Annotated in this window: 54 protein-coding genes and 5 tRNA genes (1 of these 59 only partly in view); 19 read left to right on the top strand and 40 right to left on the bottom strand. The window is 70.8% G+C overall.

Features of this window, described 5'->3' with window-relative positions; genetic code table 11:
* A protein-coding gene (locus N4G70_RS33055; RefSeq protein WP_261716469.1) for an ammonium transporter crosses the window boundary here: on the bottom strand, positions 1-326 show its beginning. 1,015 nt of this gene lie to the left of the window's left edge; only the first 326 of its 1,341 coding nucleotides appear in the window; the start codon lies at positions 324-326; its stop codon lies beyond the left edge, outside the window.
* 335 nt (positions 327-661) lie between these two features.
* Positions 662-2,137, bottom strand: coding sequence for a hypothetical protein (locus tag N4G70_RS33050; RefSeq protein ID WP_261716468.1), 1,476 nt, complete (start codon positions 2,135-2,137; stop codon positions 662-664).
* 461 nt (positions 2,138-2,598) lie between these two features.
* On the opposite strand from N4G70_RS33050, the gene N4G70_RS33045 reads away from it, so the two are divergent.
* Positions 2,599-3,264, top strand: coding sequence for a bifunctional DNA primase/polymerase (locus tag N4G70_RS33045; protein WP_261716467.1), 666 nt, complete (start codon positions 2,599-2,601; stop codon positions 3,262-3,264).
* A 64-nt stretch (positions 3,265-3,328) separates the two neighbouring features.
* Here the strand turns inward: N4G70_RS33045 and ftsY are convergent, their stop codons facing one another.
* The gene (gene ftsY / locus N4G70_RS33040) at positions 3,329-4,537 is read right to left on the bottom strand and encodes a signal recognition particle-docking protein FtsY (protein ID WP_261716466.1); all 1,209 of its coding nucleotides are present in this window, start codon (positions 4,535-4,537) and stop codon (positions 3,329-3,331) included.
* 193 nt (positions 4,538-4,730) lie between these two features.
* Here ftsY and N4G70_RS33035 point away from each other — a divergent pair, with 193 nt between their 5' ends.
* Both N4G70_RS33035 and N4G70_RS33030 read left to right on the top strand, forming a co-directional pair.
* The gene (locus N4G70_RS33035) at positions 4,731-6,185 is read left to right on the top strand and encodes a cytosine permease (RefSeq protein ID WP_261716465.1); all 1,455 of its coding nucleotides are present in this window, start codon (positions 4,731-4,733) and stop codon (positions 6,183-6,185) included.
* 69 nt (positions 6,186-6,254) lie between these two features.
* The gene (locus N4G70_RS33030) at positions 6,255-7,220 is read left to right on the top strand and encodes an LLM class flavin-dependent oxidoreductase (protein ID WP_261716464.1); all 966 of its coding nucleotides are present in this window, start codon (positions 6,255-6,257) and stop codon (positions 7,218-7,220) included.
* Positions 7,221-7,315: 95 nt separating this feature from the next.
* On the opposite strand, the gene N4G70_RS33025 is transcribed toward N4G70_RS33030, so the two are convergent.
* The 4 genes from N4G70_RS33025 to N4G70_RS33010 form a co-directional block, all read right to left on the bottom strand.
* Positions 7,316-8,734 carry a sugar porter family MFS transporter gene (locus N4G70_RS33025; protein WP_261716463.1) on the bottom strand — a complete coding sequence of 473 codons (1,419 nt, stop codon included), beginning with the start codon at positions 8,732-8,734 and terminating at the stop codon, positions 7,316-7,318.
* 235 nt (positions 8,735-8,969) lie between these two features.
* Positions 8,970-12,527, bottom strand: a complete 3,558-nt coding sequence (gene smc / locus N4G70_RS33020; protein WP_261716462.1) for a chromosome segregation protein SMC — start codon at positions 12,525-12,527, stop codon at positions 8,970-8,972.
* Positions 12,528-12,740: 213 nt separating this feature from the next.
* Entirely contained in the window at positions 12,741-12,959 is a 219-nt protein-coding gene (locus N4G70_RS33015; protein WP_053727915.1) for a hypothetical protein, read from the bottom strand.
* Positions 12,960-13,338: 379 nt separating this feature from the next.
* Positions 13,339-13,632 (bottom strand): acylphosphatase, encoded by a 294-nt coding sequence (locus N4G70_RS33010; RefSeq protein WP_261716461.1) that lies wholly within the window; start codon positions 13,630-13,632, stop codon positions 13,339-13,341.
* 180 nt (positions 13,633-13,812) lie between these two features.
* On the opposite strand from N4G70_RS33010, the gene N4G70_RS33005 reads away from it, so the two are divergent.
* The gene (locus N4G70_RS33005; RefSeq protein ID WP_261716460.1) at positions 13,813-14,712 is read left to right on the top strand and encodes a CAP domain-containing protein; all 900 of its coding nucleotides are present in this window, start codon (positions 13,813-13,815) and stop codon (positions 14,710-14,712) included.
* Positions 14,713-14,940: 228 nt separating this feature from the next.
* Here the strand turns inward: N4G70_RS33005 and N4G70_RS33000 are convergent, their stop codons facing one another.
* The gene (locus N4G70_RS33000) at positions 14,941-15,531 is read right to left on the bottom strand and encodes a flavodoxin family protein (RefSeq protein WP_261716459.1); all 591 of its coding nucleotides are present in this window, start codon (positions 15,529-15,531) and stop codon (positions 14,941-14,943) included.
* Between the two features lie 160 nt (positions 15,532-15,691).
* Here N4G70_RS33000 and N4G70_RS32995 point away from each other — a divergent pair, with 160 nt between their 5' ends.
* Complete coding sequence (locus tag N4G70_RS32995; RefSeq protein WP_261716458.1) at positions 15,692-16,123, top strand: helix-turn-helix domain-containing protein; 432 nt, start codon at positions 15,692-15,694, stop codon at positions 16,121-16,123.
* Here N4G70_RS32995 and mutM read toward each other — a convergent pair.
* From mutM to N4G70_RS32950, 9 genes are all read right to left on the bottom strand, one after another.
* Positions 16,096-16,965, bottom strand: coding sequence for a bifunctional DNA-formamidopyrimidine glycosylase/DNA-(apurinic or apyrimidinic site) lyase (gene mutM / locus N4G70_RS32990; protein ID WP_261716457.1), 870 nt, complete (start codon positions 16,963-16,965; stop codon positions 16,096-16,098). The genes N4G70_RS32995 and mutM overlap by 28 nt on opposite strands.
* 120 nt (positions 16,966-17,085) lie before the next feature.
* Positions 17,086-17,895: a ribonuclease III gene (rnc, locus tag N4G70_RS32985; RefSeq protein ID WP_261716456.1), complete on the bottom strand. Its 810-nt coding sequence runs from the start codon at positions 17,893-17,895 to the stop codon at positions 17,086-17,088.
* 19 nt (positions 17,896-17,914) lie between these two features.
* On the bottom strand, positions 17,915-18,088 hold the full coding sequence (rpmF, locus tag N4G70_RS32980; protein WP_007493396.1) for a 50S ribosomal protein L32: 174 nt from the start codon (positions 18,086-18,088) through the stop codon (positions 17,915-17,917).
* A 2-nt stretch (positions 18,089-18,090) separates the two neighbouring features.
* Entirely contained in the window at positions 18,091-18,738 is a 648-nt protein-coding gene (locus N4G70_RS32975) for a DUF177 domain-containing protein (RefSeq protein ID WP_174248696.1), read from the bottom strand.
* A gap of 187 nt (positions 18,739-18,925) precedes the next feature.
* Positions 18,926-20,044, bottom strand: coding sequence for an ATP synthase F0 subunit B (locus N4G70_RS32970; protein ID WP_261716455.1), 1,119 nt, complete (start codon positions 20,042-20,044; stop codon positions 18,926-18,928).
* 119 nt (positions 20,045-20,163) lie between these two features.
* Entirely contained in the window at positions 20,164-20,643 is a 480-nt protein-coding gene (gene coaD / locus N4G70_RS32965; RefSeq protein WP_261716487.1) for a pantetheine-phosphate adenylyltransferase, read from the bottom strand.
* 26 nt (positions 20,644-20,669) lie between these two features.
* Positions 20,670-21,266, bottom strand: a complete 597-nt coding sequence (rsmD, locus tag N4G70_RS32960) for a 16S rRNA (guanine(966)-N(2))-methyltransferase RsmD (protein ID WP_261716454.1) — start codon at positions 21,264-21,266, stop codon at positions 20,670-20,672.
* Positions 21,267-21,323: 57 nt separating this feature from the next.
* A complete protein-coding gene (recG, locus tag N4G70_RS32955; RefSeq protein ID WP_261716453.1) occupies positions 21,324-23,546 on the bottom strand; it encodes an ATP-dependent DNA helicase RecG in 2,223 nt (740 codons plus the stop codon).
* Between the two features lie 255 nt (positions 23,547-23,801).
* On the bottom strand, positions 23,802-25,409 hold the full coding sequence (locus N4G70_RS32950; protein WP_261716452.1) for a DAK2 domain-containing protein: 1,608 nt from the start codon (positions 25,407-25,409) through the stop codon (positions 23,802-23,804).
* 254 nt (positions 25,410-25,663) lie between these two features.
* On the opposite strand from N4G70_RS32950, the gene rpmB reads away from it, so the two are divergent.
* Positions 25,664-25,849: a 50S ribosomal protein L28 gene (gene rpmB, locus N4G70_RS32945; protein ID WP_003957616.1), complete on the top strand. Its 186-nt coding sequence runs from the start codon at positions 25,664-25,666 to the stop codon at positions 25,847-25,849.
* 116 nt (positions 25,850-25,965) lie between these two features.
* On the opposite strand, the gene thiD is transcribed toward rpmB, so the two are convergent.
* A complete protein-coding gene (gene thiD / locus N4G70_RS32940) occupies positions 25,966-26,772 on the bottom strand; it encodes a bifunctional hydroxymethylpyrimidine kinase/phosphomethylpyrimidine kinase (RefSeq protein ID WP_261716451.1) in 807 nt (268 codons plus the stop codon).
* Positions 26,769-27,734, bottom strand: coding sequence for a thiamine-phosphate kinase (locus tag N4G70_RS32935; protein ID WP_261716450.1), 966 nt, complete (start codon positions 27,732-27,734; stop codon positions 26,769-26,771). Before N4G70_RS32935 ends, thiD begins: the two co-directional genes overlap by 4 nt.
* A 224-nt stretch (positions 27,735-27,958) precedes the next feature.
* Here N4G70_RS32935 and N4G70_RS32930 point away from each other — a divergent pair, with 224 nt between their 5' ends.
* Both N4G70_RS32930 and N4G70_RS32925 read left to right on the top strand, forming a co-directional pair.
* Entirely contained in the window at positions 27,959-28,192 is a 234-nt protein-coding gene (locus tag N4G70_RS32930) for an Lrp/AsnC family transcriptional regulator (RefSeq protein WP_120721180.1), read from the top strand.
* A 20-nt stretch (positions 28,193-28,212) separates the two neighbouring features.
* Positions 28,213-28,689, top strand: coding sequence for a DUF3515 domain-containing protein (locus tag N4G70_RS32925; RefSeq protein WP_261716449.1), 477 nt, complete (start codon positions 28,213-28,215; stop codon positions 28,687-28,689).
* Between the two features lie 108 nt (positions 28,690-28,797).
* Here N4G70_RS32925 and N4G70_RS32920 read toward each other — a convergent pair whose 3' ends face one another.
* Genes N4G70_RS32920 through N4G70_RS32910 form a run of 3 tightly spaced genes read right to left on the bottom strand, consistent with a single transcriptional unit; the run spans position 28,798 to position 31,775 of the window.
* Positions 28,798-29,955, bottom strand: coding sequence for a D-alanine--D-alanine ligase family protein (locus N4G70_RS32920; RefSeq protein ID WP_261716448.1), 1,158 nt, complete (start codon positions 29,953-29,955; stop codon positions 28,798-28,800).
* 57 nt (positions 29,956-30,012) lie between these two features.
* The gene (locus tag N4G70_RS32915; protein ID WP_261716447.1) at positions 30,013-31,026 is read right to left on the bottom strand and encodes an NAD(P)H-dependent glycerol-3-phosphate dehydrogenase; all 1,014 of its coding nucleotides are present in this window, start codon (positions 31,024-31,026) and stop codon (positions 30,013-30,015) included.
* Entirely contained in the window at positions 31,023-31,775 is a 753-nt protein-coding gene (locus N4G70_RS32910; RefSeq protein ID WP_261716446.1) for a 1-acyl-sn-glycerol-3-phosphate acyltransferase, read from the bottom strand. The genes N4G70_RS32915 and N4G70_RS32910 overlap by 4 nt, the downstream gene beginning before the upstream one ends.
* A 247-nt stretch (positions 31,776-32,022) precedes the next feature.
* Between N4G70_RS32910 and cofC the strand changes: the two genes are divergently transcribed.
* Together cofC and N4G70_RS32900 are read left to right on the top strand one after the other, a co-directional pair.
* Positions 32,023-32,646, top strand: a complete 624-nt coding sequence (gene cofC, locus N4G70_RS32905; RefSeq protein WP_261716486.1) for a 2-phospho-L-lactate guanylyltransferase — start codon at positions 32,023-32,025, stop codon at positions 32,644-32,646.
* A gap of 10 nt (positions 32,647-32,656) precedes the next feature.
* Entirely contained in the window at positions 32,657-32,860 is a 204-nt protein-coding gene (locus N4G70_RS32900) for a hypothetical protein (RefSeq protein WP_261716445.1), read from the top strand.
* A gap of 96 nt (positions 32,861-32,956) precedes the next feature.
* Here the strand turns inward: N4G70_RS32900 and N4G70_RS32895 are convergent, their stop codons facing one another.
* From N4G70_RS32895 to leuC, 4 genes are all read right to left on the bottom strand, one after another.
* Complete coding sequence (locus N4G70_RS32895; protein WP_261716444.1) at positions 32,957-33,619, bottom strand: HU family DNA-binding protein; 663 nt, start codon at positions 33,617-33,619, stop codon at positions 32,957-32,959.
* A gap of 143 nt (positions 33,620-33,762) precedes the next feature.
* Positions 33,763-33,990, bottom strand: coding sequence for a hypothetical protein (locus tag N4G70_RS32890; RefSeq protein ID WP_261716443.1), 228 nt, complete (start codon positions 33,988-33,990; stop codon positions 33,763-33,765).
* A 239-nt stretch (positions 33,991-34,229) separates the two neighbouring features.
* Entirely contained in the window at positions 34,230-34,823 is a 594-nt protein-coding gene (leuD, locus tag N4G70_RS32885) for a 3-isopropylmalate dehydratase small subunit (protein WP_261716442.1), read from the bottom strand.
* A gap of 5 nt (positions 34,824-34,828) precedes the next feature.
* Entirely contained in the window at positions 34,829-36,253 is a 1,425-nt protein-coding gene (leuC, locus tag N4G70_RS32880; protein ID WP_261716441.1) for a 3-isopropylmalate dehydratase large subunit, read from the bottom strand.
* Positions 36,254-36,428: 175 nt separating this feature from the next.
* On the opposite strand from leuC, the gene ndgR reads away from it, so the two are divergent.
* On the top strand, positions 36,429-37,145 hold the full coding sequence (gene ndgR, locus N4G70_RS32875) for an IclR family transcriptional regulator NdgR (protein WP_189981172.1): 717 nt from the start codon (positions 36,429-36,431) through the stop codon (positions 37,143-37,145).
* Between the two features lie 225 nt (positions 37,146-37,370).
* Here ndgR and N4G70_RS32870 read toward each other — a convergent pair.
* From N4G70_RS32870 to N4G70_RS32825, 10 genes are all read right to left on the bottom strand, one after another.
* Positions 37,371-37,443 (bottom strand) — tRNA-Glu (locus N4G70_RS32870).
* 51 nt (positions 37,444-37,494) lie between these two features.
* Positions 37,495-37,566, bottom strand: a tRNA-Gln gene (locus N4G70_RS32865).
* A 16-nt stretch (positions 37,567-37,582) separates the two neighbouring features.
* Positions 37,583-37,655 (bottom strand) — tRNA-Glu (locus tag N4G70_RS32860).
* Between the two features lie 61 nt (positions 37,656-37,716).
* Positions 37,717-37,789: transfer RNA gene (locus N4G70_RS32855), tRNA-Glu, on the bottom strand.
* A 22-nt stretch (positions 37,790-37,811) separates the two neighbouring features.
* Positions 37,812-37,883, bottom strand: a tRNA-Gln gene (locus N4G70_RS32850).
* 89 nt (positions 37,884-37,972) lie between these two features.
* Positions 37,973-38,692: an HAD family hydrolase gene (locus N4G70_RS32845; protein ID WP_261716440.1), complete on the bottom strand. Its 720-nt coding sequence runs from the start codon at positions 38,690-38,692 to the stop codon at positions 37,973-37,975.
* Between the two features lie 65 nt (positions 38,693-38,757).
* Complete coding sequence (locus tag N4G70_RS32840) at positions 38,758-39,447, bottom strand: DUF4241 domain-containing protein (RefSeq protein ID WP_261716439.1); 690 nt, start codon at positions 39,445-39,447, stop codon at positions 38,758-38,760.
* Between the two features lie 265 nt (positions 39,448-39,712).
* Positions 39,713-41,197: a glutamate--tRNA ligase gene (gene gltX, locus N4G70_RS32835; RefSeq protein ID WP_261716438.1), complete on the bottom strand. Its 1,485-nt coding sequence runs from the start codon at positions 41,195-41,197 to the stop codon at positions 39,713-39,715.
* Positions 41,190-41,984, bottom strand: a complete 795-nt coding sequence (locus tag N4G70_RS32830) for a fumarylacetoacetate hydrolase family protein (protein WP_261716437.1) — start codon at positions 41,982-41,984, stop codon at positions 41,190-41,192. The genes gltX and N4G70_RS32830 overlap by 8 nt, the downstream gene beginning before the upstream one ends.
* Before the next feature lie 159 nt (positions 41,985-42,143).
* Complete coding sequence (locus N4G70_RS32825) at positions 42,144-42,341, bottom strand: hypothetical protein (protein WP_261716436.1); 198 nt, start codon at positions 42,339-42,341, stop codon at positions 42,144-42,146.
* Between the two features lie 581 nt (positions 42,342-42,922).
* Between N4G70_RS32825 and N4G70_RS32820 the strand changes: the two genes are divergently transcribed.
* The 8 genes from N4G70_RS32820 to N4G70_RS32785 all read left to right on the top strand — a co-directional run bounded on the left by N4G70_RS32820 (position 42,923) and on the right by N4G70_RS32785 (position 53,448).
* A complete protein-coding gene (locus tag N4G70_RS32820) occupies positions 42,923-46,633 on the top strand; it encodes a nitrate- and nitrite sensing domain-containing protein (RefSeq protein ID WP_261716435.1) in 3,711 nt (1,236 codons plus the stop codon).
* A 9-nt stretch (positions 46,634-46,642) separates the two neighbouring features.
* On the top strand, positions 46,643-47,056 hold the full coding sequence (locus N4G70_RS32815; protein ID WP_100577622.1) for a roadblock/LC7 domain-containing protein: 414 nt from the start codon (positions 46,643-46,645) through the stop codon (positions 47,054-47,056).
* Positions 47,057-47,233: 177 nt separating this feature from the next.
* Positions 47,234-47,641: a DUF742 domain-containing protein gene (locus N4G70_RS32810; protein WP_053727885.1), complete on the top strand. Its 408-nt coding sequence runs from the start codon at positions 47,234-47,236 to the stop codon at positions 47,639-47,641.
* Positions 47,622-48,203: an ATP/GTP-binding protein gene (locus N4G70_RS32805; RefSeq protein WP_100577621.1), complete on the top strand. Its 582-nt coding sequence runs from the start codon at positions 47,622-47,624 to the stop codon at positions 48,201-48,203. The genes N4G70_RS32810 and N4G70_RS32805 overlap by 20 nt, the downstream gene beginning before the upstream one ends.
* Before the next feature lie 356 nt (positions 48,204-48,559).
* The gene (locus N4G70_RS32800) at positions 48,560-51,769 is read left to right on the top strand and encodes a nitrate- and nitrite sensing domain-containing protein (protein ID WP_261716434.1); all 3,210 of its coding nucleotides are present in this window, start codon (positions 48,560-48,562) and stop codon (positions 51,767-51,769) included.
* A 10-nt stretch (positions 51,770-51,779) separates the two neighbouring features.
* Positions 51,780-52,193, top strand: coding sequence for a roadblock/LC7 domain-containing protein (locus N4G70_RS32795; RefSeq protein WP_162952516.1), 414 nt, complete (start codon positions 51,780-51,782; stop codon positions 52,191-52,193).
* A 111-nt stretch (positions 52,194-52,304) separates the two neighbouring features.
* Complete coding sequence (locus tag N4G70_RS32790; protein ID WP_261716433.1) at positions 52,305-52,886, top strand: DUF742 domain-containing protein; 582 nt, start codon at positions 52,305-52,307, stop codon at positions 52,884-52,886.
* A complete protein-coding gene (locus N4G70_RS32785; protein ID WP_100577617.1) occupies positions 52,867-53,448 on the top strand; it encodes an ATP/GTP-binding protein in 582 nt (193 codons plus the stop codon). The genes N4G70_RS32790 and N4G70_RS32785 overlap by 20 nt, the downstream gene beginning before the upstream one ends.
* A gap of 547 nt (positions 53,449-53,995) precedes the next feature.
* Here the strand turns inward: N4G70_RS32785 and N4G70_RS32780 are convergent.
* The 4 genes from N4G70_RS32780 to N4G70_RS32765 all read right to left on the bottom strand — a co-directional run.
* A complete protein-coding gene (locus N4G70_RS32780; RefSeq protein ID WP_261716432.1) occupies positions 53,996-54,826 on the bottom strand; it encodes an alpha/beta fold hydrolase in 831 nt (276 codons plus the stop codon).
* Positions 54,819-55,412: a TetR/AcrR family transcriptional regulator gene (locus N4G70_RS32775; protein WP_261716431.1), complete on the bottom strand. Its 594-nt coding sequence runs from the start codon at positions 55,410-55,412 to the stop codon at positions 54,819-54,821. The genes N4G70_RS32780 and N4G70_RS32775 overlap by 8 nt, the downstream gene beginning before the upstream one ends.
* Positions 55,413-55,545: 133 nt before the next feature.
* Positions 55,546-55,758, bottom strand: a complete 213-nt coding sequence (locus N4G70_RS32770) for an acyl-CoA carboxylase subunit epsilon (RefSeq protein WP_120721201.1) — start codon at positions 55,756-55,758, stop codon at positions 55,546-55,548.
* A 101-nt stretch (positions 55,759-55,859) separates the two neighbouring features.
* On the bottom strand, positions 55,860-56,079 hold a 220-nt coding region (locus tag N4G70_RS32765; protein ID WP_315904324.1), incomplete at its 5' end, for a carboxyl transferase domain-containing protein.

The following is a 56,079-nucleotide window of genomic DNA, read 5'->3' as shown; positions in this document are numbered from 1 at the left end:
TAGACCGGGATGCTGTAGCCGGGCCAGAGCTGGACCAGGCCGATGCCGCTGAGCCCGAAGTAGTCCTTGGACCAGCCGATGAAGCCGTTGCTCTCGCCGAAGGCCAGGCTGAATCCGTAGAGCACCCACAGGATCGTGACGATGCCGAGGCTGATGAAGCTCATCATCAGCATGTTCAAGGTGCTCTTGACGCGGACCATGCCTCCGTAGAAGAAGGCGAGCCCGGGCGTCATGATCATCACCAGTGCCGAGCAGATCAGCATGAATCCGGTGTTGGCGCTGGACAGCTGGGGAGCGTCAGCTGCGAGCGTGATGCCTGGAGGCATCGGCGTCTCCTCGTCGTCGGTACGACCCGTGCGGGGGGCGTTACTCGGGCGGGAACTGGCTGGAGGCCGGTTATGCGCCCTGAGGTTGTCCCAGCGCGGTTTCGGTCGATGCCGCTCGATGTTTCGCCGCAGTGACGAAGGAGGCGGGCGTGTTACGCGCCCGTGAACTGCCGGATCGGCGCGGGCGCGGCCCCTACCATCCGGGGCGCCGCCCATGAGGACCGGCCGCGACGCCACCCGCTCGACCTGGCGTGGGGGAGCCGAGTCGGGCTGAACGGGGTGTGTCGCGGCCGGGGTGTGGGGGCCGCCGCCGGGGCCGGCGGGCGGCCGGTGCCTCAGACGGCCTCGGCCGTCTCGGGCAGTTCCCTGCTGAGCAGATCCGTCATCCGGACCACCTCGGCGACGTCCGAGAAGTCCCGCGCGGCGGTGTCGACGGTCTTGCGCAGCCGGGTGTTGACCCGCTCGGAGCGGACCCGCTTGGCGACCCTGAGGGCCTGCTCGGCCAGCACGGTCGACTGCTCGGGCTCCCGCTTGAGCAGGTGCACGGTGGCCATGCCGATGAGGTTCAGGGCGTAGGAGCGCTGGTGCTCCTCGTCCTTGCCGAACAGGGCGACGGCCTGCTCCATGACGGGCTCGGCGAGGGAGGCGTAGGTGGGGCTGCGGCCCGCCACATAGGCGAGGTCGCGGTAGGAGTGGGCGTTCTCCCCGTTGAGCTCGGCCTCGGAGAAGAAGCGGATCCAGTCGGGCTCCGGCTCGCCGTCGAGCCCGGCGTCGCCGAAGGTGTCCTCGGCCATCCGGACGGCCCGTTTGGTCTTGCTGGGCTGGCCCATGTTGGCGTAGGCGCGGGCCTCCATCGCATACAGCATGGCCTGGGTGCGGGCGGTGGCGCAGTCGCGGCTGCCGTACTGGGCGAGGTGGATGAGTTCCAGGGCGTCGTCGGGCCGGCCCAGGTGGATCATCTGGCGGCTCATGGAGGACAGGATGTACGAGCCCAGCGGCTTGTCGCCCGCCTCCTTGGAGGCGTGCAGGGCGAGCACGAAGTACTTCTGGGCGGTGGGCTGGAGGCCGACGTCGTAACTCATCCAGCCCGCGAGCTCGGCGAGTTCGGCGGCGCACTGGAAGAGGCGCTTGGCGGTGGCGGCGGGCTGGGGTTCCTGGAGCAGGTCGGTGACCTCGTGGAGCTGGCCGACCACGGCCTTGCGGCGCAGTCCCCCGCCGCACTGGGCGTCCCACTGGCGGAACATGGCGGTGGTGGATTCGAGCAGTTCCAGTTCGGGCTTGGAGAGCCGGGAGGGGCGCCGGGCGCTCGCGGCGGTCTCGGGGGGGCCGGGCTCGCTGCTGAGCGAGGGCACCAGCCAGCGCTGCATGGGCTCGATCAGGGAGGGCCCGGCGGCCAGCATCAGCGAGGTGCCGAGGAAGCCGCGCCGGGCGAGCATCAGGTCGCTGCGGGAGAACTCGCTGAGCAGGGAGACCGTTTGGGGACCGGCCCAGGGCAGGTCGACGCCGGACACCGACGGCGACTGGTGGGCCTGGCGCAGGCCCAGGTCCTCGATGGCGACGACGCTGCCGAAGCGCTCGGAGAACAGCTCCGAGAGGATCCGGGGAATCGGCTCGCGCGGCATCTCGCCGTCGAGCCAGCGGCGCACCCGTGAGGTGTCGGTGCTGATGTGGTGCGCGCCCATCTGGCGTGCCCGCCGGTTCACCTGCCGCGCCAGCTCGCCCTTCGACCAGCCGCTGCGTACGAACCACGAACTCAGCTGCTCGTTGGGGCGCTTTCCGGCGCTCGTCCCGCTAGCCCCACTGCCGCCCACTGGAACGCCCCCAATCCGCTGAAGCCTCATGTGCGTCGGTTGTGCATCGATTGCGCGAACCCCTATCAGGATGCAGCTAGTTGGGCTCCCTGTCCCGCGGTTGCACCCGTCCGGACGGTAAACCCGCTTGCCTCCGGCATACCCGCGGGTGCGTACACCCCCGAGGTCCGTGTACCGACGGTAATCCTACGATCACCCGTCCAGCCATGGCGATTCCAGAAACGCCACCATTCGCCACCCCTTCGAATGAACTCCCCTGCTGCCGGGCGCGATTCACTTGACACATGACGATCAGCGTCGGGTGGAGCGGAGTGAGCCGGGGCGCGCGGCGCACATCGCACCACCTCTTTCACGACCGTGTCCGACCTGGCGGGGACGGAAAGTGACGGGAAAACTCCGGATCGTCACGACTACGTCACTGGCGTCGTAACCACCGACGCGGCACACCCGTTGGAGGGGGCATGGGCTTCACGATCGGCGGCAGCCGGGGGATCAGGGAGACCGGGCCCGGCTCTTGGCGCCGCGGCCGCTCCGCGCGTACGACCCGCACGAGCGAGGCCACCGTGGTGGCCGAGTACACCGGCCTGTGGGGCTGGGACGTCGCACCGGGCGCCCGCGCCCTCAACGGCGAGTGCTCCTGCGGCAGTTCCTCCTGCCCGGCGCCGGGCGCGCATCCGCTCGAATTCCTGCCGGAGGTGTCCGCCGGGGCCACCCTCGACGAGGTGACCCGGGCGTGGTCGCGATGTCCCGGCGCGGCGGTGCTGCTGCCGGTCGGGCGGACCTTCGACGTCCTGGACGTGGCGGCCGCGGCCGGGCGTCGCGCCCTGGTGCGCCTTGAGCGGATGGGGCTTCCGCTGGGCCCGGTCTCGACGACGCCTCAGGGGCGCACCCACTTCTATGTCGCCCCGGGCGCCTCGGCCGAACTCCCCCGGCTGCTCTACCGGATGGGCTGGGACGACGCGGTCCTGGACCTGCGCTGCCCGCCGCGCGGCAGCCATGTGCCGGCACCTCCGTCGGGCGATGTGCGCTGGCTGCGGCCGCCGTCCCTGGACACCGCGACCCGGCCGCCCGAGGCCCGCCTCCTGCTGGGCACGCTGGCGTACATCTGTCACCGGTCAGCGGCCTGACAGAACAATCGCCCCGCCGCACCTCTTCGGTGCGGCGGGGCGATCGTGCGCGGACGGGTTGGCGTCAGTCGCCGATGAGGGCGTCGACGAACGCCTCCGGCTCGAACGGCGCCAGGTCGTCCGCGCCCTCGCCGAGCCCGACGAGCTTGACGGGGACGCCCAGTTCGCGCTGGACGGCGATGACGATGCCGCCCTTGGCGGTGCCGTCCAGCTTGGTCAGGACGATGCCGGTGATGTCGACGACCTCGGCGAACACCCGGGCCTGGACCAGGCCGTTCTGTCCGGTGGTGGCGTCGAGCACGAGCAGCACCTCGTCCAGCGGGCCGTGCTTCTCGACGACGCGCTTGACCTTGCCGAGCTCGTCCATGAGGCCGGTCTTGGTGTGCAGCCGGCCCGCGGTGTCGATGAGGACGACGTCGGCTCCCTCGGCGATGCCTTCCTTGACGGCGTCGAAGGCGATCGAGGCGGGGTCGCCGCCCTCGGGGCCGCGCACGGTGCGGGCGCCCACGCGCTCGCCCCAGGTCTGGAGCTGGTCGGCGGCGGCGGCGCGGAAGGTGTCGGCCGCGCCGAGGACGACGGACTTGCCGTCGGCGACCAGGACGCGGGCGAGCTTGCCGGTGGTGGTGGTCTTGCCGGTGCCGTTGACGCCGACGACCATCACGACGCCGGGGACGGTCTCGCCGCCCTCCGTCTTGACCTCGCGGTCGAAGTCGGTGCCGAGCAGGTTGAGGAGTTCCTCGCGCAGCAGGGTGCGCAGCTCCTCTGGGGTGCGGGTGCCGAGCACCTTGACGCGCTCGCGGAGCCGGTCGACCAGCTCCTGGGTGGGCGCGACGCCGACGTCGGCGGTCAGCAGGGTGTCCTCGATCTCCTCCCAGGTGTCGTCGTCGAGGTGCTCGCGGGAGAGCAGGGTGAGCAGTCCCTTGCCGAGCGAGTTCTGCGAGCGGGCGAGGCGGGCCCGCAGCCGGACGAGGCGGCCGGCCGTCGGCTCGGGGACGTCCAGCGCCGGGACCTCGGGGGCGGCCGGTTCCTCGACGAGGACCGGGGCGGCGGGCGCCTCGGGGAGGCCGACCTCCTCGATGGTGCGGCGCGGCTCCTGAGCCGTCTCCGCGGCGTCCTCACCGACCTGAGGTTCGGCGGGCGGGGCTGTGATGGTCGGCGTGCTCGGCGGTGCGGTGGGCGGCAGCTGCTTCTTCTTGCGGCTGCTGACCACGAGCCCGCTGATCGCGCCGACCGCGACCAGGGCGATGACTACAGCAAGGATGACGAATTCCATAACCGTCCCAGTATCGGGTATGGGCCCCGTCCGCACCCGGTTTGTGCGTTCCTCCGAGTACGGAAGGGAACTATGGGGCAGGTGTCGGACTAAAGTACGATAGAGCTGGCCGCATCAACGCGCGTAGAGTCCCCTTCGACCATCCCCACCGGCTCAGCGTCGAGCCGAGCGAGAGGCACGGAACTCCACCCCCATGAACACTGGCACCACCGACGAACCGCAGAGCGCCCTGGAAACACGCGGCCTTGAGCCCGTGCCGGACGCGGAGCGCACCGCGAGAACCCGCGAGCTGTTTCCCACCTGGGTCGCCGCGAACATCAGCGTGCTGCTGCTCACCATGGGCGCGAGCCTCGTCGTCGCGTACAAGCTGAACTTCTGGCAGGCGCTCGTGGTCGCCGTGGCCGCGCCCATCGTCTCGTACGGCCTGGTCGGGCTCATCGGGATCGCGGGCAAGCGCGGCGGTGCCCCCGGCATGGCGCTGTCGCGCGCGGTGTTCGGCCAGCGCGGCAATCTGCTGCCCGGTTCACTGATCTGGGTGGCGCGCTGGGGCTGGGAGACCATCAACGCGGTGACCGGCGCCTACGCGGTGCTGACCGTGCTCGACATCCTCTTCGGGATCAAGAGCAACACGTTCCTGATCATCGTCACCCTCGCCGTCTTCGTGGTCATCACCTTCGCGATCTCGGGCCTCGGCATCCATGTCGTGCAGAAGTGCAACAAGTACGCGACGTTCCTGTTCGGCGGGTTCTCGGTCCTGGTCCTGGTCTACCTGGTCATGAACACCCACTGGTCCGCGGTCTTCGACCAGCCGGCCGGCAAGACCTCGCTGATGGTCGCGGGCACCGGCATGATCGCCGCCGGTGGCGTGAGCTGGATCCCCTCCGCGCCCGACTTCGCCCGCTACCTGCCGCGCACCGCCTCCGCCAGGGCGATCGTGGGCAACTCCATCGGCGGCGCCGGGATCGTCGTGCTGCCCATGGTCCTGATGGGCGCCGTCATGGCCGTCTCCACGCCGGACCTCGCCTCGGCCGCCGACCCGGTGTCCTTCCTCGGCGAGATCCTGCCGATGTGGATCGCGGTGCCGTATCTGCTGATCGCCCTGGTGGGCATGCTGCTGATCAACTCGATGTCGATGTACTCGGCGGGCTTCACCGCGCAGACCCTCGGCTTCAAGATCCCCCGGCACTGGGCGGTCTCCGTCAACGCGGTCATCTCCCTGGTGTTCGGCGGCATCCTGATGCTGGTCGCGACCAGCTTCATGGGCTCCTTCATCGCCTTCCTGTCGCTGCTCGCCGTCGCGTTCTCGGCCTGGGTCGGCGTGTTCGGCGCGGACATGCTGCGCCGCACCGAGTACGACGCCAAGGCGCTGCTCGACACGACCCGTACCAGCGCCTACTGGTACAAGGGCGGCTTCTCCCCCGCCGCCGTCATCGCCTGGGCGGTCGGCCTGGTCGGCGGCCTGATGTTCACCACCTCCGACTGGTTCACCGGGCCGCTGTCCGCGAACAACCCGATCGGCGAGTACGGCCTCGGCTGGGTCGCCACCATCGTGATCTCCGGGCTGCTCTACCTCGCCCTGCCCAAGCCGGCCGTGGTGCCCGCCGAGCCCTCCGAGGAAGCCAACTCCCCCGAGACCCTGGCCGTCTGACGCCTCGTCAGCTACCGTCCCCCTTCGCCCGGGGTTCTTCGGAACCCGCCCGGCGGAGGGGGATTTCCCATGCCGTTCACGGTCGTACGCATGAACCTGGTGGACCCGGACGCCACCGCCCAGTCGCTGTCCGCCCGCTACCGGGCGGCCCTGGAGATGGCGGCGTACGCCGACGACCGGGGCGTCGACACCGTGCAGACCGAGGAGCACCACGGCACGGACAACAACTGGCTGCCCTCCCCGTTCGCCTTCGCGGGCGCGGTCTTCGGCGCCACCCGCCGCATCGTGGTGACGGTCTCGGCGATCATCGGGCCGCTGTACGACCCGCTGCGTCTGGCCGAGGACATCGCGGTGCTCGACCTGGTGAGCGGCGGCCGTCTGGTGACGGTCTCGGGGATCGGCTACCGGCCGGCCGAGTACGAGCGGCAGGGCGTGGAGTGGGGCCGGCGCGGCAAGCTCCAGGACGAGCTGCTCGAAACGCTCCTGAAGGCGTGGAGCGGCGAGGAGTTCACCTTCCGGGGGCGCCGTGTACGGGTCACTCCGCGCCCCTTCACCGAGCCGCACCCGATGCTGCTCGTCGGCGGCTCGTCACGGGCCGCCGCCCATCGCGCGGCCCGGCTGGGGCTGCCTTTCTTCCCGAGCGCGCATCTGCCGGAGCTGGAGGCGTACTACGACGAGAAGCGCGCCGAGTACGGCACCGAGGGCTTCTGCATGATGCCGGCGGAGCGGACGCCGCTGCTGCACATCAGCGAGGACCCGGACCGCACCTGGGCCGAGTACGGCGAGCACTTCCTGCACGAGGCGCGGATGTACGCGTCGTGGCAGTCCAAGGACATCCGCTCGGCGGTGAAGTCCGCGGCCACCTCGGTGGCGGAGCTGCGCGCGGAGGGCGTCTACCGGATCGTGACGCCCGAGGAGTGTGCGGCCCTCGCCGCCGACAGCCTGGTCCTGCACCCGCTGTGCGGCGGAATGCCCGTCGACGAGGCCTGGCAGAGCCTGCATCTGTTCTGCGAACGGGTGCTGCCCGCGCTGTGATGGCGGGCCGCCGCCGTGGAGGGACGCGAATGCCCGACCGCCCCGGCTCGATGGCGAGCCGGGGCGGTCGGGTGAGAGGAGGGGGGCAGCGGGGTTTAGCCCATCTCCTCCAACGCCTTGCCCTTGGTCTCCTTGACGTACTTGAGCACGAAGGGGACCGAGAGCGCGGCGAAGATCGCGTAGATGACGTACGTGCCCGACAGGTTCCAGTCCGACAGGCTCGGGAAGCTGGCGGTGATGGCCCAGTTGGCGATCCACTGGGCGGCGGCGGCCACGCCGAGGGCGGCGGCGCGGATCCGGTTGGGGAACATCTCGCCGAGGAAGACCCAGACCACCACGCCCCACGACAGGGCGAAGAAGAGCACGAAGACGTGGGCGGCGATCAGTGCCACCACGCCCTGGGTGTTGGGGAGCTTGCCGTCCACCAGGTGCGCGGAGAACGCCCAGGCCTCGACGGCGAGCGCGACCGCCATGCCGATGGAGCCGACCAGGGCGAGCGGCTTGCGGCCGACCCGGTCGACGAGCACCATCGCGATCACGGTGCCGATGATGTTGATGATCGACGTGGTGAACGAGTAGAAGAACGAGCCGGACGGGTCGATGCCGACGGACTGCCACAGCGTCGAGGAGTAGTAGAACGCGACGTTGATGCCGACGAGCTGCTGAAAGACCGAGAGGCCGATGCCGACCCAGACGATGGGCAGGAAGCCCCACTTGGAGCCGAGCAGGTCCTTGAAGGACGACTTGTGCTCGGAGCGCATGGCGTGCTCGATCTCGGCGACGCGGGCGTCCAGGTCGACGCCCTTGCCCTCGACGTCGGCGAGCACCTTCTTGGCGTCGGCGTCGCGGCCCACCGAGATGAGGAAGCGCGGCGACTCGGGGATGGCGAAGGAGAGCAGCCCGTACAGGACGGCCGGGATGACCATCACGCCGAGCATGACCTGCCAGGCCTCGATGCCCAGGAGCTTGCCGCGCTGGTCGCCGTCGGCGGCGTTGAGGATGCCCCAGTTCACGAGCTGGGAGATGGCGATGCCGATGACGATGGCGGCCTGCTGGAAGGAGCCGAGCCGGCCGCGGTAGGCGGGCGGGGCGACCTCGGCGATGTAGGCCGGGCCGATGACCGAGGCCATGCCGATGGCGAAGCCGCCGATGATCCGCCAGAAGGCGAGGTCCCAGAGCGCGAACGGCAGGGCCGAGCCGATGGCGCTGATGGTGAAGAGGGCCGCCGCGATCTGCATGCAGCGGATGCGGCCGATGCGGTCGGCGATGCGGCCCGCGGTCGCGGCGCCGATCGCGCAGCCGATCAGGGCGATGGCGATGACCTGGGCGAGCGTCCCCGAGCCGATGGAGTACCGGTCGCGGATCGCCTCTACGGCGCCGTTGATCACGGAACTGTCGTAGCCGAAGAGGAAGCCGCCCATCGCGGCCGCCGCCGTGATGAAGATGACATGGCCGAGGTGGTCCGGGGCGGTGTGGCCGCCTCCGGACGCCTGTGCCTGCGCGGTACTGGTCACGTGTACTCCTGGGGCCGCCCGGCAGCGTCGCCGGGCGTGAGGGGACTCTTCCAAGTGGCGCACAACTTCCGGTCACCCACCACTTGAAGGTAAAAGCAACGTTGCAGAGACTATGCCTTCAAGTTTCGAAGTCAATACCTGTTCGCTTGTGAATTTGCAGGCATGACGCGCCGGGTGATGTTCAAGTCTTGAACGAGCAAGATCAGCCCGAAGATCGCGGACGCGCGCGGTGGGCTCAGCGCAGCCGCTGGCTGATGACCTTGGAGACGCCGTCGCCCTGCATCGAGACGCCGTACAGCGCGTCGGCGACCTCCATGGTCCGCTTCTGGTGCGTGATCACGATGAGCTGCGAGGACTCCTGGAGCTCCTGCATGATCCGGATCAGCCGCTGGAGGTTGGTGTCGTCGAGCGCGGCCTCGACCTCGTCCATCACATAGAACGGGCTGGGCCTGGCCTTGAAGATGGAGACCAGCAGCGCCACCGCGGTCAGCGAGCGCTCGCCGCCCGAGAGCAGCGAGAGGCGCTTGACCTTCTTGCCCGGCGGGCGCGCCTCGACGTCGATCCCGGTGGTGAGCATGTTGGACGGGTCGGTCAGGATGAGCCGTCCCTCGCCGCCCGGGAAGAGCCGCGAGAAGACGCCCTCGAACTCCCGCGCCGTGTCCCGGTAGGCCTCGGTGAAGACCTGCTCCACCCGCTCGTCCACCTCCTTCACGACTTGAAGGAGGTCGCCCCGGGTCTTCTTGAGGTCTTCCAGCTGCTCGGAAAGGAACTGGTGGCGCTCCTCCAGGGCCGCGAACTCCTCAAGGGCGAGCGGGTTGACCTTTCCGAGCTGCTGGTACGCCCGTTCGGCTGCCCTGAGCCTCTTCTCCTGCTCGGCCCGTACGTACGGGACCGGCTGGTTGCGCGGGTGGGCGGGGTCATCCGGCACCTCCTCTCCCTCGGCGGGCGGGGCGGGGGCCACCGGCTGGTCGGGCCCGTACTCGGCCACGAGCCCGGCCGGCTCGACCCCCAGCTCCTCCAGCGCCTTGGTCTCCAGCTGCTCGATCCGCAGCCGCTTCTCCGCTCCTAGTACCTCGCCGCGGTGAACTGAATCGGTCAGCTTGTCGAGTTCTGCCTTGAGATCCCGGCCGGCCCCCCGGGCCGCGGTCAGCTCCGCCTCGCGCTCGGCCTTCGCCGACTCGGCCCCGGCCCGCTCCCGCTCGGCCCGCGCCAGCGACACCTCGACGTGGGCGAGCAGGGTGCGGGCGCCGGACGCCACGGCTCGGGCGACGGCCACCTCCTGGCGCAGCCGGGCGCGCCGCTGCTCGGCCCGGGCGCGCGCCTCGCGCTCCGCCCTGGCCCCCCGGTCGAGCGCCTCGGCCCGCCCGGCGAGCGCCTTGACGCGCTCCTCGTGGGTACGGGCCTGGAGGCGGGCCTCCATCTCGGTCTGGCGGGCGTTGGCGCCGTCGGCCGCGAGCCGGTCGCGCACCGAGGTGTCGGGCTCCTCCTCGACCGGCATCTCCTCGGCGACCAGCAAACGCTCGGCCAGCTCCTCGGCCTCTTCCTTCGCCTTCTCCAGTGCTTCCTGGGCGCGGGCGGCCGCGGCCGCCGTCCGCTCGGCCTCCCCCGCCGCGCCCCTGGCCTGCCCGGCGAGCCGTCCGAGCTGCTGGGCGACCGAGGAGGCGGCCTTCTCGGCAACCCGCCTGCGCTCCCCCAACTCCTCGACCCGCGCGGCCAGTTGGGCGCGCCGCTCCCCCGCGACCCGCTGGGCCTCGGCCAGCTCCTGGCAGCGTACGGCGAGGCCGGCGAGGTGGGCCGCGGCCTCGTCGACGGAGGCCTGGACCTCCAGGAGGCTGGGCGCGCCGGCCGAGCCGCCGTGGGCGAAGTGGGCGCCGAGCACATCGCCCTCGGCGGTGACGGCGGTCAGCGCGGGCCGGGCGTAGACGAGGTCTTCGGCGTCCTCCAGGGTGGCGACCACCACCACGTCGCGCAGCAGGCGCCGCACCGCCGGCATCAGCTCGGCGGGCCCGTGGACGAGGTCGGCGGCGCGGGGCGGGCCGTCACCGCGGGCGGGGCGGGCGCCCTCGTCCACGGGGGCGCCGCTCAGGAGCAGGGCCGCGCGGCCGGCGTCCTGCTTGCGCAGCATCCGGATGGCTTCGGCGGCCGAGGAGGGCCCGGACACCGCGATCGCGTCGGCGGCGACGCCCAGCGCGGCGGCGAGCGCCGTCTCGTGGCCCGGGGTCACGGTGAGCAGTTCGGCGGCGGGGCCCAGCAGCCCGGCCAGGGCGTCGCGGGCGTCGAGCAGCGCGCCCGTGCCGTCCTTGCGGCGCAGCCCGAGCGCCAGGGCGTCGTGCCGGGCGGCGACGGCGGCGCGTTCGCGCTCGGCGGCGGTGACCTCATCGCGGGCGGCGCCGAGCGCGGCCTCGGCCCCGGCGAGCTCCCGCCGGGCCGCCTCGTGGGCCTCGGCCAGCTCGGTGTCCTCGGCTTCGAGGCCGTCCACCTCGGCCTTGAGCTGCTCGTACTCCCCCTGAGCGGCGGCGGCCCGCTCGCCGGCCTCGTCGCGCGCTGCGGCCAGCCGGTCGATCTCGGCCTGCGCGGAACCGGCCCTGCCGCGCGCGGCGTCGACCTGGCCGCGCAGCCGGGCGAGGCCCTCGCGCCGGTCCGCGATGGCCCGGGCCACATCCTTCAAACGGCGTTCCTCGACGGCGAGTTCCCGTTCCAGTTCGGCGCGGTGGGCGGCGGTGTCCTCCAGGGCGTGCTCGGCCGCTTCGAGCGCGGCCTCCAGCTCGGCCTCCTGTTCGCGGATCCGGGCGGCCTCGCGCTCCATGTCCTCCGGTTCGCGTCCGCGCCGCTCCTCGACGGGCTGGGCGCTCGCGCTGGTGACCCGGGCCTCGGCCAGCGAGATCGTGCCGCGTACCCGCTCGGCGAGCTGGGACAGCTCGTACCAGGTCTGCTGGGCGCGCTGGAGCCGCGGCGCCAACTGGCGTACCTGCTCCTCCAGTTGGGCCTCGCGGGCGAGGGCCGCCTTGAGGTCCGCCTCGGCGCCCTCCTTGCGGCGCAGCAGTTCGGCCTCGTCGGCGATCTCGGCGCTGAGCGCCTCTCGCAGCGTCACGAGGTCGTCGGCGAGCAGCCGGAGCCGGGCGTCGCGCAGATCGGCCTGGATGACGGCGGCGCGGCGGGCGACGGCGGCCTGGCGGCCGAGCGGTTTGAGCTGGCGGCGCAGTTCGTCGGTGAGGTCCTGGACGCGGGCGAGGTTGGCCTTCATCGCGTCCAGCTTGCGCAGCGCCTTCTCCTTGCGCTTGCGGTGCTTGAGGACGCCGGCGGCCTCCTCGATGAAGGCGCGGCGCCCCATCGGGTCGGCGTGCAGGACGGAGTCGAGCTGGCCCTGTCCCACGATCACGTGCATCTCGCGGCCGATGCCGGAGTCGGAGAGCAGTTCCTGGATGTCGAGGAGCCGGCAGGTGTCGCCGTTGATCTGGTATTCGCTGCCGCCGTTGCGGAACATGATCCGCGTGATGGTGACTTCGGCGTATTCGATGGGCAGCGCGCCGTCGGAATTGTCGATGGTGAGGGAGACTTCGGCGCGGCCCAGCGGGGGGCGGCCGGTCGTCCCGGCGAAGATGACGTCCTCCATCTTTCCGCCGCGCAGCGACTTGGCGCCCTGCTCGCCCATCACCCAGCTCAGCGCGTCCACGACATTGGACTTGCCGGATCCGTTGGGGCCCACCACGCAGGTGATGCCCGGCTCGAACTTCAGCGTGGTCGCGGACGCGAAGGATTTGAATCCGCGCAGGGTGAGGGCCTTGAGGTGCACGCCGCCGGACTCTACCTTTCGCTCCCGGTTTCGCCCAGGAAGGTGCAGGGCAGATCAGACCGTGGGAGAAAGGCGGTCGGCCCGGGTGTACCGGGTTCGGGTGTACCGGGTGGAAAGAAAGAAGGGACGCCGAAGCGTCCCTTGCAATACATTGCAGGTCTTGCGGATCTCTCGATCGCGACGAGAGAGACGGAAGCCGTGCTCGCCCCAGGATCAGGTGAGTGCGGGCTCCGCCTGCGGGACGTCGATGTCGATGCCTTCGAGCAGCGAATCTCCGCGGTGCGAAGCGGCGGCAGCGGACAGCACGTCGTTCTCGGACTGAATCCGGTTGAGCTCGGACTCGAGGTCCTGGACGCGCTGCTGGAGCCGTCGCATCTCGGCGAGGAGTCGCGGGTCGGAACCGCCGACGTAACCGAGAAGCGCCTTTGCCATGATGGATGGTCCTCCACACTGAGTGACCGACCGAAGCGGTGTGGGTCGTGAGGGAATCGCACCCGCGGTGCTTGGACTTGACTGCGGTTCTTCATGCCAAACAGCTAAGGTGCGCGGGGCTTCCAGAGTCTCACCAAAAAGTTTGACGGTCAACACGATCACGCCCCGTATCCATGGGCAATCCGGGGGCACGCGGCCGCGAACACGGGCGGCGCTGCCTCTCCTCGGAGCCTCGAGGGCGTGGAGATCATCGTTACTTCCGCAGCCTTCCACGCCGGGCGCGAGATGGCAACAGTCGGATCGTTCGAGGTCAGCGCGTGGTTGTCGGCCGACTGCGGGGCGTCACCGGGACCCGGCCCCGCCCGGCGGGCGGGAGGGGTCAGCGGATCGCGAAGCCGTCGTAGCCGCCGCGCACTGTGTCCCAGATCTCGGTGACTCCGTCGACCCGGCCCGGTGTGTCGTCGGAGCGGAGCCACTCGAGCAGACGGTGGCAATTCTCACGCGGCCCCTCGGCGACGACCTGCACGCGTCCGTCGTCCAGATTGAGGGCGAAACCGCTGAGGCCGCCGATCTCCAGAGCATTCGCCCTGGTGAACCAGCGGAAGCCGACTTGCTGTACTCGCCCGCGCACCCAGGCCGTGAGTCGAACATCTCCGTGCGCATCTTCGTTCATACGTGCACGCTAACCGGCCAATTGCTCACGCGGCACTTCGCCCCCATGCGTCATGGCGTACAGTCGCGACGCAATGAGCCTCACCCGTATGGGTTAGTGCGCATTTGATCATTTCGGGCCCGATCGCGGCCCCGGCAATGCGGCCAGGCATTGCCCCCGGCATTGAGGAAGGCACAGCGGATGGGACGCCATCGTCGCTCCGCCGCCGATCCCGCGCCCGCAGATGTCGCGGCGGCGCGGGACGGCGGGACCCGGGGCACATCACGCCGGAAGAAGCGCGGGGCCGTGCCCGTGCGCACCGGGCTGCTCGGCGTCTCGGCCGCGGTGGCCGTGGGCGCCGTGGCCGTCGCGTCGGGCCTGCTGCCCGGCGGCGGTACGTACAAGGTGAGCGGCGACACCGTGGCCGGCGGGCCGGTGCACGCGAGCCGGACGCCGGATGTGCGGGCGCAGGGCGGAGAGTCGGAGAAGCCGACCGCCGCGGCGCCCGCCCCGACCCAGTCGGCGAAGGCCGCGCACACCCCGTCGAGCTCTCCCTCCCCCAGCGCTTCGGCAACCCCGTCCGCGCCCGCGTCCGCCTCCGCGCCCGCCCCGCGCAAGACGGCCGAGGCGCCCGCGCCGGCGCCGCCGAAGCCGGCCGCGCCGTCCGGCGCCGGCACCTCGCCGAGCCTCGTGCCCTCGCAGCGCGCGCAGCAGCCGAGCGCCGAGGCCTCGGCGGCCGCGGCCGTGCTGTCCCTGGTCAACCAGGAGCGGGCGCAAGCCGGTTGCAGGCCCGTGACGGCGGACCGGGCACTGGGCTCGCTCGCCACCGCCTTCAGCGTCGACATGGCGGCCCGCGGCTTCTTCGACCACACCGACCCGGACGGCAGGTCCCCGTGGGACCGGGCCGCGCGGGCGGGCGTCCAGGGCCTGGGCGGTGAGAACATCGCCCGCGGCCAGGCCGACGCCCAGGCCGTGATGGACGCCTGGATGACCAGCCCGGGCCACCGGGCGAACATCCTCAACTGCGAGTACAAGACGCTGGGCGTCGGCGTGCACTTCGGGTCCGGCGGCCCGTGGTGGACCCAGGACTTCGGTTTCTGATCATTCGCCGGGCGCCAGGTGCGTACCGTCGAATGATCAATCCCATCGCTCCATCGCTCGAACGCAATCCCGGACGCGGTATTTGTTCGTACGCGCACGAAAGGGCCCTCTCCGTTTCGAACGGGGAGGGCCCTTTCGTATGGCTCGTATGGCCTTCGTGCGGCCTTTGTTTGGCCGCGTTCCCATCCCGGTGCACGGAATGGGGCGGGATCGGAGGATCGGATCGGATCAGGCGCCTACGGCGGCCTTGCCCGAGAGGAAGACGCGGGTGGTCTCGGCGACGCGTCGGCCCAGGTGTTCGGCGGTCGCGACATCGGCCTTGTGGACCGCCTCGGGGCCCTCGTCGGAGTTGGTCTGGGCGCCGGCGCCGGAGAAGAAGCCGAGCCGGTTGAGGTCGTACTCGGAACCGGTGGAGGAGTTCCAGCCGGGCTTCAGGCCCAGGTTCACCCAGTGCATGCCGTGCTGGGCGGCGAGGGTCTGGAAGAACTGCAGGGTGTGGCCCTTGTCGCCGCTCTTGGAGCCGGAGTTGGTGAAGCCGGCGGCGAGCTTGTCCTGCCAGGCGTCGGTGAACCAGCGCTTGGAGGTGGCCTCCGCGAACTGGTGGAAGGCGCCGGACGCGGTGCCCATGTAGGTGGGCGAGCCGAAGACGACAGCGTCGGAGGCGTCGAGTAGCTCCCACTCGGCCTCGGTGATGGCGTCGACCTTGATGACGTGGACGGTGGCCCCGGCCGCGGCGGCGCCCTGGCGGACGGCCTCGGCGAGCACGGCGGTGTGGCCGTATCCGGAGTGGTAGGCGATCGAGACGACAGGAGTGATCACGGCGGTAATCCCCTCAAGGGCAAGGAAAGGCGGCAGGGCGGATGCGACGGCCGGAAGCGGTTCCGCTGCGGGTGCCCGCTGCGGCGCTGCACCAAGGTAAGCACTAACTTTTGGTTAGCGCAACCTGGGTGCAAGCGCTGTAAGGCGTATGCTGTCCGTCATGGATGACATCTCTCCGAGCGTGGAGCGCACCGCCGGGCCCCGCACCGATGCCGAGGACGCGGAGCTGGCGTTCAACGTCTTCGCCAAGTCCTGCCCGTCCCGGCGCACGCTGGAGGACGTCACGGGGCGCTGGGGCAGCCTGACGCTGGGCGCGCTGCACGAGGGGAGCCTGCGCTTCAACGAGCTGCGACGCCGGATCGACGGCGTGAGCGAGAAGATGCTCTCCCAGACCCTGCACTCACTGGAGCGCGACGGCCTCGTCCACCGCGAGGCGCAGCCGACGAACCCGCCGCGGGTCGACTACGAACTGACCCCGCTCGGGCGCGAGGTGGCCGAACGGCTGCTCTCGCTCATCCACTTCGTGGAGGCCCGTATGCCGTCGGTCCTCGACGCACAGCAGAGCTACGACGCGGCGCGCGGGGCCCGCTGACACTTCGGGCAGAAGTAGCTGGACCGGTTCATCCAGGCGCGCCTGCGCATGATCGTTCCGCAGCGCCGGCACGGCTCGCCCTCGCGGCCGTACGCGTCCAGGGAGCGGTCGAAGTAACCGGACTCGCCGTTCACGTTGACGTAGAGGCTGTCGAAGCTGGTGCCGCCAACCGCGAGCGCCGCGTTCATCACGTCCCGCGCATGGCCCAGGAGTTCGGCCGCCTTGGGACGGTTCAGGGTCGCGGTGGGGCGGTCGTAGTGCAGCCGGGCGCGCCAGAGCGCCTCGTCGGCGTAGATGTTGCCGACCCCGCTGATGAGCGATTGGTCGAGCAGTGCTCGTTTGATCGTGGTGCGTCGCAGCCGCAGCGCCACGAAGAAGGCCTCGTCGTCGAAGGCGGGGTCCAGCGGGTCGCGGGCGATGTGCGCGATGACGTCGGGCAGCCCGTCCTCGCTGCCCACGGCGGTGTCGTGCAACGAGAGCCCGCCGAAGGTGCGCTGGTCGACGAAGCGCAGTTCGGTGCCCGCGTCGTCCTGGAACCGCACCCTGATCCGCAGGTGCTTCTCGTTCGGTGCGTTCTCGGGCTGCACCAGGAGCTGTCCGCTCATCCCGAGGTGCCCGAGCACCGAGGCGTCCGCGTCCGCGAGCGGCAGCCACAGATACTTGCCGCGCCGGTGCGCGACGCCGAACCGGTGGCTCGTGAGCCGGGCCGCGAAGTCATCGCCCCCGGCCAGGTGGCGGCGCACGGCGCGGGGGTGCAGCACCTCGACCTGGGCCACGGTGCGCCCGGCCACCCAGCGCTCAAGGCCGCGCCGGACGACTTCGACTTCAGGCAGCTCAGGCATGCGCGCAGATTACCTCCGGGCCGGCCGGGCGCTCGCGGCGGCCCCGGGTGGGCGGATACGGACGAGACCCCCGGCCGGCGCCACGGGGGCGTCGGCCGGGGGTCTCGAAGGAAGAGGCTGTCAGGCCGCCGAATCGCCGGCGGCGGGAGTCGGCGACCCGCCATCGGCCGCGGCGACGGGGACCTCGGCCCCCGCCTTGGCCCGCTCGTCGGCGTCGGCGCGAATGGCCCGCCACGCCGACTCCGCGGCCTGCTGCTCCGCTTCCTTCTTGCTGCGGCCGGTGCCGGTGCCGTACGAGACACCACCGACGCGGGCGGCAGCAGTGAAGGTCTTCTCGTGGTCGGGTCCGGTTTCGGAGACCAGGTACTCGGGAACACCGAGTCCTTCGGCCGCCGTCAGCTCCTGGAGACTGGTCTTCCAGTCCAGGCCGGCCCCGAGGTTCGAGGACTTCTCGATTAGGGGGTCGAACAGCTTGTGGACGAGCGCGGACGCCGCCTCAAGCCCCTGGTCGAGATAGACCGCGCCGATCACCGCTTCAAGGGTGTCGGCGAGGATGGATGCCTTGTCCCGGCCACCCGTGCCCTCTTCGCCCCGGCCGAGCCGGATGAAGGAGCCGAGTTCGAGCCCTCGGCCCACCTCCGCGAGCGCACGAGAGTTGACCACCGCGGCCCGGAGTTTGGCCAGTTGGCCTTCCGGAAGGTCGGGGTGGGTGCGGTACAGCGTGTCGGTGACGACCAGACCGAGCACCGAGTCCCCGAGGAACTCCAGCCGCTCATTGGTCGGCAGACCGCCGTTCTCGTACGCGTACGAACGGTGGGTGAGCGCACGCACCAGAAGGGCGGACTCGAGCTGATACCCGAGCCGCCCTTCCAGAAGCGTGTGGGACGAGGCCGTGTTGTTGTCCGCCTTTTTGGCGTTGGACTCAGACATCGGGCCTCTCACCAGCCGCTCAGACCTCGAGGACCTGGCGCTTGTTGTAGGTGCCGCAGCTCGGGCACGCGATGTGCTGGAGCTTCGGCTCATGGCAGCGCTCGCACGCAACCAGGGTGGGGACCGCAGCCTTCCACTGCGACCGGCGGTGGCGCGTGTTGCTGCGCGACATCTTCCGCTTCGGAACAGCCACGGCTACTTCTCCTGCTTCTCGGCGGCATCCTGCACGTCAGACGCAGTGCCGCTCATGTTGTCCTTCTCGCCGTCCTGGATGGTCCCGGCGAGTCCCTGCAGTGCCGCCCAACGAATGTCGACGGCGTCATGGTGGTGGTCCGGGTCGTCCGCCAGGCTCGCTCCGCATTCGGAACACAGCCCCGGGCAGTCCTCCCGGCACACCGGCTGCATCGGCAGTGCGAGCACTACCGCGTCACGCAGCAAAGGCTCGAGGTCGAACATGCCGTCCTCGAGCGGAATCATGTCCTCGTCGTCCTCGGCATCGTCGTCCGCGGCTGCCTTGTGGCGGCCCCGGTCGTCGGTGTCGGGGTACGAGAACATTTCCTGGAAGTCCACTTCAACATCCTGCTGAAGCGGCTCCAGACACCTTACGCACTCCCCGTCGGCCGATGCACGGGCGGTGCCTGTGACAAGCACCCCTTCCATGACCGACTCCAGGCGGAGTTCGATGTCCACGGGCCGACCCTCGGGCACGTGGATGACCTCGGCGATGCCGAGATCCTTGGGGGCCTCCACGGTGCGGGAGAGCCGCTGGAGCGCACCGGGACGCCGTCCCAGCTCGTGTGTGTCGAACACGAGGGGATTGCGGTGGTCGAGGCGCGTGCTCAGGGCTCTTCCTGCTTTCGAGATCGTGGAGTGGCTGCCACCGGCTTCGCGCAGCGAATCGGGCAGCTTGGATCGCGGACGTACGCGCGACCGAAGAACCAGGATACTGGACCGGCCGCGATAGACCCAATCCGGTTCCGTTCCCCCCGTACCGCCCCCTCGCCCGGGCGCGAAGCGGCGCCCCGGACCGCTACGGGCGGTGCTGTCCCCGGCCCTGCTCGTAGGCGCGGAGCTGGTCCAGGTCGATCATGCTGGTGTCGAAGAGGCTGGTCTCGTCGAGCGCGCCCTGCTGCGGCTCGTGCTGGGCCGGCACTCCGTACTGCTGCGCGGCCTCCGGAGCGGCGTACTGCTGGTGCGGGCCCTGGTCGTAGGCGTACGGATCCTGCTGTCCGTATCCGTACTGCGCGTACTGCTCCTGCTGCTGGGGCTGCTGGGGCTGCTGGGGCTGCTGGGGCCGCTGATAGCCGTACGGGTCCTGCTGCTGCGGCTGCTGGTAGCCGTAGGGGTCGTACGCCTGGGGCTGCTGCTGGGCCGGAATGTGCGGCTCGGCGGCGGCGTGCGCGGCGGCCGGCTCGGGGTCGGCCAGTTCGGCGAGGCCGGCCAGGTAGTCGGCGTCGCTGGTGTGCTGGTGCAGGCCGCCCGCCGCGTCCTGGGCGGCCATGTGCGCGCCCAGTTCGTCGGACGCGGTCCGGCCGTGCAGCTTCTGGCGGCCCCGGCCGACGGCTTCGAGGGTCTTGGCGAGCACCGCCTCGAAGGCGCCGAGCTTGGCGTCGACGTACTCGTCCGCGCGGTGGATCAGCGTCTGCGGATCGGCGCTGTACTCGGGGGCGTCGTCGTCGGACTGGCCCTGGGCGTCCAGGCCGGGGCCGCGGCCGAGCAGCTTCTCGCGGCCGCGGTCGACCGAGCCGATGGTCTTGGTGAGGACGACCTCGAAGTTCGCGAGCTTGGAGTCGACGTAGTCGTCGGCCTCGGCGCGGATCTCCTCGGCCTCCCTGCGGGCCTCGTCCAGGATGCGGTCGGCCTCGTCCTGGGACTGGCGGGCGACGGCGGTGTCGGAGATGAGCGTGCCGCGCTGAGCGTGCGCGGACTCGATGATCCGCTCGGCCTCCTGGCGGGCCTGCTCGACCATCTGCTCCCGGCCGCCGATCAGCTCCTGGGCCTGGGCGAGCGAGCCGGGCAGGGCCTGGCGCACCTCTTCCAGCATCGCGAGGAGGTCGGCGCGGTTGACCACGCACGAGGCCGACATGGGCATGGACCGGGCGCTGCCGACCACCTCGACGATCTCGTCGAGCTTCTTCTGCACGTCCACCGGTGATCGCCACTCTTCTAACGGATTGGAGACGGACGGGACGACTGTAAGGCCAGTCGGCGCCCGCCCGACACCGGGTGACGCACTGTCAGTGCTCGGCTTTCCGGCCGCTCATCGGCTCACTTCCGCGCGAGCCGGGCGACCAGGGCCTCGTGGACGGTGGCCGGCAGGAGGTGGGAGACGTCTCCGCCCCAGGTCGCGACTTCCTTGACCAGGGAGGACGACAGGAAGCTGTACGTCGGGTTGGTGGGCACGAACAGGGTCTCGACGCCGGAGAGCCCGTTGTTCATCTGGGCCATCTGCAACTCGTAGTCGAAGTCGCTGACGGCGCGGAGGCCCTTGACGATCGCGGGGATGTCCCGCTGCTTGCAGAAGTCGACGAGCAGCCCGTGGAAGGACTCGACCTCCACGTTGCCCAGGTCGGCCGTCACCTCTCGGATCATCTCGATCCGCTCCTCGATGGTGAACAGGCCCTGCTTCGACTGATTGATCATCACCGCGACGTGTACGACGTCGTACAGCCGGGAGGCGCGGGCGATGATGTCGAGGTGTCCGTTGGTGATGGGGTCAAAGGACCCCGGACAGACGGCGCGGCGCATCTGATGTCCCTCGCTCTCCGGTCCGGTCATGGGGTGTCTCTCGGTGCGTTTTCGCACGTGGAGGCGGCGCGACCGTACCAAAGCGTGCCCTCGCCGTAACGACGGGCCCGCAGCGCTTCGAATCCTTCGGGCCAGCCGAATTCCCCGCCTCTGGTGCTGCGCTCCACGGTGACGAGGCAGTCCTCGGTGAGCCAGCCCCCGCGACGGAGTGTGAGCAGGATCTCCCGAAGATCGTCATCGGTGACGGCGTACGGCGGATCGAGGAAGATCACGTCGTACGGCTCGGCGGGCGCCGGGCCTGTCACGATCTGCTCCGCTTTGCCGGTACGCACCTCGGCGCCGGGCAGCTTCAGCGCGGCCACGTTGTCGCGGACGGTGCGCACGGCGCGGGCGTCGGCCTCGACGAGCAGGGCGTGGGCCGCTCCCCGGGAGAGCGCTTCGAGGCCGACGGCCCCGGAGCCCGCGTACAGGTCGGCGACCCGGATGCCGTCGAGGGTGCCGAGCAGCGCCTCCCAGGTGGAGAAGAGGCCTTCGCGCGCCCGGTCGGAGGTGGGGCGGGTGCCGGTGCCCGGCGGTACGGCCAGGCGGCGTCCACCGGCCCGGCCGGCGATCACGCGGGTCATCTCAGTCCTTGTCGGTGTTCATGCGGTTCATGTGTCGGATGTGCTCGCCCCAGTCTCTCAGCCCTTGTCGAGGTACTGCTCGCGGTCCTTGTCCAGCAGGGCGTCCAAAGCCGTGCGAAGGCCCGGCAGGCGGTCGAGGTCGGGGTCCTCGGCGACGACCGCGGCGGCCTCCTCGCGGGCGGCGGCGATGACCTCCTCGTCGTCGATCACGGTGAGCATCCGCAGCGAGGAGCGCACCCCGGACTGGGCCTGGCCGAGCACGTCGCCCTCGCGGCGCTGTTCGAGGTCGATGCGGGAGAGCTCGAAGCCGTCGAGGGTGGAGGCGACGGCGTTGAGCCGGGCCCTGGCGGGGCTCGCCTCCGGCATGTCGGTGACGAGCAGGCACAGGCCCGGAGCGGAGCCCCGGCCGACGCGGCCGCGGAGCTGGTGGAGCTGGGAGACGCCGAACCGGTCGGCGTCCATGATCACCATCGCGGTGGCGTTCGGCACGTTCACGCCGACCTCGATGACGGTGGTGGCGACCAGCACATCCACCTCGCCGGCGCCGAACCGGCGCATCACGTCGTCCTTGTCGTCGGGCTGCATCCTGCCGTGCAGGATCTCGGTGCGCAGCCCCTGGAGCGGCCCCTTGGAGAGCTGGTCGGCGATCTCGATGACGGCGAGCGGCGGCCGCTTGTCGGCGGTCTCGGCCTCCTCGGCCTTCTTCCTGCCCTTGGCGGACTTCGCCTCCTCCCCGTCCTCGGCCAGGTCCCCGATGCGCGGGCACACCACATACGCCTGGTGTCCCTTGTCGACCTCCTCGCGGACCCGTTCCCAGGCGCGGGCCAGGAAGTGCGGCTTGTCCTGGGCGGGGACGACATGGCTGGCGATGGGCGAGCGCCCGGCGGGCAGTTGGTCGAGGACCGAGGTCTCCAGGTCGCCGAAGACCGTCATGGCGACCGTGCGCGGGATGGGGGTGGCCGTCATGACGAGCAGATGCGGGGGCTGTTTGCCCTTGCCGCGCAGGGCGTCGCGCTGCTCGACGCCGAAGCGGTGCTGTTCGTCGACGACGACCAGGCCCAGGTCATGGAAGCGCACCTTGTCCTCGATCAGGGCGTGGGTGCCGATGACCAGGCCCGCTTCGCCGGTGACCAGGTCGAGCAGGGCCTGGCGCCGGGCGGGCGTCCCCATGGAGCCGGTGAGCAGGACGACCTTGGTGCCCAGCTCGGCGCCGCCCAGCATGCCGCCCTGGGCGAGGTCGCCCATCATCTCGGTGATGGAGCGGTGGTGCTGCTGGGCGAGGACCTCGGTGGGCGCGAGCATCGCGGCCTGTCCGCCGGAGTCGACGACGGCGAGCATGGCGCGCAGCGCGACCATCGTCTTGCCCGAGCCCACCTCGCCCTGGAGCAGCCGGTGCATCGGGTGTTCGGTGGCCAGGTCGTCGAAGATCTCCTCGGAGACCTTCTCCTGGCCCTCGGTGAGGGTGAAGGGGAGGTTGGCGTCGAAGGCGTCGAGCAGGCCGCCGGGGGCGGGTCGCCTTGCCACGGCCGGGAGTTGACCGTCCGCGTGGCGGCGGCGGGCGAGGGCCACCTGGAGGACGAAGGCCTCGTCCCATTTCAGGCGCTCGCGCGCGTCCTCGATGTCGGCCCTGCTGTGCGGCCGGTGGACCTTGAGCAGGGCCTCGGGCAGCGAGACGAAGCCGCGGCCCTCGCGCAGAGCTTCCGGGAGCGGGTCGACGGCCTCCTGGGCGCTGGGCAGGACCGCGTCGACCGCCTTGGCGATCTTCCAGGACTCCAGCCCCTTGCAGGCCGGGTAGATCGGGATCAGGGCGCCCGCCCACGAGTCGATGTCCACGGCGTCGCCGTCCTCGGCCGCGTCCGTGCCGAGCTTGGCGTAGGTGGGGTGGGCGAGCTGCATGCGCCGGTTGAACATCGACACCTTGCCGGCGAACATCGCCCGGCTGCCGGGCAGCAGTTCCTTGTGCGGCTTGTGGATGCCGCGCCCGAAGAACACCAGCTGGAGCCGGCCGCTGCCATCGGTGATGGTGATCTCCAGGCGCTGGCCGCGTCCTCCGTTGAAGGTGTGCACCCGCGCGTCGGCGACCTGGGCGACGACCGTGACGTCCTCGTCCAGGGGCAGCTCGGCCAGCTTGGTGAGCTGGCCCCGCTCCTCGTACCGCCGCGGGTAGTGGTGCAGGAGGTCGCCGACCGTGTGCAGGTCGAGGTGCTCGGCCATCACCTTCGCGGTGGGTCCGCCGAGCAGGTTCTTCAGTGGTTCTTCGAGCGCAGGCACGCGATCCATTGCACACCACCGGACTGACAGCCCGCCAAAGCCTGTGGATAACCGCTGGTCACACCCGCGCCGCCGGCCCCAGGACGACGCCCTCCCCCACTCCGGCCGCCGCCTCCCCTCGTACGGGATCCGCTCTACCCGCGCCCCCACCGGCGCCGCGGAGGCGGGCGGCCGGGGCGACGGCGGCGGCCCTGGGCGGCGGGGCGCATGAGCCCGGCAGCCTCCGACGGCCATCCTCAACGACCGCCCCCGCCAAGGGTGTTGCTACTCCACGCCGATGAACAGCGGGACCCCTTGGTGGCCGCCCTCGTACACGACGGTGTCGACCGCCAAGTGGGCCTTGCCGACGTGGTTTTCGAGGGTGGCGGCCAGGTCCGGCGGGGCGTCGGCGGACAGGACCAGGGTGACCAGTTCGCCGCCCGCCGCCAGCATCCGGTCGAGGACGGTGCGGGCGGTGCCGGCCAGGTCCTGGCCGATGACGACGACGTCGCCGTCGATGAGGCCGAGGACGTCACCGGCCTGGCAGACACCGGCCATCGTCCACGACTGCCGTTCGGCGACGGCCAGTTCGGCGTGCCGGGTCGCGCCGGCGGCGGAGGTCATCGCGACGACGTCCTCGTCGAAGCGCCGGTCGGGGGCGTGCACGGCGAGCGCCGCGATGCCCTGGACGGCGGCCCTGGTCGGGATGAGCGCGACGCGGATCCCCTCGGCCCTGGCCTGCTCGACGGCGGCCGCGGCCGTGTGGCGCAGCTCGGCGTCGTTGGGCAGCAGTACCACCTCGCGGGCGTGCGCGCGCCGGATCGCCTCGACGAGTTCCCCGCTGGCCGGGGCCTCGCCGGGGCGGGTCAGCACGGTCGTCGCACCGGCCTCGGCGCACAGCGCGGCCAGCCCCTCGCCGGGCACGACGGCGACGACGGCCCGCTGGACCTGTTCCCTGGGCGGCTCGACGGCGGCCTGCTGCGCGAAGTGCGTGATGCGGATCCGGTAGGGCCGGCCCGCCTCCACGGCGGCCTCCACTGCGGCCCCGGCGTCGTCGACGTGGACGTGGACGTTCCACAGCCCGTCGCCGCCGACGATGACCAGTGAGTCGCCGAGCCGGTCGAGCTTGGCCCGCAGCCGGTCCACCGCCGCGTCGTCGGCCTCCAGGAGGTGGATCACCTCGAAGGCGGGGCCCGCGGCGGCGGCCTCGGCCGGGCAGTCCCCCGCCGGCACGGGTACCAAAGCCTCGCCGCGCACCACGGGAGCCTCTCCGGAGAGGGCCTGGACCAGGGCGCCGAGCACGGTCACCAGGCCCCGCCCGCCCGCGTCCACCACGCCGGCCCGGCCGAGCGCGGCCAGCTGGGAGGGCGTCGCGTCCAGGGCGTCACGGGCGCCCGCGTAGGCGGCCTGGGCCACCGCCGCCGGAGTGCCGTCGGCGTTGCGGGCCGCCTTCGCCGCGGCGGTGGCCACGGTCAGGACGGTGCCCTCGACGGGGTGGGCGACCGCCCGATAGGCCGCGGAGGCGGCCCTGCCCAGCGCCTCGGCCAGATCGCCGTCGCCGGCCGCGACGACTTCCGCCATGCCCCGCAGGAGCTGGGCCAGGATCGTGCCGGAGTTGCCGCGGGCGCCGATCAGCGCGCCGTGCGCCATGGCCCGTACGACATCGGCGGTGGGCGGGACGCCGTCGTACACCGGGGGTTCGGGGTAGGCGGCGAAGACGGCCTCGACGGCCTGGGCGGCGGACTCCATCGTCAGGTAGAGGTTCGTGCCGGTGTCCCCGTCCGCGACCGGATACACGTTGATCGCGTCGATCGCCTCGCGGTCCCGGCCCAGCGCGTCCAGCGCCAGCGCGCACCAGCCGCGTACCGCGACGGCATCGAGGGTCTGCGGCACCTGGTGGTCCTCCTTGCGGACGGCGAGCGGATGAAGCGCAGGGTAGACCCGGCGGGGGCCCGGGCCGGGGGCCGGGGCGGGGGCGGCCGAGACCGTGGTAGTTTCGTATCTCCGGAGCAGGCGTTGTATGCTGCTTCGGTTGCCCGGCGAGAGTCGGGCCAATTCCCCCGGCAAGCCACTTCAGATCTCTGATTCCGGTGCGCCGGATTTCACTGTAAGTGCATTTAATGCATCTGAAGCTTTTGGAGTGACCCGTGGCTGCCAACTGCGACGTCTGCGGCAAGGGGCCGGGCTTCGGCAACAACATTTCGCACTCGCACCGCCGTACGTCCCGTCGCTGGAACCCGAACATCCAGCGCGTGCGTGCCGTGGTCGGTCGGACGCCGAAGCGGCTCAACGTCTGCACCTCGTGCATCAAGGCCGGCAAGGTCTCGCGCTAATTGCGACGTCTGTCGTAGCGCAGCCCCTGCGGTTGCCTTGAAAAGCCGGTCCACCTCGGTGGACCGGCTTTTTGCCGTACCCGGGCACGGCCCCCTTGATCGACTTGATCGACCGATCAGCGAAAGCGCCAGCCGTGGTCGACCGGACCGATCCCCGCGCCGAGCGCGAACCCGGCGGCGATGGCGCCGGTGACGTACTCCTTGGCGGCGCCGACCGCCTCCGGGACCGCGAGCCCCCGGGCGAGGCCCGAGGCGATGGCCGAGGCCAGCGTGCAGCCCGTGCCGTGAGTGTGCCGGTTGTCCAGGCGCGGCGCCCGCAGCCAGTGCTCCTCGGTGCCGTCGGTGAGCAGATCGACGGCCTGGTTCCCGCCCGCCCGCCCTGGGTCCCCGGGCAGGTGGCCGCCCTTGATCAGCGCCCATCGCGGCCCGAACTCCAGGATCGCGCCGGCCGCGCGCCGCATCCCGTCCTCGTCCTCGACCAGGACGCCGGTGAGCTGGGTCACCTCGTCCAGGTTGGGGGTGGCGACGGTCGCGGCGGGCAGCAGCCGGGTGCGTACGGAGTCGAGGGCTTCGGCGGCGAGCAGCGGGTCGCCGTGCTTGGAGACGCCCACCGGGTCCACGACGACGGGGGCCGCGGTGGCGGCGAGCAGCTCGGCGACCGCCTCCACCAGGGCCGCCGATGACAGCATGCCGGTCTTGACGGCCTGGACGCCGATGTCGTCGACGACGGCCCGGTACTGGGCCCGCACCGCCTCCACCGGCAGCTCCCAGGCGCCCTGGACGCCCAGCGAGTTCTGCGCGGTGACGGCGGTGATCACGCTCATGCCGTGCACGCCGTGCGCCAGCATCGTCTTGAGGTCGGCCTGGATGCCCGCGCCGCCGCCGGAGTCGGATCCGGCGACGGTGAGCACGGTGGGGATCACTCGGGATCGTCCCCGAAGTGGTCCCAGCCGCCCTTGCTGGTCCAGGGCGCCCCGTCCACGGTGACGGTGGGCAGCGCGGACGGGTTGAGGACCTCGCCGATGACCCTCCAGCGGGCGGGCAGCTTCACGTCCGGCGGGAACGTCGCCACGATCGCGTGGTCCTCGCCGCCGGTGAGCACCCACTGCAACGGGTCGACGCCCACGGCCTGGCCGATGTCGCTCATCTGCGTCGGGATGTCGATGAGACCGGAGCGCAGATCGATGCGGACCTTGCTGGCCTCGGCGATGTGGCCGAGGTCGGCGACCAGGCCGTCGCTGACGTCGGTCATGGCGGTGGCGCCGAGCCCGGCCGCCGCGGGGCCCGCGTGGTACGGGGGTTCGGGGCGCCGGTGCGCCTCGACGAAGGCGCGCGGTGAACGGAAGCCGCGCGAGAGGACCGCGTAGCCCGCCGCCGACCAGCCGAGCCAGCCCGTCACGGCCACGACGTCGCCGGGCTGGGCGCCGGCCCGGGTCACCGGCTCGTGGTTGCGCAGGTCGCCGAGCGCGGTGATCGCCACGGTGATGGTGTCCCCGCGCACCACATCGCCGCCGACCACGGCAGCGCCCGCCACCTGGCACTCGTCGCGGATGCCGTCCATCAGCTCGGTGGGCCAGGTGACCGGCAGCTCGGCCGGCACCACCAGGCCGAGCAGCACCGCGGTCGGCACCGCGCCCATGGCGGCGATGTCGGCCAAGTTCTGCGCGGCGGCCTTGCGCCCCACGTCGTACGCCGTCGACCAGTCGCGGCGGAAGTGCCGGCCCTCCAGGAGGATGTCCGTGCTGGCGACCACCCTGCGGTCGGGTGCGGTCACGACCGCGGCGTCGTCGCCCGGCCCCAGCCGGACCGCGGGGGTGGAGGTGAGCCGGGAGGTCAGCTCCCTGATGAGCCCGAACTCCCCCAACTCGCCCACAGTGCCTTTCACCGTGTTCCACCTCTCATCTTCGTACCTCTTCTGCCCCCGTGCGCTTGCGGTCGCGAGCCGTCACGGGCGTGGGTACCGTCAACACATACGTCAACTTCGTGGCCGCTCTCGCCGCGCGGCTCGAGCGGCCGGTCGCGCGGGTCTCCCCGTCGCGCGGGGCGACGCGGTACCGTGGCGTCTCTTTCTCTCCCCCACATGATCCTCGTGGCCGCCCTGGAGGTTCCGTGGTACAGGCGTACATCCTCATTCAGACCGAGGTGGGCAAGGCGTCGACAGTCGCCGAGGCCATCGCAGAGCTCGCGGGAGTCATCCAGGCCGAAGACGTGACCGGGCCCTACGACGTGATCGTGCGGGCCCAGGCCGAGACGGTCGACGAACTCGGTCGCATGGTGGTCGCCAAGGTCCAGCAGGTGGACGGCATCACAAGAACGCTGACCTGCCCGGTCGTCCATCTGTAGCCCCCGCTTACCCTGGGCCGGTGACTTTCTCTCGCCGCCGGCCGCTGCTCGTCCTGCCCGCGGTCGCCGTCCTGGCGGCCGCGGGCTGTTCTTCGTCCGACGCCACCGCGAAGGTGGCGGTTCCCTCGCCCCCCGCGAAGGAGGCCGCCGCCTGCACGGCCCTGGACGGACTCCTGCCCGACACCGTGGCCAGACAGAAGCGGCACGACCCCACCCCGAACTCGCCGCTGACGGCCCGCTGGGGGGACGGGGACGCGGAGATCGTACTGCGCTGCGGGATCCCGCGCCCCGAGGAGATGTCGGATCCGACGCTTCCGGGCATCGGTGTGGGCGGCGTCGACTGGACGGTGCAGAAGCGTGACCAGGGCCCCCGCTTCATCACCCAGTACCGGGACCCCTACGTGGAGATTCTGACGGGGACCCGGTACACCAACGACGCGTCCCTGCTCCAGGCCTTCGCCACCCCCGTGGACGAGGCCATCCCCAAGACCGTCTGACGGGACCGGCACGTCCGGCACGTGCCGCGCGGCTTCGCGGGGTGCGGGCGGCCGCCGGGCATCGGCCTCCCCCGCCCGCCCCGCTCCCGCCGTTGTGCCGCGAAGCGCTCAGCGCAGGCCCGTGGGCCGGCGCAGCGCCGCCTGGATGAGCTTGTCGACCAGGTCCGCGTACTCGACGCCGCTCTCCTGCCACATGCGCGGGTACATCGAGATCGGCGTGAAGCCCGGCATCGTGTTGATCTCGTTGATGACGAACCCGCCGTCGTCCTGGAGGAAGAAGTCCGCGCGGACCAGGCCCTCGCAGGAGGCGGCCTCGAAGGCCGCGACGGCCAGGCGCTGCACCTCGGCGGTGGCCTCGTCGCCGATCGGCGCGGGCACGAGGCCGGCCGCCGAGTCGATGTACTTGGCCTCGAAGTCGTAGAACTCGTGGGCGGTCACCGGCGGGATCTCGGCGGGCACGCTCGCCCGCGGCCCGTCCTCGAACTCCAGGACCCCGCACTCGATCTCGCGGCCGCGCAGCAGCGACTCGACGAGGAACTTGGGGTCGTGGCGGCGGGCCTCGGCGATGGCCTCGTCCAGGCCCTCGAAGGAGTCCACCTTGGTGATGCCGAACGAGGAGCCGGCCCGGGAGGGCTTGATGAACAGCGGCCAGCCGTGCTCACCGGCGAAGTCGGCGATGCGCTGGCGGGCGCCCTTCTCGTCCTGCTCCCACTCGCGCGGACGCACCACGAGGTAGGGGCCGACGGGCAGCCCGAAGGAGGTGAAGACGCGCTTCATGTACTCCTTGTCCTGGCCGACGGCGGAGGCGAGGACGCCCGCGCCGACGTAGGGGATGCCGGAGAGTTCCAGGAGGCCCTGGAGGGTGCCGTCCTCGCCGTAGGGGCCGTGCAGCACCGGGAAGACGACGTCGACCTCGCCGAGCGCCTTGGGCACCGAGCCGGGCTCGCTGTAGACGACTTCGCGGCTGCCCGGGTCCACGGGCAGCACCACGCCGCCCTCGGGGGACTCGGCGAGCTCGTCGACGCTGGGGGTGCGCCGGTCGGTGATCGCCATGCGCTCCGGGTCGTCGGCGGTGAGCGCCCAGCGGCCGTCCGTCGTGATGCCGATGGGCAACACGTCGTACTTCGTACGGTCGATGGCGCGCAGCACCGCGCCCGCGGTCACGACCGAGATGCCGTGTTCCGAACTGCGACCGCCGAACACGACGGCCACCCGCGGCTTGCGGAGCTGCTTCTCAGGGCTCTGGGGGAGGTTCTCGCTGCTCATATCGCGTTGAGAGTACCCGTTCGAGGCGCCCGGTCCACGGCCGCGGGCCCGGCGCGGTCAGCGGCGCTCGGCCTTGGCGCTGCGCGACATGAGCTCCTTGAGCGCGACGACCGGCGGCTTGCCCTCGTGGACGATGCCGACGACGGTCTCCGTGATGGGCATGTCGACGCCGTGCCTGCGGGCCAGATCCAGCACGGATTCACAGGACTTGACGCCCTCGGCGGTCTGCTTGGTGACCGCGATGGTCTCCGCCAGCGTCATGCCCTTGCCGAGGTTGGTGCCGAAGGTGTGGTTGCGCGACAGGGGCGAGGAGCAGGTGGCGACGAGGTCGCCGAGGCCCGCGAGCCCGGAGAACGTCAGCGGGTCGGCGCCCATCGCGAGCCCGAGCCGGGTGGTTTCGGCGAGGCCGCGGGTGATGAGCGAGCCCTTGGCGTTGTCGCCGAGCCCCATGCCGTCGGCGATGCCGACGGCGAGCCCGATGACGTTCTTGACGGCGCCGCCCAGTTCGCAGCCGACGACGTCGGTGTTGGTGTACGGGCGGAAGTACGGGGTGTGGCAGGCGGCCTGGAGGCGCTGGGCGACGGCTTCGTCGCGGCAGGCGACGACGGCCGCGGCCGGCATCCGGTGGGCGATCTCCCTGGCCAGATTGGGCCCGGTGACCACGGCGACGCGGTCCTCGGGGACCTTGGCGACCTCGGCGACGACCTCGCTCATCCGCTTGGCGGTGCCGAGTTCGACGCCCTTCATCAGGGAGACCAGCACGGTGCCGGGGGCCAGCAGGGGCGCCCACGCGGCGAGGTTGTCGCGCAGCGTCTGGGAGGGGACGGCGAGCACCGTGAAGTCGGCGCCGGCCGCGGCCTCGGCGGGGTCGGTGGTGGCCCGTACGGAGGCGGGGAGTTCGATGCCGGGCAGGTAGTCCGGGTTGGTGCGGGTGGAGTTGACCGCTTCGACGAGTTCGGGGCGGCGGGCCCACAGGGTGACGTCGCACCCCGCGTCGGCGAGGACCATGGCGAACGCCGTGCCCCACGAACCGGTCCCGAACACCGCTGCCTTGGTGGTGCCTTGTGTCACTTGGTGCCCTCTCCGGCGGCCTCTCGGCGCTGGCGCGCGCGGACCTCGCGCAGATCGTACGGTTTCTCGGGGGCCTGCTCGCCCCGCAACTCCTCCAGGAGGGACGTGATCGCGGCCATGATGACCTCGGTGACCTCCTTGAGCACGTCGGGCGTCGGCTCCTTGTCGTAGAACCGGTCGAGGTCGACCGGTGGACCGGCCTTCACCTGGAGCGTCTTGCGCGGGAAGAAGCGGACCTTCTTCTCCTTGGCGTACGGCGGCATCGCCAAGTTGGCGCCCCACTGGGCGACCGGGATGACGGGCGCCCGGGTCATCAGGGCGGCCCGCGCGACGCCGGTCTTCGCGGTCATCGGCCACTGGTCGGGATCGCGGGTGAGAGTGCCCTCGGGATAGAAGGCGACGCATTCACCGCGTTCGACGGCGTCCACGGCGGCCCGGAAGGCGCCGACGGCGTTGGTGGACTCGCGATAGACGGGAATCTGGCCGGTGCCGCGCAGCAGGGTGCCGATGACGGGGGTCTTGAAAAGCGCCGCCTTCGCCAGGAATCGGGGCACTCGTCCGCTGTTGTATTGGAAATGGCCGTACGAGAACATGTCCAGATACGAGTTGTGATTGATGGCGGTGATGAATCCGCCGTCGGCCGGAATGTTCTCCATTCCCTGCCAGTCCCGCTTGAACAGAACGACCAGCGGTGGCTTTGAGATGACCGCCGCCAGGCGGTACCAGAAGCCGATTCTGCGGCGGGACACTCGGACACCTTCCTCTTGGACCCCGGCCGGGCCACAGCGGGACCCGGGGGAACTGACCCTGCGCGGCAGCCGGGGGCACGTGTCGCCCCGGCCCCCTGGTCTGTCGAGAACACCGTACGCCCCGGTCCGGACACCGGCCCTCCGGGCGGGGGACAATGGAGCCCGCCGCCGCCCGGCCCACCCGGAGCGGCGCCCGCAGGGAGGGGACACCACGAACACCGCCACAGCCGCCCGCTGGTCCCTCGTCATCCCGCTGAAGCCCTTGGCACTGGCCAAGAGCAGGCTGGCAGCGGCCGTCGGCGAGGAGCTCCGCCCCCGCCTGGCGCTGGCGTTCGCGCTGGACACGGTGGCGGCGGCGCTGCGCTGTCCCGCGGTGCGCGATGTGGCGGTCGTCACGGACGACCGGTCGGCGGCCGCCGAACTGGCCGCGCTCGGCGCGCGCCTCGTGCCCGACTCCCCCGCCGCCGGCCTCAACGCGGCGCTGGCGCACGGCGCCTGGCGGGCCCGCACCCGGCGCCCCGGGGCCCCGGTCGCCGCCCTCAACGCGGATCTTCCGGCGCTGCGCCCGGCCGAGCTGGGCCGCGTACTGGCCGACGCGGAGAGCTTTCCGCGTGCTTTTCTCGCGGATGCCGCGGGAATCGGCACGACTTTCCTTTCGGCGCTGCCCGGCCAGGATTTGAATCCGGCTTTCGGTGGTCCTTCGCGGGCCGCCCACACGGCTTCGGGGGCCGGTGAAATCCTGCTCGCCGGCGTGGACTCGGTCCGCGCGGACGTGGACACGGGCGCCGATCTGCACACCGCCCTGTCCCTGGGGGTGGGTCCGGCGACCGCGGCGCTGCGGGGCGCCCTGGACCCCGTACGGGGGCATTAGGCTGGCCGGTATGCAGGCGACCGCGTACACATACGACTCCGAGACCCGCAGCGGCAGTGTGCTGCTCGACGACGGCACCCCCGTGGACTTCGGGGCCGCGGCCTTCGACGCGGGCGGTCTGCGGCTGTTGCGGGCCGGGCAGCGGGTACGTATCGAGACCGAGGGCTCGGGAGACGGGCTGCGCATCACCCTGGTGACGCTCCAGACGTTCTGAGCCCGCCGCGCGCGGGGCGACTTGGCCGGAAAACGGCCGCGGGCCGGGTCTCCCCGAGGGGAGCCCGGCCCGGCGCTTGAGCCTTGCCGCTGAGGACTACTTCTTGCGAGCGGTGGTCTTCTTGGCGGTGGTCTTGCGCGCCGTGGTCTTCTTCGCGGGCGCCTTCTTCGCGACGGCCTTCTTGGCCGGCGCGGTCTTCTTCGCGGTGGCCTTCTTGGCGGTCGTGGCCTTCTTGGCCGGAGTCGCCTTCTTGGCCGCGGGCGTCGCCTTCTTGGCGGTCGTGGCCTTCTTCGCGGTGGTCTTCTTGGCCGCCGTGGTCTTCGCGGCCGTCGACTTCACCGCCGCGGTCTTCTTGGCGGTGGCCTTCTTGGCGGTCGTGGCCTTCTTGGCCGCGGCCTTCTTCACGGTCGTGCGGGTGGAAGTACCGCCCGTGAGGCTTCCCTTGGGGGCCTTCTTGACGGCCACGTCGTTCTTCGGGAGCTTCTTCGAGCCCGCGACGAGGTCCTTGAAGCCCTGGCCCGCGCGGAAGCGCGGAACGGAGGTCTTCTTGACCCGGACGCGCTCACCCGTCTGCGGGTTGCGGGCGTAACGGGCCGGGCGGTCGACCTTCTCGAACGAGCCGAAACCGGTGACCGAGACGCGGTCGCCGGCGACGACCGCACGGACGATCGCGTCCAGCACCGCGTCCACCGCGTCCGCGGCCTGCTGACGGCCGCCGACCTTGTCGGCAATCGCTTCTACGAGCTGCGCCTTGTTCACGTCTTCCCCTTCGGAGACATTGCCTGAGCGAAAGCGTCCAGGCCTTTTCGCACGTTAGGCAGATATATACCGCAAATCAAACACGAAACGGGCTAATCACCCTAGTGCCGCAACAAGTCGGCTCTCGCCTAGTTCCTTACGGCTCAGTCGCCTTCGGGGAATCGGCCCTCATCGAGGTCCTTCATCAACCGGTCCAGACGCGTTGCCGCATCGGCGAGATCGTGTTTGGCAGCTCCTGTTATGACCAGCAGCTTCCGGGACAGCGCCATCCGTACGCCCTCCGGGACTTGCAGTTCGCGCACCCTTGTGTGCGCTTCTTTCAGTTGGTCCGCCACCATCCCGTAGAGCTCGAGTTGGCTGTCGCGTTCCATGCGTCGATTGTGCCATCTGAGGCGAGTTGTCACCTCCGGCGGGGGCAACTGAGCGAATCCAGGGACTCCTGGACGTCCGTACGACCTCCCGATCGCGCAAGCGACTATCCGGCCATCTGCCCTGCGCACAAGGCTAGTTGACGTCACCCCCGGAGCCCAAAACGCGACGCGCCCCCCGCCCGGAAATCGATCCGGAAATCAGGGGGCGCGATGCAGCCGAAGGGGGGTCAATAGGCGGTTCAGGCCTGGATCGTGCTCGGCTTGTACGCGGGCCGACGGGCCTCGTATGCGGCGATGGCGGGCTCGTTCTGGAGCGTGATCGAGATGTCGTCCAGGCCGTTCAGGAGCCGCCAGCGGGCGTTCTCGTCGAGTTCGAAGTCGGCCGTCACGCCTTCCGCGCGAACCTGGCGATCCCGCAGGTCAACGGTGATTTCAGCCTTCGGGTCGCGCTCGGTGAGCTCCCACAGCGCGTCCACGACTTTCTGGTCGAGAACGACGGTGAGCAGCCCGTTCTTCAGCGAGTTGCCGCGGAAGATGTCCGCGAAGCGGGAGGAGATCACGGCTTTGAAGCCGTAGTTCTGGAGCGCCCATACGGCGTGCTCGCGCGAGGATCCGGTGCCGAAGTCGGACCCGGCCACCAATACGGTGGCGCCCTCGCGCTCGGGCTTGTTCAGGATGAACTCGGAGTCCTTGCGCCAGGCCTCGAAGAGCCCGTCCTCGAAGCCGTCCCGGGTGACCTTCTTCAGCCAGTGGGCCGGGATGATCTGGTCGGTGTCGACGTTGGAGCGGCGCAGCGGGACGGCCCGGCCGGTGTGCGTGGTGAAAGCTTCCATGGTTGTCAGGCCTCCACGGGGGTGCGGGCGTCGGACAGGTCGGCGGGCGAGCCCAGATGGCCGAGAACCGCGGTCGCGGCGGCGACCTGCGGCGACACCAGGTGGGTGCGGCCGCCCTTGCCCTGCCTGCCCTCGAAGTTGCGGTTGGAGGTGGACGCGGAGCGCTCACCGGGGGCGAGCTGGTCCGGGTTCATGCCGAGACACATCGAGCAGCCCGCGTGCCGCCATTCGGCGCCGGCGGCCGTGAACACCTTGTCCAGGCCCTCGTCCATGGCCTGGAGCGCGACGCGCACCGAGCCCGGGACGACCAGCATCCGTACGCCGTCGGCGACTTTGCGGCCCTCGATGACGGCGGCCGCGTTGCGCAGGTCCTCGATGCGGCCGTTGGTGCACGAACCTACGAAGACGGTGTCGACGTTGATGTCGCGCAGCGGCTGCCCGGCGGTCAACCCCATGTATTCCAGGGCCTTTTCGGCGGCCAGGCGCTCCGAAGCGTCCTCGTACGAAGCCGGGTCGGGGACGTTCGCCGACAGGGGCGCGCCCTGGCCGGGGTTGGTGCCCCAGGTGACGAACGGCGCGAGTTCGTCGGCCTTGATGACGACCTCGGCGTCGAAGACGGCGTCGTCGTCGGTCTTGAGGGTCTTCCAGTACGCGACGGCCGCGTCCCAGTCCTCACCCTGGGGGGCGTGCACGCGCCCCTTCAGGTAGTCGAAGGTGGTGGCGTCGGGGGCGATCATGCCCGCGCGGGCGCCGGCCTCGATCGACATGTTGCAGATGGTCATGCGGGCTTCCATCGACAGCTTCTCGATGGCCGAGCCGCGGTACTCCAGGACGTAGCCCTGGCCGCCGCCGGTGCCGATCCTGGCGATGATGGCGAGGATCAGGTCCTTGGCGGTGACGCCCTCGGGCAGTTCCCCGTCGACGGTGATGGCCATCGTCTTGAACGGGGCCAGCGGCAGCGTCTGGGTGGCCAGGACGTGCTCGACCTGGCTGGTGCCGATACCGAACGCCAGCGCGCCGAAGGCGCCGTGCGTGGAGGTGTGCGAGTCGCCACAGACCACGGTGGTGCCGGGCTGGGTCAGTCCCAGCTGCGGTCCCACCACGTGGACAACGCCCTGCTCGACGTCGCCCAGCGGGTGCAGGCGCACCCCGAAGTCGGCGCAGTTCTTGCGCAGCGTCTCAAGCTGGATCCGGGAGACCGGGTCCGCGATCGGCTTGTCGATGTCGAGGGTGGGGGTGTTGTGGTCCTCGGTGGCGATGGTGAGGTCGAGGCGCCGCACCTGGCGACCGTTCTTGCGCAGACCGTCGAAGGCCTGCGGGCTGGTCACCTCGTGCAACAGGTGCAGGTCGATGAAGAGCAGGTCCGGCTCGCCCTCGGCTCGCCTGACGACATGGTCGTCCCAGACCTTCTCCGCGAGTGTCCTACCCATCGCCTTCCCTCCGGCCGGCGTCGTCGCCGGCACTTCTAGAGATCGATTGCCCGTGCCCGTACCGCACGCCCCGGGCGAGAGCCGCGCTTCCGTTGTACGGATCGCCAGTACAGCTTGACGACTTCCGGAGAAAATTGAACTTGCGTTTCACAGAGTGAGACGCGAATATCGTTGCATGGACAACTCTAGCGGCGTAGGCGTTCTGGACAAGGCTGCCCTTGTCCTGGGCGCTCTGGAGTCCGGTCCGGCCACCCTCGCAGGTCTGGTCGCGGCCACTGGGCTCGCACGACCCACGGCACATCGCCTGGCCGTGGCACTGGAACACCACCGGATGGTGGCGCGGGACATGCAGGGCCGTTTCATCCTCGGCCCGCGCCTCGCCGAGCTCGCGGCGGCGGCCGGCGAGGACCGCCTGCTGGCCACGGCCGGCCCGGTCCTGACGCATCTGCGTGACGTGACGGGCGAGAGCGCTCAGCTCTATCGCCGTCAGGGCGACATGCGGATCTGCGTGGCGGCCGCCGAGCGCCTCTCGGGCCTGCGCGACACCGTGCCGGTCGGCTCCACGCTGACCATGAAGGCCGGTTCCTCCGCGCAGATCCTGATGGCCTGGGAGGAGCCGGAGCGTCTGCACCGCGGCCTCCAGGGCGCCCGCTTCACGGCGACCGCCCTTTCCGGTGTACGCCGCAGGGGCTGGGCCCAGTCGATCGGCGAGCGCGAGCCGGGCGTGGCCTCGGTGTCGGCGCCGGTGCGCGGGCCGTCGAACCGGGTGGTGGCCGCCGTTTCGGTCTCCGGTCCCATCGAGCGCCTGACCCGCCACCCGGGCCGGATGCACGCCCAGGCGGTCATCGACGCCGCCGCCCGCCTGTCCGAGGCCCTGCGCCGCAACGGCTGACCGTCCCTGCTTCCACCTCCGGCCCACCGCTTCAACGCCGCAGCGGTGGGCCGGAGGTGTGTCCGGAGTCACTCAACGGGCGCCAGGGGTGCGGGAGTTGGGGCCGTCCGGGCCGAACCTCCGGGCGGGGCCGGGCAGTCGGGGCGGAGTCAGCGCCGCGCGGGCCGAGGCACAGGGCACACGAAAAGGCCCTCCGCGCAATGCGGAGGGCCAATTCTCTGTGCGTACCCCCGACCGGATTCGAACCGGCGCTACCGCCTTGAGAGGGCGGCGTGCTAGGCCGCTACACAACGGGGGCCTGCCTGCTTGTTCGGATCTTCGAGGAAGATCCAGGATCTGACATGACCCGCTGGGCTACCAGGACTCGAACCTAGAATGACGGTACCAGAAACCGTAGTGTTGCCAATTACACCATAGCCCATGGTGGTTTAGACCAGTACCCCCGACCGGATTCGAACCGGCGCTACCGCCTTGAGAGGGCGGCGTGCTAGGCCGCTACACAACGGGGGCCCTAGCGATCCTGCATCGAGTTCACCGGGTGCGACCCTGGTGATCCCGCGGGAAGGATCTGTACCCCCGACCGGATTCGAACCGGCGCTACCGCCTTGAGAGGGCGGCGTGCTAGGCCGCTACACAACGGGGGCCTTGCAGATAAAGCTCTGCGAGCTGGGCTACCAGGACTCGAACCTAGACTAACGGAACCAGAAACCGTCGTGCTGCCAATTACACCATAGCCCACCAAAACGCAACTCCCGTAAGGAGTCTTGTTCGGCTTGCGCTGTCGGTTCGGGGTTTTTCTTCCCGTTCCCCTTGGCGCAGGAAGAACATTACCCGAAGGTGTCCGGCGCTCCAAAACGGGTATCGAGCCGCAGCAGGCCGGGGAGCTGGTCGAGTCCCGTGATGCGGACGAGCTCGGGTCGCCCGCCCGCCCCCGAGCGGTCCAGCCACACCCCCTTGAGCCCTGCCTCGACCGCCCCGCGTGCGTCGATGTCCGGCTGGTCGCCCACGTAGACGACTTCCTCGGGTGGCAGTCCGAGCGCCTCGCAGCCGGCGTGGAAGGCGGCCGCCTCCGGCTTGGCGATGCCGAGTTCGGCCGCGCAGAGCAGCGCCTCGAACCGGTCCCGCACACCGAGGGTGCGCAGCTTGCGCTCCTGGTTGTGCAGCGATGAGTTGGACAGGACGGCGTGCCGGTAGTCCCCGGCGAGTACGTCCAGGACGGGCAGGGCGTCCGGGAAGAGGCTCCAGGCGGCTTCGTAGTGGGCGACGTGCCGCTCGTACCAGGCGTCGGCGCTCTCGTCGCTCATGTCGTCGTCCAGAAAGGCCCGTACCCGGTCCCTGAGCTGGCCCTCCCAGTCCGTCTCCCCCGCCGCGAAGCGCGCCCAGTGGTAGGCGGTGACCTCCTGCCAGTGGTCCAGGGCGCTCTCCACGGACGCGTAGCCGCGGGGCAGTCCTTCGAGGCCGAGGTGGGTGCGCATGCCGGAGCGGGAGGCCGTGGCGTAGTCGAAGATCGTGTCGTCGATGTCCCACAGGACGGCGCGGATGGCCATGCTTCGAGCTTAGGTCCCGCGCGCGGGACGCGGGGGCGTTCCGGCACATGCGCCCGGGCGGGCCCTCAGGGCGCCAGGGGGGCGAGGGCCTCGGCGGGCACGACGAAGAAGTCGGTGACGAAGCAGGTGATCGCGCCGGTGTCGTCGCGGCCTATCCAGGTGGGGTAGGTGCCGTCGCCCCAGCCCGAGGTGAAGGCGATCAGGTTGTGGCCGGTCGCGGGGTCGGTGATGGTGTGCGGCCCCGGCGCGGGCGAGACGTCGGGCGCGGTGGCGAAGGCGTCCCACAGCGGGCCCTCGTCGCCCTCGCAGTCGGGGAACGAGCCGTCGGACCCCGCGTCGTAGAAGCACCCGGTGCCCGCGTCGACCCCGTACCCGAAGAACTCGTCGTCATCGAGCTCCGCGAGGTCCTGGCCCGGCTGGAGCGCGAGTTCCCACGCCACGGTCGGGGCGTCCTTGATCACCAGCCGCGCGGCGGCGACCCGCAGATGCGGGGTGTCCTGCTCGGGCTCCTCCTCGCGCACCAGCGTCGCCACGGCCGCGTCCACGCGGTAGCGCCCCGGCTCCACCGACGCGGTGAACGGCTCGGCCTCACCGGCCCCGAGCGCGACGAACGGGTCGCAGGCGATGACCCGCCCGGTATGCAGCCACAGCTCCCCACCGGGCACCACCCTGAGGGTGCCGGTGGTGCCCGACTCCTCGGTGAACGTGTTGCCCTCGGTGAAGTGCCAGGAGAAATCGGGGGCGGGCATGGGCATGGAGGTCTCCCGGAGAGGCGTGACGATGGCTGGGGGCACTACCCGAAGAACATAACGCGGGCCACCGACAACGGCGTCGGAGGCGGCGACGACGGGGCTCACTCCTGGCGTCGGGCAACGCCCTTGTGCCTCAAGCGAGTTGGTGGCCACGGCGTGCGGGAGGCCCGCACCGGGCGTGAGTTGGGCACCGCTTCATGGGGAGACGGCACGCGAAAGGGGCGGCAGCCCCCGGCCGCCGCCCCTCCCCCGCTCATCCGCGCAACGCCTACGCCGCCAGCCTCGCCAGCGCCGCGTCGATGCGGGCCAGGGTCTTGTCCTTGCCCAGGATTTCCAGGGACTCGAAGAGCGGCAGGCCCACCGTGCGGCCGGTTACGGCGACGCGGACCGGGGCCTGGGCCTTGCCCAGCTTCAGGCCGTGTTCCTCGCCCGCCGCCAGGACCGCGTTCTTCAGGGACTCCGGCGCCGTCCAGTCCGCCGACTCCAGCTTGGCGCGCGCCGTGCGGAGCAGCGCGTCCGAGCCCTCCTTCATCGCCTTCGTCCAGGACGCCTCGTCCTCGACGGGGCGCTCCAGGAAGAGGAAGTCCACGTTGGCCGTGATGTCCGAGAGGACCGTCACGCGGGTCTGGGCGTGCGGGGCGATCGCCTGCCAGGCCTTCTCGTCGAAGTCCTCGGGGGCCCAGTTGGCGTGCGGGGCGCGCAGCCAGGGCTCGCAGGCCGCGGCGAACGCCTTCTCGTCCAGCATGCGGATGTGGTCCGCGTTGATGGACTCGGCCTTCTTCAGGTCGAAGCGGGCCGGGTTGGCGTTGACGTCCGCGATGTCGAACTTGGCGACCATGTCCTCGATCGAGAAGACGTCCTGGTCCGCCGAGAACGACCAGCCCAGCAGGGACAGGTAGTTGAGGAGGCCCTCGGGCAGGAAGCCGCGCTCGCGATAGACGTTCAAGGACGCCTGCGGGTCGCGCTTGGACAGCTTCTTGTTGCCCTCGCCCATGACGTACGGCAGGTGGCCGAACTGCGGGATCGCCTTGGCGATGCCGAGGTCGATCAGCGCCTTGTACAGGGCGATCTGGCGGGGCGTGGAGGAGAGCAGGTCCTCGCCGCGCAGGACGTGGGTGATCTCCATCAGGGCGTCGTCGACCGGGTTGACCAGCGTGTACAGCGGGGCGCCGTTGGCGCGGACGATGCCGTAGTCGGTGACGTTCTCCGCCTGGACGGTGATCTCGCCGCGGACCAGGTCGGTGAAGGTGGTCGCCTCGTCGGGCATCTTGAAGCGGACGACGTGGCTGCGGCCCTCGGCCTCGTACGCCTGCTTCTGCTCGGCGCTCAGCTCGCGGCAGTGGCCGTCGTAGCCGGACGGCTTGCCGGCGGCGCGGGCCGCCTCGCGGCGGGCGTCCAGCTCCTCGGTGGTGCAGTAGCAGGGGTAGGCGTACCCGCCGGCGAGCAGCTTCTCGGCCACGTCGCGGTAGATGTCCATGCGCTGCGACTGGCGGTAGGGCGCGTGCGGGCCGCCGATCTCCGGGCCCTCGTCCCAGGTGAAGCCGAGCCAGCGCATGGAGTCGAGCAGCTGGTTGTACGACTCCTCGGAGTCGCGCGCCGCGTCGGTGTCCTCGATGCGGAAGACGAACGTGCCGCCGTGGTGCCGGGCGAACGCCCAGTTGAACAGCGCGGTGCGGACCAGGCCCACGTGCGGGTTGCCGGTCGGGGAGGGACAGAAACGGACGCGGACCTTGGCGTCCAGGGGGTTAGCCACGCTTGATCACCTTGTTGGTGAGAGTGCCGATGCCTTCGATGGTGACGGCGACCTCGTCGCCGACGTTGAGGGGGCCGACCCCGGCCGGGGTGCCGGTGAGGATGACGTCGCCCGGGAGCAGCGTCATGGCCTCGGTGATGTGGACGACCAGGTCCTCGATGGAGCGGATCATGTCGGCGGTGCGGCCGAGCTGGCGCTGTTCGCCGTTGACGGTCGCCTGGATGGCGAGGTCCGAGGGGTCGAGCTCGGTCTCCACCCAGGGGCCGAGCGGGCACGAGGTGTCGAAGCCCTTGGCGCGGGCCCACTGCTTCTCGCGCTTCTGGACGTCGCGGGCGGTCACGTCGTTGGCGCAGGTGTAGCCGAAGATGACGTCCTTGACGCGCTCGCGCGGGACCTCACGGCACATGCGGCCGATCACGACGGCGAGCTCGGCCTCGTGGTGCAGCTCGTCGGAGAAGGAGGGGTACTCGATGGAGTCGCCGGAGCCGATCACCGAGGTGGTCGGCTTGAAGAAGGCGACGGGCGGCTCGGGACGGCCCTGGTCGTCAACGATGGCGTTGCCGAGCTCCTTCGCGTGCTCCGCGTAGTTGCGGCCGATGGCCACGACCTTGTTGGGGAGCACGGGCGGCAGGAGGCGGACCTTGCTCAGCGGCACCTTGGTGCCGGAGAGCTCGAAGTCCGCGTACGGGATGCCCTTGATGATGTCGAGTACGAGACCGTCGGGGCCGTCGCCCTCGACGGCTCCGAAGGCGACATTGCCGTCGATGGAGAACCTGGCGATGCGCACGAGTGCTGTCGCCCCTCATTTCGCTTGGCTGGTACTGGCCGGAGTCTGACGCTCCAGGCTAACGCGGGCGGGGGCGCCGGTCGTGCGCCTTCTTCGTGGCGCCTTCGGGGCCGCGAGGGCTCACCGGGCGGTGGGCCCGAAGGCGGCCGTGCGGCGGGATCAGACCGCGGCGGCGTCGACCGGGGCGGGCGCCGGTGCCTTCATGAGGATGGTGCGGCGCGGGTTGGCCGTCTGGGCGGGCAGTTCGACGGTGTGCTCCGGCTGGGCCGCCCGCTGCAACTCCTCGGCGTCCGCGAGGTGCGCGAGGGTGGTGCGGCGCGGGTTGGCTATGTTGCGGATGATCATCGTCGTCTTCATCTCTGCTACGAACCCTGTCGTTACGGGCACCGTTATGGCGCCGGTTGTCGGTCTGGCCATCCCTGTAAAGCGTCAGGCTAAACATTCGAATTCCCGGCAAAGGGTCGTAGAGGCGACGATCAACATGTGAGTTTGCTCACGAATGAAGCCACAAAAGGGATATAAGGGTCTGTCAACTGACCGTCCCGGAACGGACATTCCCCCACCGAACCCCTTATTCCGCTCCTGATCATCTCGACTGGGACACCCCCCGCCCGTAAGTGACTCGTAAGCATAAGTCCGTTTTCTCCGTGATCACTTTCTACGTCTTGTGACGCGATACTCACAATGTGTCACTCAGGTCACGGCCCGGTACGCGGGCCTTGTTGGAGATCCTGCACTGTGCTGGAATTCCACGCACCGCCGCGGGTCACTGACCGGTGCGCAGGGGCGCAACGCAGCGCCGGGTGAGCGGCGGGAGGGGGAGCAGGACAAGCGCCGGTCACTCAGACCACACAGGGGGCGCGCAGTGCCCCCATGACGCCGACACCGTCCCATCCGCCCAGCGCGGGGGGACGCCTGGTCCAGAGGTTGCGACGCTAGTGCAGGGACGTTTCAAGAGGGATGGCAGCGCTGCGGCGGAGCAGGAGCCGCAGGGCGGAACTGGCCCCAAGGCGGCCAGTTCCTCGCCCCAGCACGCCCAGAACCCCCGGGGCCCCGAGAACCCCTCCTCCGCTCCGGCCGGTGAGGCGAGCGGGCCGACGGCGCGCACCGGTGGGCCCTCGGGCCCGTCCGGCGGCGACGCCTCCGGCGACCGCAAACCCGTCGGGCCCGTCGACACGGGCTCCCGAATAGCCCTGCGCAACTGGCGCATCTCGACCCGTCTCGTCGCGCTGCTCGCGCTCCCCGTGGTCGCCGCGACCACCCTGGGCGGGCTGCGCATCAACGAGTCGATGAACGACATGCAGCAGCTCGATCACATGCAGCTGCTCACCGACATGACCAAGCAGGCGACCGAGCTCGCCGCCGCGCTCCAGACCGAGCGCGACGACTCGGCGGGCCCGCTCTCCACCCAGACCTCCGACGCCCGCGTCCAGACCGACCGTTCGGCCACCGACCTGGTGCGCAAGACGTTCATCAACGCGACCCAGGACGTCAGCGGCACGGAGAACGACGACGCCCTGGAGTCGATCCGGCGCAACGTCACCAACATCGCGATCCAGCTCCAGGACCTGGAGAGCATCCGCAAGACCGCGTACAAGGACGGCTCCACCAACTCCCAGACGGTCGAGTCCTACAGCCGTCTCATCCGCGGTCTGCTCAGCCTCTCCCAGGACATGGCCCAGGCCACTTCCAACCCGGAGATGATCAAGCGGACCCGTGCGCTCGCGGCCTTCTCCTCGGCCAAGGAGTACGCCTCGGTCCAGCGCGCGATCATCGCCGCCGCGCTGCCGGCCACCAAGGACAAGACCGGCAACCTCCTGGAGCCCGACCGCCTGTACGCCAAGGCGGCGCAGGACGGCGAGCGCCAGTCGCTCGCCTCCTTCCAGAACGTGTACGAGGCCAACGGCGGCAACGCCACCGAGCTGATGGCCCCGCTGGACAAGGGCAACTCGGAGATCACGGCCGCCAACGCGTACTCGCAGCGCGTCCTGAAGAACACCGGCGGCATCAACCAGGAGCAGCACCGCTCGTACCTCGACTGGTACGACCAGGACTCCAACAAGATCAACCAGATGAAGACCATCGAGCAGACCCTGCTCGGTGAGATGGAGCAGAAGGCGCGCGAGCTGCGCGACTCCTCGCAGCGCGACGCGATCCTCAACGGTGTGCTGATCCTCGTCGTCCTCGGCGTCTCGCTGGTCGGCGCGTTCGTGGTGGCCCGCTCCATGATCCGCTCGCTGCGCCGCCTCCAGGACACCGCGACCCGGGTCGCCCAGGACCGCCTGCCCGAGCTCGTCAAGCAGCTCTCGGAGTCGGACCCGCAGGACGTCGACACCTCCGTGGAGTCGGTCGGCGTGCACTCCCGGGACGAGATCGGCCAGGTGGCCGCGGCCTTCGACGACGTGCACCGCGAGGCCGTACGACTCGCCGCCGAGCAGGCCCTGCTGCGAGGCAACGTCAACGCGATGTTCACCAACCTCTCGCGCCGCTCCCAGGGTCTGATCCAGCGTCAGCTCTCGCTCATCTCCGAGCTGGAGTCCCGCGAGGCCGACCCCGACCAGCTCTCCTCGCTGTTCAAGCTGGACCACCTCGCGACCCGTATGCGCCGTAACGGCGAAAACCTCCTCGTCCTCGCCGGTGAGGAGCCGGGCCGGCGCTGGACCCGGCCGGTCCCGCTGGTCGACGTGCTCCGCGCCGCCGCCTCCGAGGTGGAGCAGTACGAGCGCATCGAGCTGGCCGCCGTGCCCGCGACCGAGGTCGCCGGACGCGTGGTCAACGACCTCGTGCACCTGCTCGCCGAGCTGCTGGAGAACGCGACCTCGTTCTCCTCGCCGCAGACCAAGGTCCGCGTCACCGGTCACGCGCTGCCCGACGGCCGCGTCCTGGTCGAGATCCACGACACCGGCATCGGCCTCTCCCCCGAGGACCTGGCCGCGATCAACGAGCGGCTCGCGTCGCCGCCCACCGTGGACGTCTCGGTCTCGCGCCGCATGGGTCTGTTCGTGGTCGGCCGCCTGTCCCTGCGACACGGCATCCGCATCCAGCTCCGCCCGTCCGACTCCGGCGGTACGACCGCGCTCGTCATGCTTCCCGTCGATGTGGCCCAGGGCGGCAAGAAGGTGCCCGGCAAGCCGGGTGCCGGTCAGCCGCAGGCCCCGGCGGGCCAGGGTGGCCGTCCCGGTCTCGCGGGCGGTCCGCCCTCGCGTGCCGGGCTCGCCGCGGGCCCGCTCGGCGGTGGTCCCGGCAACCCCGGTGGCCGGCTCGCCGCGGGCGCCCCGCGCGGCCAGGTCGCCGGTGGCCAGGGTCCGCGTGCCGCGCTGCCGCCCCGGGGCGGCGGCCCCCAGCAGGGTCAGCCCCCGCAGCAGGGTCAGCAGTCCGCGTTCGGCAGCGCCCCGTCCGCGCCGCGCCGCGGCGACCGTCCGATCACCCCGCCGCCCGGCGCCCCGCGCGCCGAGCTGCCCGGCGGCAACCCGCTGACGCAGCAGCCGGCCCGGCCGCAGGCCACGAGCTGGGGCACCGACCAGTCCTCGGCGCTGGACGCGCCGCGCGGCCACGAGGAGCCCGAGCAGCACACCGGCCAGTACCCGCGTCCCGCGCTCGGCGAGCGCCAGGGACCGGGCGCGACCGCCGAGTTCGAGCGCCCCGACTTCGACGGCCCCCCGCCGGGTTCCCAGCCGGACCAGGCGTCGGGCACCGGCCAGTTCGTACGCCCCGACGTGTTCGGCACCCCGGCCGCGCAGGACCCCGCGGCGACCGGGCAGTTCGAGCGCCCGGGCACGTACAACGGATACGGCGACCAGTCCTCCACCACCGGCCAGTACGGGCGTCCCGACCAGGACCCGTCCAGCACCGGCCAGTACGGGCGCCCCGGCTCCGACGACCGGCAGAACCCGGCGGCGACCTCCGAGTTCGGCCGCCCGGACTTCAACGCGCCGCGGCCCCCCGCGCCGCAGCCGGTCCAGCCGCAGCAGTACCAGCAGCAGGCGCCCCAGCAGGGCCAGCAGCAGGGCCAGGACTTGGGGCAGGGTGCCCAGCGCCGGCGTCCGGAGGGCAACGACTTCGGCGCCCCGCGCCAGCCCGCCGCGAGCCTGCCCGCCCAGCCGCAGCACGAGTCGCTGCCGCCGGCCGGTGCCGGTGACGGCCGCACCCCGCTGTACGACACGCTGGAGACCAACTGGTTCCAGCAGCAGGGCCAGCAGCAGGCTCAGCAGGGCGGACAGCAGCAGCCCGCGCAGGCACCGCGCCAGCAGGCGCCCGGCGGCCGGGGCAACGCCCCGCAGCAGCCGGCCCCCGAGCGTCTGCCGGTCCGTGACGGCGGCGCCGCCAATGGCGCGGCGGCCTCCAACGGCGCCGGGAACTGGCGCAGTTCACCCAACGACGATCTGGTCCGCCAGGCCGAGCGGGCCCGCAAGCCCGCCGCCGGTGGTGTGACCACGTCCGGTCTTCCCAAGCGGGTCCCGCGCGCCAACCTGGTGCCGGGCACCGCACAGCAGCAGAACCACCAGGCAGGACCCCAGGTCTCCCGGGCGCCCGACGATGTGCGCGGCCGGCTGACCAATCTCCGCCGGGGCATCCAGCAGGGCCGGCAGGCCAACAATGGCTCGACCGGCAGCTTCCACGTGGACCCCACTCACCAGCAGGAGCGTTAGTTGAGTCCGATGAGCCAGGCGGCACAGAACCTGAACTGGTTGATCACCAACTTTGTGGACAACACCCCAGGGGTGTCCCACACGGTGGTGGTCTCCGCCGACGGCCTGCTCCTCGCCATGTCCGAAGGCTTCCCGCGCGACCGCGCCGACCAGCTCGCCGCGGTGGCGTCCGGTCTGACCTCGCTGACCGCCGGGGCCTCCCGGATCTTCGAGGGTGGCAGCGTCGCCCAGACCGTGGTGGAGATGGAGCGAGGCTTCCTCTTCCTGATGTCCGTGTCCGACGGTTCCTCCCTGGCCGTACTCGCGCACCCGGAGTGCGACATCGGCCTGGTGGGCTACGAGATGGCTCTCCTGGTCGACCGCGCCGGCAGCGTCCTGACGCCGGACCTGCGCGCCGAGCTCCAGGGCAGCCTGCTCCACTGATCGCAAACCCCCCGGCCGAGCCGCTCGCGAGGCCGGGGGTCGGGAGCCGTCGGCGCCGCCCCCTCCGGCGCGGACCGCTCCCGCACGATGCAGTTATCCGTCCCGGCCGCACCACTCCCCCCACCGGCCCTGCCCGACGGCTTGCAGATGCCTTGCTGTCCCCGCCCGGAGGAACCAATGACCCCGCCACCCGCCTCACACGACTCGTACGGCGCGCTGCACGACGCGGCGTACGACGGTGAAGGCGACCAGCCGCTGGTCCGTCCGTACGCCATGACCGGTGGCCGGACCAGGCCGCGCTACCAGCTCGCCATCGAGGCGCTGGTCAGCACCACAGCAGACCCGGCGCACCTTGCCACGCTTCTTCCCGAGCACCAGCGGATCTGCCACCTCTGCCGTGAGGTCAAGTCGGTGGCGGAGGTCTCCGCGCTGCTCCAGATGCCGCTCGGTGTCGCCCGGATCCTCGTAGCCGACCTGGCCGAGGCCGGCATGGTGGCCATCCACCAGCCGGGCAATGGAGAGACCGGCGGCACGCCGGACGTAACGCTGCTCGAGAGGGTGCTCAGTGGACTTCGCAAGCTCTAGCGGCGGTGCCGCCCGTTCCACCACGTCGGCGAAGATCGTGGTGGCGGGCGGCTTCGGCGTGGGCAAGACCACGTTCGTCGGCGCGGTCTCGGAGATCAACCCCCTGCGCACCGAAGCCGTGATGACGTCCGCCAGCGCGGGCATCGACGACCTGACCCACACCGGAGACAAGACGACCACCACGGTCGCCATGGACTTCGGCCGCATCACCCTCGACCAGGACCTCATCCTCTACCTGTTCGGCACCCCCGGACAGGACCGCTTCTGGTTCATGTGGGACGACCTCGTCCGCGGCGCCATCGGCGCCGTCGTCCTCGTCGACACCCGCCGCCTCGCCGACTGCTTCCCCGCCGTCGACTACTTCGAAAACTCAGGACTCCCCTTCGTCATCGCCCTCAACGGCTTCGACGGACACCAGCCCTACACACCCGACGAAGTACGCGAAGCACTCCAGATCGGACCCGACACCCCCATCATCGTCACCGACGCACGCCACCGCGCCGACGCCAAAAGCGCCCTCATCACCCTCGTCGAACACGCCCTCATGGCCCGCCTCAAGTAGCCGGTGCCCTACGGCAGTTGTCGTAGACGAAACGGGGGCGGACTGTGTCCTTTGACACGATCCGCCCCTGCGTTCATAACGTTTCGACAGAGAATTATCGTGTCACCGCAACCCGCCGCGTTCGTCCGGTGTCACTGCGCTCACATCGGCCCCGCCATTTGGCGGGGCTCGCTCTTTATGCCCGTTTTATCTGAGGTCTTGGCCACTCGGAACGGCGGATTCCGAACGTTTGGATCGCGGCCGTCCCACGTGCTGGAATTCGGCGAACTCCCGAGTAGTACGGCCCCGAGAAGTACGGCTCTGAAACACACAGCGGCACGCCCCACGGGTGCCGGCTCCGAGAGGTTGTTGGTCGAGTGAAGCGAAGCAGGACGAGCTCCGCGACGCAGCAGGCGCGGGGCAACTTCACCCCGCCCGAGCGCGCGGCGGTGTCACAGCCGACGCCCCAGACCTCTGCCCAGGACTCCGGCAAGAAGGACGCCCCGGGCAGTCGCAGCCGTTTCTCGCCGCGCAACTGGCGGGTGGCCACCCGGCTGAACGCGATCCTCCTCATCCCCGTGCTCGTCGGCCTCGTCATGGGCGGCTTCGAGGTGAACGGGTCCATAGCCACCTGGCGCGACGCCCGTAACGCCGAGAAGGTCGCGAACATCGTGCGCGCCGCCTCCGACTACGGCCAGGCGCTGCTCAACGAGCGCGACCTCACCGCCGAGCCTTTGTTGCAGAACAAGCGGGACAGCGACGTCGTCAGCAAGGCGTACGCCACCTCGGACGCGGCCCGCGCCAAGTTCGACGAGGCCGTCCAGGGCATGCCGGACACCCCGAGCCTCAAGCGCCGCCTGGCCAAGGTCCGCGAGGCCGAGAAGACCCTCGAGGACCTGCGCAAGACCGCGTACGCCAAGGGGGTCGAGGCCAAGAACCCGGTCCTCACCGAAGAGGGCTACACGGCGATCCCGCACTACCTGAGCACGTTCTCCAACGAGCTCGGCCTGGGCACCGGCAACATCACCAGCTACGGCCGCATGGTGTACGCGGTCGACCTCGCGAAGTCCGCCGAGTCGCTCCAGCGCTCCATCGGACTGCACCTGCTGCTGCGGCCCAGCGACGACGCCAAGACCTTCCAGATGCAGGTCAAGGCGTTCAACTCGTACAACTACCTGGAGTTCATCGCCCTCGGCGAGTTCGACGCGGGCGGTACGGACGCCGACAGCCAGCACCTCAAGGACGTCATGACGGCCCGGGCGGCCAAGGTCGCCCAGGAGTTCCCCGGGGCCAAGCAGCAGGCCGACAACGGTCCGCACATCGGCGCCGCCCCGGCCGCCGACGGTTCGATCTACAACGGGATGGCCGCCGCGATCGGCGAGGGCCGGACCCCCAAGCAGCTCAAGGCGGAGGGCATCACGCCCGAGGCCTGGATGGCCGCGTCCACCTCCAAGTTCGACGGCTACAGCGAGATCGAGAACGAGCTCGTCGGCAAGGCCGTGACCGAGGCCGGCCAGATCGCCGACGACGCCAAGTCCACCGCGTACATCAACGGTGCGATCGTCGTGGTCGCGCTGCTCGCCGCCTTCATCCTGGCCGGCATGGTGGCGCGCCAGATGAGCCGCTCGATGCGCCGGCTGCGCAACGCCGCCTTCGACGTGGCCGAGCAGCGCCTGCCGATGCTGGTCGACCAGCTCTCGCGCACCGAACCCGGCCGGGTCGACACCCGCGTCGAGGCGATCCCGATCGACTCCACGGACGAGATCGGCGAGGTCGCCCGCGCCTTCGACCAGGTGCACCGCGAGGCCGTCCGGCTCGCCGCCGAGCAGGCCCTGCTGCGGGGCAACGTCAACGCGATCTTCACCAACCTCTCGCGCCGCAACCAGTCCCTGATCGAGGGCCAGTTGACCCTCATCACCGACCTGGAGAACAACGAGGCCGACCCGGACCAGCTGGAGAGCCTCTTCAAGCTGGACCACCTGGCGACCCGTATGCGCCGCAACGGCGAGAACCTCCTGGTCCTCGCCGGCGAGGAGCCGGGCCGCCGCTGGGACCAGCCGGTCCCGCTGGTCGACGTGCTGCGCGCCGCCTCCTCCGAGGTGGAGTCCTACGAGCGCATCGAGCTGTCCGGGGTGCCGGAGGCCGAGATCCACGGCCGCGCCGTGACCGACCTCGTGCACCTGCTCGCCGAGCTCCTGGAGAACGCCACCACGTTCTCCTCGCCGCAGACCAAGGTCCGCGTCACCGCGACCCGTCTTCCCGACGGCCGTGTGATGGTCGAGATCCACGACAAGGGCATCGGCCTGACCGCCGAGGACTTCGCGGACATCAACCACCGCCTGGCCAACCCGCCCACCGTGGACGCCGCCGTCTCGCAGCGCATGGGCCTGTTCGTGGTCGGCCGCCTCGCCGACCGGCACGGCATCCGCGTCCAGCTCCGCCCCTCGGGCGAGCAGGCCGGCACCACGTCCCTGGTCATGCTCCCGGACCCGATCACCCATGGTGGCGGTGGCGACAGCGCCTCGATGGGCGACGACTTCACGGTCTCCTCGATCATCCCCGAGCAGCACCAGCAGCAGCCGTACGAGTCGGCCCCGGCCCCGATGCGCACCGCGGCCGAGCTCGGCTTCGACGACTCGCGCTACGAGACCGGCGAGCAGGGCGACCCGCACGAACTCGACCCGGTGAACCGCTCGTTGATGCGTGAGGAGCGCCGCGCGGCCCTGGAGGCCCAGGCGCAGGGCGGCGAACGCCCGCTGTTCCGGGACGAGGTCGAGCCGCAGCAGCACCAGGCGTACGACGGCTCGTACGACAACCAGCAGCAGTACGTCGGTCAGGACCAGTCCTACGAGGGCTCCTACGCGCCTCAGCCGACCAACGGCTACGACGGCTCGTACCAGAACCAGCAGTACGCCCCCGAGCACACCGGTGGCTACTCCCAGGACTCCTACGCGCCCCAGGACGGTTACCGGGAGTCCGCCTATCCGGAAGGCTCCTACCAGGAGCCCACGGCCGACCAGGGCCCCTTCGAGGCCCCGTACGCCGCCCAGGCGCCGCAAGACGATTGGCCGCGCGACAACACCTACCAGGAGCCCTACGCGGCCCCCTTCCAGCCGGAAGCGGAATCCGCCGAGGAGTCCCGGGGCGTTCCCGGCGGTGCCGCGGACCGCGTAGGCTTCGACCGTCCGGGCGCCACCCCGGCCCCCGGCCACGAGCTGACCGACGCCGGTCTGCCCCGGCGCGGCAGCCCCCAGGGCTGGACGGCCGAGTCCGAGCAGGAGCAGGACCAGCCCGAGACGTCGGACGGACCGGCAGGTGACTGGCGCTCGACCAACGACGAGCGCTGGACGCGGGCCGAGAAGCTCCGTGAGCCCAAGGCCGGCGGGGTCACTCCCTCCGGTCTCCCCCGGCGGGTGCCCAAGGCCAATCTGGTCGAGGGCGCGGCCGAGCAGACCCCGCAGGGCGGCCCCCAGGTCTCCCGCGCTCCGGAGGACGTACGCGGCAGGTTGAGCAACCTGCGCCGCGGTGTCCAGCAGGGCCGTAACGCGGGGTCGGAGACAAGTAACACCTACAACCAGGAGCGTTAGTGTGAGCCCGATGAGCCAGGCGGCGCAGAATCTGAACTGGTTGATCACCAACTTCGTGGACAACACCCCCGGGGTGTCCCACACGGTGGTGGTCTCCGCCGACGGACTCCTGCTGGCGATGTCCGAAGGCTTCCCCCGGGACCGGGCCGATCAGCTGGCGGCCGTGGCCTCCGGTCTGACGTCCCTCACCGCGGGCGCCTCCCGGATCTTCGAAGGCGGCGCCGTCAACCAGACGGTGGTGGAGATGGAGCGCGGCTTCCTCTTCATCATGTCCGTCTCCGACGGTTCCTCGCTCGCCGTCCTCTCCCACCCGGAGGCCGACATCGGCCTGGTGGGTTACGAGATGGCGCTGCTCGTGGACCGGGCCGGGAGCGTGCTGACTCCCGACCTCCGTGCGGAGCTTCAGGGAAGCCTTCTTAACTAGTTACCGATCAGTTCTCAATCAGCAGACAGGCCGTGCGTTTCTCGCCACCGCCCCATAAAGTGCGGTGGCGCGGCCCCAATGGGACGGGCACCGGTAGTCGGAGGAGGAAACGTGACAACACCCCCAGGCGGGCACCCCTACAGCGGTGGACAGCAGTCTCCGGGTGAGCACGGCCAGAACCGCTTCAACTACCCCTCCGCGCCCGGCAGACAGGGTCAGGGCCAGGGCCAGTACCAGCAGCCCTACCAGCAGCCGAACCGCCGGCCCGGTCCGTACGACCAGCCGCCGCAGCCCCGCATCGAAACGGTGCAGCCGCGGCAGAAGTCCCAGTCCTCACCCGCGGGCGGCACACACAACCCCCTTGTGCGTCCGTACGCCATGACCGGCGGCCGTACGCGGCCGCGCTACCAGCTCGCCATCGAGGCACTGGTGCACACCACGGCCGAACCGGCGAGGATGCAAGGGCAGTTGCCCGAGCACCAGCGGATCTGCCACCTGTGCCGCGAGATCAAGTCGGTCGCCGAGATCTCGGCACTCCTCACCATCCCCCTCGGCGTTGCCCGGATCCTCGTAGCCGACCTGGCCGAGGCCGGACTTGTCGCCATCCACCAGCCCGGCGGCGACGAGTCCGCCGGCGGACAGCCAGACGTGACACTGCTCGAAAGGGTGCTCAGTGGACTTCGCAAGCTCTAGCGGCGGTGCCGCCCGTTCCACCACGTCGGCGAAGATCGTGGTGGCGGGCGGCTTCGGCGTGGGCAAGACCACGTTCGTCGGCGCGGTCTCGGAGATCAACCCCCTGCGCACCGAAGCCGTGATGACGTCCGCCAGCGCGGGCATCGACGACCTGACCCACACCGGAGACAAGACGACCACCACGGTCGCCATGGACTTCGGCCGCATCACCCTCGACCAGGACCTCATCCTCTACCTGTTCGGCACCCCCGGACAGGACCGCTTCTGGTTCATGTGGGACGACCTCGTCCGCGGCGCCATCGGCGCCGTCGTCCTCGTCGACACCCGCCGCCTCGCCGACTGCTTCCCCGCCGTCGACTACTTCGAAAACTCAGGACTCCCCTTCGTCATCGCCCTCAACGGCTTCGACGGACACCAGCCCTACACACCCGACGAAGTACGCGAAGCACTCCAGATCGGACCCGACACCCCCATCATCGTCACCGACGCACGCCACCGCGCCGACGCCAAAAGCGCCCTCATCACCCTCGTCGAACACGCCCTCATGGCCCGCCTCCGCTGAGGCCCCCCGGAGCCCCAGCCCCCTGGGGCTCCGCCCCGGCCCCGGGGTTTTCCCACCCACCCGCCCGTGCAACGGAGTTGGCTGGTCCCGGCCCCTCCTGGGGCTCCGCCCCAGACCCCGTTCGCGCCTTAAGGGCGCTCGTCCTCAATCGCCGGACGGGCTGAAGGTGCCCCAGCACGGGTGCCCTCAAGGGGCGCGAGGAACTGCGCGACCAGCCACGCACGACCTGCGGACGAAAGCACGGTTTTAGGGGCGCGGGGCTGTGACATATATGCGGCTCCGCCGCGTGGGCGCGAGAAGCGACCACGGCCTGCACGCGACCGGAGTTTTCAGGGGCGCGGGGAACTGCGCGAGAAGCGACCACGGCCCGCAGGATCGAGAGGTTTAGGGGCGCGGGGAACTGCGCAAGACGCGGGCACGGTCCGCAGGATCAAGCGGGTTAAGGGGCGCGGGGAACTGCGCGACCAGCCACGCACAACCCGAGGGCGACGTCGGGCTTCAGGGGCGCGGGGAACTGCGCAAAGCGCCCCGCCCCAGGGACCCGCGTTCAGCGCAGCAGCTCGCCCAGGGTCTGGGCAAAGGGGACGGGGTGGGTCACCACCCCCACGTGACCCCCCGCGAACTCCGCGAGAGCGACCCCGTACCGCTCCGCCAGCCACGCCGCCGGCCGATACAGCCGCAACCCGTACGACGCCCACCCCACCGCCGGCACCAACTTCCCCGCGCACGCGTCGAGTTGGGCCAGATCCGGCTCGTGCGCGCTGAACGGCCCCAGCACCCGCCCCAGGAAGAACGCCGAGTTCCCCCCGACCCGCTCGAACGTGGTGAGCATCCGGGGCGAGAGCCCGGACAGGTCCGGCTTCTCGCCGCGCTCCTCCCCGCACCCCGCACTCAGCTCGGCCATCGCCGCGCCCACCCCCGCCTCGTGGAAGGTCGCCACGACGTGGCTGAAAAAGGCGTGGTGCTCGGCCGCGTCGGGCAGCAGTGAGACGAGCACGGGCTCGTGCGCGATGACCCGCGCGACGCGTTCGGGGTGCCGCGTGAGCAGCTCCACCGCGACGATCGCCCCCGAGCTGGTGCCGAAGACGTACGCGGGCGACCCGTCCGGCGCCACCCGGGCGAGCAGCCGCCGGGCGTCCTCGGCCTGGGTCTCGACCCGCTGGTCCACGTCCGGCCCGTCGAGCGGGCTGCGGGAGTGGCCGCGGGGATCGTAGGTCACCACCGTGAAGCGGTCGGCGAGCGCGTCGGCGACCGGCTCGAAGATCCCGGCGTCCCCGCCGCCCCCCGCGATGAGCAGCAGTACGGGCCCGGTGCCGCGCACCTCGTAGCGCAGGGTCGCGCCCGGCACCTTCAGCGTGCCGATGGTCGGTTCAGTCATCGCTCTTCTCCCCCTCGTCGTCTCTGGGCCAGTGCTCCAGAAGGATGTGCAGGGCCTGGACCCCGCGCTCCCACGACCTCTGCACCTCGCGGGGGTGGCCGAATCCGCCCTCCGCTTCGAGGCTGATGTAGCCGTGGAAGGTGCTGCGCAGCAGGCGTACCGCGTCGGTGAGATCGGGCTCGGTGAGGCCGTAGGCGCGGAGCATTCCGTAGGTCGTGTCGACCGTGCGCGCCATGACCGTGGAGCCGGCGAGCAGCTCGGGGTCGACCTGGTGCTGGGTGGCGGCGTACCGGCCGGGGTGGGCGAGCGCGTAGGCCCGGTAGGCGTCGGCGAAGGCGACCAGGGCGTCCTTGCCGGCCCGGCCCGCGACGGCCGCCGCGATGGAGTCGATGAACTCGCCCGCCGCGTACAGCGTGACCCGCTGCCGCAGCTCGCGGAGGTTCTTGACGTGCGAGTACAGGCTCGCGTCCTTGACCCCGAAGCGCCGGGCGAGCGCGGACACCGTCAGGCCGTCGAACCCGGCCTCGTCCGCCAGCTCGGCTCCCGCCGCGGCCAGCCGCTCGGCCGTCAGTCCCGCTCGCGCCATGCGCACACTCTCATTTCCATTCGTAGAACCTAGGGCCTCTAGGTTGCGTCCTAATATACCTAGGATGAGGCTGCGAGGACAACGAAAAAGCCCCCGCCGGTGTCGGCGGGGGCTTTCTGCGGGTGGTTCGGGGTCAGCCCTGCCAGGAGTGGGGGGCGCGGAAGCCGGGGGTGCGCTCCAGGCGGCGCCAGCCGGCGGTGGAGCGGCCGCGCTTGGGGGCCGCGGCGGGCTGGGCGGCGGCGCGCGCGAGCAGGACCGCGGTGATCGCGGCGAGCTCCTCGGGAGCGGCGTCACCCTTCTCCACGCGGAGCAGGGACTCGGACGAGTTGGGGTTCGAGGTGGTCAAGTTCGTCTCCTCTTGGTGAGGCGGGTCCAACCGGGGTGGTTCTTACCGAGGCGGTTCCAACCGGGGACGGTGTTACCGAGGCGGTTCCGACCGGGCTGGTGTTACTGAGGCGGGTTGCCGTGCTTGCGGGACGGCAGGTCGGCGTGCTTGGACTTGAGCATCGCGAGGGAGGCGATCAGAACGGCCCGCGTCTCCGCCGGGTCGATCACGTCGTCCACCAGGCCGCGCTCGGCCGCGTAGTACGGATGCATCAACTCGGCCTTGTACTCCTTGACCATGCGTGCCCGCATCGCCTCAGGATCCTCGGCCTCCCCGATCTGA

This window comes from Streptomyces sp. ASQP_92, from assembly GCF_025399895.1.
Classification (GTDB): Bacteria; Actinomycetota; Actinomycetes; order Streptomycetales; family Streptomycetaceae; genus Streptomyces.
Note: the sequence above shows the minus strand (reverse complement) of the source record. Positions and strands in the feature narration are given on the sequence as shown.

Bases quoted from the DNA above. Each gene is read 5' to 3' on its own strand.
- N4G70_RS33045 (WP_261716467.1), top strand. From the start codon at position 2,599: ATGGGCTTCACGATCGGCGGCAGCCGGGGGATCAGGGAGACCGGGCCC.
- ftsY (WP_261716466.1), bottom strand. From the start codon at position 4,537: ATGGAATTCGTCATCCTTGCTGTAGTCATCGCCCTGGTCGCGGTCGGC.
- N4G70_RS33035 (WP_261716465.1), top strand. From the start codon at position 4,731: ATGAACACTGGCACCACCGACGAACCGCAGAGCGCCCTGGAAACACGC.
- N4G70_RS33030 (WP_261716464.1), top strand. From the start codon at position 6,255: ATGCCGTTCACGGTCGTACGCATGAACCTGGTGGACCCGGACGCCACC.
- N4G70_RS33015 (WP_053727915.1), bottom strand. From the start codon at position 12,959: ATGGCAAAGGCGCTTCTCGGTTACGTCGGCGGTTCCGACCCGCGACTC.
- N4G70_RS33010 (WP_261716461.1), bottom strand. From the start codon at position 13,632: ATGAACGAAGATGCGCACGGAGATGTTCGACTCACGGCCTGGGTGCGC.
- N4G70_RS33005 (WP_261716460.1), top strand. From the start codon at position 13,813: ATGGGACGCCATCGTCGCTCCGCCGCCGATCCCGCGCCCGCAGATGTC.
- N4G70_RS32995 (WP_261716458.1), top strand. From the start codon at position 15,692: ATGGATGACATCTCTCCGAGCGTGGAGCGCACCGCCGGGCCCCGCACC.
- mutM (WP_261716457.1), bottom strand. From the start codon at position 16,965: ATGCCTGAGCTGCCTGAAGTCGAAGTCGTCCGGCGCGGCCTTGAGCGC.
- rnc (WP_261716456.1), bottom strand. From the start codon at position 17,895: ATGTCTGAGTCCAACGCCAAAAAGGCGGACAACAACACGGCCTCGTCC.
- coaD (WP_261716487.1), bottom strand. From the start codon at position 20,643: ATGCGCCGCGCCGTCTGTCCGGGGTCCTTTGACCCCATCACCAACGGA.
- rsmD (WP_261716454.1), bottom strand. From the start codon at position 21,266: ATGACCCGCGTGATCGCCGGCCGGGCCGGTGGACGCCGCCTGGCCGTA.
- recG (WP_261716453.1), bottom strand. From the start codon at position 23,546: ATGGATCGCGTGCCTGCGCTCGAAGAACCACTGAAGAACCTGCTCGGC.
- N4G70_RS32920 (WP_261716448.1), bottom strand. From the start codon at position 29,955: ATGAGCAGCGAGAACCTCCCCCAGAGCCCTGAGAAGCAGCTCCGCAAG.
- N4G70_RS32900 (WP_261716445.1), top strand. From the start codon at position 32,657: ATGCAGGCGACCGCGTACACATACGACTCCGAGACCCGCAGCGGCAGT.
- N4G70_RS32890 (WP_261716443.1), bottom strand. From the start codon at position 33,990: ATGGAACGCGACAGCCAACTCGAGCTCTACGGGATGGTGGCGGACCAA.
- leuD (WP_261716442.1), bottom strand. From the start codon at position 34,823: ATGGAAGCTTTCACCACGCACACCGGCCGGGCCGTCCCGCTGCGCCGC.
- leuC (WP_261716441.1), bottom strand. From the start codon at position 36,253: ATGGGTAGGACACTCGCGGAGAAGGTCTGGGACGACCATGTCGTCAGG.
- ndgR (WP_189981172.1), top strand. From the start codon at position 36,429: ATGGACAACTCTAGCGGCGTAGGCGTTCTGGACAAGGCTGCCCTTGTC.
- N4G70_RS32845 (WP_261716440.1), bottom strand. From the start codon at position 38,692: ATGGCCATCCGCGCCGTCCTGTGGGACATCGACGACACGATCTTCGAC.
- N4G70_RS32840 (WP_261716439.1), bottom strand. From the start codon at position 39,447: ATGCCCATGCCCGCCCCCGATTTCTCCTGGCACTTCACCGAGGGCAAC.
- N4G70_RS32825 (WP_261716436.1), bottom strand. From the start codon at position 42,341: ATGAAGACGACGATGATCATCCGCAACATAGCCAACCCGCGCCGCACC.
- N4G70_RS32815 (WP_100577622.1), top strand. From the start codon at position 46,643: ATGAGCCAGGCGGCACAGAACCTGAACTGGTTGATCACCAACTTTGTG.
- N4G70_RS32810 (WP_053727885.1), top strand. From the start codon at position 47,234: ATGACCCCGCCACCCGCCTCACACGACTCGTACGGCGCGCTGCACGAC.
- N4G70_RS32795 (WP_162952516.1), top strand. From the start codon at position 51,780: ATGAGCCAGGCGGCGCAGAATCTGAACTGGTTGATCACCAACTTCGTG.
- N4G70_RS32780 (WP_261716432.1), bottom strand. From the start codon at position 54,826: ATGACTGAACCGACCATCGGCACGCTGAAGGTGCCGGGCGCGACCCTG.
- N4G70_RS32775 (WP_261716431.1), bottom strand. From the start codon at position 55,412: ATGGCGCGAGCGGGACTGACGGCCGAGCGGCTGGCCGCGGCGGGAGCC.